At 39.9% G+C, this 52,721-nt stretch carries 57 protein-coding genes and 3 tRNA genes; 52 read left to right on the top strand and 8 right to left on the bottom strand.

Annotated elements, in window-relative coordinates; all coding sequences use genetic code 11:
• The 4 genes from Q7U95_RS05485 to hypE all read left to right on the top strand — a co-directional run.
• Positions 1-942, top strand: a 942-nt coding sequence (locus Q7U95_RS05485; protein ID WP_308752567.1) for a hypothetical protein, incomplete at its 5' end; no start/stop codon positions are given.
• Between the two features lie 11 nt (positions 943-953).
• The gene (locus tag Q7U95_RS05480) at positions 954-1,211 is read left to right on the top strand and encodes a HypC/HybG/HupF family hydrogenase formation chaperone (RefSeq protein ID WP_308752565.1); all 258 of its coding nucleotides are present in this window, start codon (positions 954-956) and stop codon (positions 1,209-1,211) included.
• Positions 1,198-2,295, top strand: a complete 1,098-nt coding sequence (hypD, locus tag Q7U95_RS05475) for a hydrogenase formation protein HypD (protein WP_308752563.1) — start codon at positions 1,198-1,200, stop codon at positions 2,293-2,295. The genes Q7U95_RS05480 and hypD overlap by 14 nt, the downstream gene beginning before the upstream one ends.
• 292 nt (positions 2,296-2,587) lie before the next feature.
• On the top strand, positions 2,588-3,598 hold the full coding sequence (gene hypE, locus Q7U95_RS05470; protein ID WP_308752561.1) for a hydrogenase expression/formation protein HypE: 1,011 nt from the start codon (positions 2,588-2,590) through the stop codon (positions 3,596-3,598).
• On the opposite strand, the gene Q7U95_RS05465 is transcribed toward hypE, so the two are convergent.
• The gene (locus Q7U95_RS05465) at positions 3,595-4,467 is read right to left on the bottom strand and encodes a helix-turn-helix domain-containing protein (protein ID WP_308752559.1); all 873 of its coding nucleotides are present in this window, start codon (positions 4,465-4,467) and stop codon (positions 3,595-3,597) included. The genes hypE and Q7U95_RS05465 overlap by 4 nt on opposite strands.
• Before the next feature lie 313 nt (positions 4,468-4,780).
• Between Q7U95_RS05465 and Q7U95_RS05460 the strand changes: the two genes are divergently transcribed.
• The 8 genes from Q7U95_RS05460 (at position 4,781) to hypB (ending at position 11,452) form a co-directional block, all read left to right on the top strand.
• Positions 4,781-5,881, top strand: coding sequence for a hydrogenase small subunit (locus tag Q7U95_RS05460; protein ID WP_308752557.1), 1,101 nt, complete (start codon positions 4,781-4,783; stop codon positions 5,879-5,881).
• The gene (locus Q7U95_RS05455; RefSeq protein WP_308752555.1) at positions 5,882-7,402 is read left to right on the top strand and encodes a nickel-dependent hydrogenase large subunit; all 1,521 of its coding nucleotides are present in this window, start codon (positions 5,882-5,884) and stop codon (positions 7,400-7,402) included.
• A 69-nt stretch (positions 7,403-7,471) separates the two neighbouring features.
• A complete protein-coding gene (locus Q7U95_RS05450; RefSeq protein ID WP_308752554.1) occupies positions 7,472-7,993 on the top strand; it encodes a hydrogenase maturation protease in 522 nt (173 codons plus the stop codon).
• A complete protein-coding gene (locus Q7U95_RS05445; protein ID WP_308752552.1) occupies positions 7,990-8,826 on the top strand; it encodes a 4Fe-4S dicluster domain-containing protein in 837 nt (278 codons plus the stop codon). Before Q7U95_RS05450 ends, Q7U95_RS05445 begins: the two co-directional genes overlap by 4 nt.
• Positions 8,826-9,737: an NrfD/PsrC family molybdoenzyme membrane anchor subunit gene (nrfD, locus tag Q7U95_RS05440; RefSeq protein ID WP_308752573.1), complete on the top strand. Its 912-nt coding sequence runs from the start codon at positions 8,826-8,828 to the stop codon at positions 9,735-9,737. The genes Q7U95_RS05445 and nrfD overlap by 1 nt, the downstream gene beginning before the upstream one ends.
• A gap of 163 nt (positions 9,738-9,900) precedes the next feature.
• Positions 9,901-10,380, top strand: a complete 480-nt coding sequence (locus tag Q7U95_RS05435; RefSeq protein WP_308752550.1) for a HyaD/HybD family hydrogenase maturation endopeptidase — start codon at positions 9,901-9,903, stop codon at positions 10,378-10,380.
• A 68-nt stretch (positions 10,381-10,448) separates the two neighbouring features.
• Positions 10,449-10,775, top strand: coding sequence for a hydrogenase maturation nickel metallochaperone HypA (locus Q7U95_RS05430; RefSeq protein ID WP_308752571.1), 327 nt, complete (start codon positions 10,449-10,451; stop codon positions 10,773-10,775).
• A gap of 17 nt (positions 10,776-10,792) precedes the next feature.
• Positions 10,793-11,452 (top strand): hydrogenase nickel incorporation protein HypB, encoded by a 660-nt coding sequence (gene hypB / locus Q7U95_RS05425; RefSeq protein ID WP_308752548.1) that lies wholly within the window; start codon positions 10,793-10,795, stop codon positions 11,450-11,452.
• A 32-nt stretch (positions 11,453-11,484) separates the two neighbouring features.
• Here the strand turns inward: hypB and Q7U95_RS05420 are convergent, their stop codons facing one another.
• On the bottom strand, positions 11,485-12,432 hold the full coding sequence (locus tag Q7U95_RS05420; protein WP_308752569.1) for a radical SAM protein: 948 nt from the start codon (positions 12,430-12,432) through the stop codon (positions 11,485-11,487).
• Between the two features lie 98 nt (positions 12,433-12,530).
• Between Q7U95_RS05420 and Q7U95_RS05415 the strand changes: the two genes are divergently transcribed.
• The 7 genes from Q7U95_RS05415 (at position 12,531) to rsmI (ending at position 18,623) form a co-directional block, all read left to right on the top strand.
• The gene (locus tag Q7U95_RS05415) at positions 12,531-13,373 is read left to right on the top strand and encodes a diguanylate cyclase (protein ID WP_308752546.1); all 843 of its coding nucleotides are present in this window, start codon (positions 12,531-12,533) and stop codon (positions 13,371-13,373) included.
• 15 nt (positions 13,374-13,388) lie between these two features.
• Positions 13,389-14,387, top strand: coding sequence for an ROK family protein (locus tag Q7U95_RS05410; protein ID WP_308752544.1), 999 nt, complete (start codon positions 13,389-13,391; stop codon positions 14,385-14,387).
• Positions 14,368-15,483 (top strand): DUF362 domain-containing protein, encoded by a 1,116-nt coding sequence (locus Q7U95_RS05405; RefSeq protein WP_308752542.1) that lies wholly within the window; start codon positions 14,368-14,370, stop codon positions 15,481-15,483. Before Q7U95_RS05410 ends, Q7U95_RS05405 begins: the two co-directional genes overlap by 20 nt.
• A gap of 98 nt (positions 15,484-15,581) precedes the next feature.
• A complete protein-coding gene (locus Q7U95_RS05400; protein ID WP_308752540.1) occupies positions 15,582-15,752 on the top strand; it encodes a 4Fe-4S binding protein in 171 nt (56 codons plus the stop codon).
• Positions 15,753-16,043: 291 nt separating this feature from the next.
• Entirely contained in the window at positions 16,044-16,427 is a 384-nt protein-coding gene (locus tag Q7U95_RS05395; RefSeq protein ID WP_308752538.1) for a hypothetical protein, read from the top strand.
• A 295-nt stretch (positions 16,428-16,722) separates the two neighbouring features.
• Positions 16,723-17,634 carry a hypothetical protein gene (locus tag Q7U95_RS05390; protein ID WP_308752536.1) on the top strand — a complete coding sequence of 304 codons (912 nt, stop codon included), beginning with the start codon at positions 16,723-16,725 and terminating at the stop codon, positions 17,632-17,634.
• A 125-nt stretch (positions 17,635-17,759) separates the two neighbouring features.
• A complete protein-coding gene (gene rsmI / locus Q7U95_RS05385) occupies positions 17,760-18,623 on the top strand; it encodes a 16S rRNA (cytidine(1402)-2'-O)-methyltransferase (RefSeq protein WP_308752534.1) in 864 nt (287 codons plus the stop codon).
• Here the strand turns inward: rsmI and Q7U95_RS05380 are convergent.
• Positions 18,610-19,050: an AbrB/MazE/SpoVT family DNA-binding domain-containing protein gene (locus Q7U95_RS05380; RefSeq protein ID WP_308752532.1), complete on the bottom strand. Its 441-nt coding sequence runs from the start codon at positions 19,048-19,050 to the stop codon at positions 18,610-18,612. The two genes, rsmI and Q7U95_RS05380, sit on opposite strands and share 14 nt — an antisense overlap.
• Between Q7U95_RS05380 and metG the strand changes: the two genes are divergently transcribed.
• The 13 genes from metG to Q7U95_RS05315 all read left to right on the top strand — a co-directional run bounded on the left by metG (position 19,022) and on the right by Q7U95_RS05315 (position 29,849).
• Positions 19,022-20,575, top strand: coding sequence for a methionine--tRNA ligase (metG, locus tag Q7U95_RS05375; RefSeq protein WP_308752530.1), 1,554 nt, complete (start codon positions 19,022-19,024; stop codon positions 20,573-20,575). The two genes, Q7U95_RS05380 and metG, sit on opposite strands and share 29 nt — an antisense overlap.
• Before the next feature lie 14 nt (positions 20,576-20,589).
• Positions 20,590-21,357 carry a TatD family hydrolase gene (locus Q7U95_RS05370; protein ID WP_308752528.1) on the top strand — a complete coding sequence of 256 codons (768 nt, stop codon included), beginning with the start codon at positions 20,590-20,592 and terminating at the stop codon, positions 21,355-21,357.
• 225 nt (positions 21,358-21,582) lie between these two features.
• Positions 21,583-22,542 carry a ubiquitin-like domain-containing protein gene (locus Q7U95_RS05365; RefSeq protein WP_308752527.1) on the top strand — a complete coding sequence of 320 codons (960 nt, stop codon included), beginning with the start codon at positions 21,583-21,585 and terminating at the stop codon, positions 22,540-22,542.
• A 166-nt stretch (positions 22,543-22,708) separates the two neighbouring features.
• On the top strand, positions 22,709-23,569 hold the full coding sequence (gene rsmA, locus Q7U95_RS05360) for a 16S rRNA (adenine(1518)-N(6)/adenine(1519)-N(6))-dimethyltransferase RsmA (RefSeq protein ID WP_308752525.1): 861 nt from the start codon (positions 22,709-22,711) through the stop codon (positions 23,567-23,569).
• Positions 23,570-23,625: 56 nt separating this feature from the next.
• Positions 23,626-23,910, top strand: coding sequence for a Veg family protein (locus Q7U95_RS05355; protein WP_308752523.1), 285 nt, complete (start codon positions 23,626-23,628; stop codon positions 23,908-23,910).
• 76 nt (positions 23,911-23,986) lie between these two features.
• The gene (ispE, locus tag Q7U95_RS05350; protein WP_308752521.1) at positions 23,987-24,892 is read left to right on the top strand and encodes a 4-(cytidine 5'-diphospho)-2-C-methyl-D-erythritol kinase; all 906 of its coding nucleotides are present in this window, start codon (positions 23,987-23,989) and stop codon (positions 24,890-24,892) included.
• A gap of 74 nt (positions 24,893-24,966) precedes the next feature.
• On the top strand, positions 24,967-25,722 hold the full coding sequence (locus Q7U95_RS05345; protein WP_308752519.1) for a nucleotidyltransferase family protein: 756 nt from the start codon (positions 24,967-24,969) through the stop codon (positions 25,720-25,722).
• Positions 25,723-25,726: 4 nt separating this feature from the next.
• A complete protein-coding gene (locus tag Q7U95_RS05340; RefSeq protein WP_308752517.1) occupies positions 25,727-26,107 on the top strand; it encodes a Rid family detoxifying hydrolase in 381 nt (126 codons plus the stop codon).
• Between the two features lie 22 nt (positions 26,108-26,129).
• Positions 26,130-26,501 carry a septation regulator SpoVG gene (spoVG, locus tag Q7U95_RS05335; protein WP_308752515.1) on the top strand — a complete coding sequence of 124 codons (372 nt, stop codon included), beginning with the start codon at positions 26,130-26,132 and terminating at the stop codon, positions 26,499-26,501.
• An 89-nt stretch (positions 26,502-26,590) separates the two neighbouring features.
• Positions 26,591-26,665, top strand: a tRNA-Gln gene (locus Q7U95_RS05330).
• 137 nt (positions 26,666-26,802) lie between these two features.
• Positions 26,803-28,188 carry a bifunctional UDP-N-acetylglucosamine diphosphorylase/glucosamine-1-phosphate N-acetyltransferase GlmU gene (gene glmU / locus Q7U95_RS05325; RefSeq protein WP_308752513.1) on the top strand — a complete coding sequence of 462 codons (1,386 nt, stop codon included), beginning with the start codon at positions 26,803-26,805 and terminating at the stop codon, positions 28,186-28,188.
• A 9-nt stretch (positions 28,189-28,197) separates the two neighbouring features.
• The gene (locus Q7U95_RS05320) at positions 28,198-29,166 is read left to right on the top strand and encodes a ribose-phosphate pyrophosphokinase (protein WP_308752511.1); all 969 of its coding nucleotides are present in this window, start codon (positions 28,198-28,200) and stop codon (positions 29,164-29,166) included.
• Positions 29,167-29,183: 17 nt separating this feature from the next.
• Positions 29,184-29,849: a 50S ribosomal protein L25 gene (locus tag Q7U95_RS05315; RefSeq protein WP_308752509.1), complete on the top strand. Its 666-nt coding sequence runs from the start codon at positions 29,184-29,186 to the stop codon at positions 29,847-29,849.
• 1 nt (position 29,850) lies between these two features.
• Here the strand turns inward: Q7U95_RS05315 and Q7U95_RS05310 are convergent, their stop codons facing one another.
• Positions 29,851-30,285, bottom strand: coding sequence for a hypothetical protein (locus Q7U95_RS05310; protein ID WP_308752507.1), 435 nt, complete (start codon positions 30,283-30,285; stop codon positions 29,851-29,853).
• Between the two features lie 91 nt (positions 30,286-30,376).
• On the opposite strand from Q7U95_RS05310, the gene pth reads away from it, so the two are divergent.
• The 18 genes from pth to Q7U95_RS05220 all read left to right on the top strand — a co-directional run bounded on the left by pth (position 30,377) and on the right by Q7U95_RS05220 (position 46,777).
• Entirely contained in the window at positions 30,377-30,937 is a 561-nt protein-coding gene (gene pth / locus Q7U95_RS05305; protein WP_308752505.1) for an aminoacyl-tRNA hydrolase, read from the top strand.
• Positions 30,938-31,047: 110 nt separating this feature from the next.
• Positions 31,048-31,959: a peptidylprolyl isomerase gene (locus tag Q7U95_RS05300; RefSeq protein ID WP_308752504.1), complete on the top strand. Its 912-nt coding sequence runs from the start codon at positions 31,048-31,050 to the stop codon at positions 31,957-31,959.
• An 11-nt stretch (positions 31,960-31,970) separates the two neighbouring features.
• Entirely contained in the window at positions 31,971-32,750 is a 780-nt protein-coding gene (mazG, locus tag Q7U95_RS05295; protein WP_308752502.1) for a nucleoside triphosphate pyrophosphohydrolase, read from the top strand.
• 282 nt (positions 32,751-33,032) lie between these two features.
• On the top strand, positions 33,033-34,322 hold the full coding sequence (gene eno / locus Q7U95_RS05290; protein ID WP_308752500.1) for a phosphopyruvate hydratase: 1,290 nt from the start codon (positions 33,033-33,035) through the stop codon (positions 34,320-34,322).
• Between the two features lie 27 nt (positions 34,323-34,349).
• A complete protein-coding gene (gene pyk, locus Q7U95_RS05285; protein WP_308752498.1) occupies positions 34,350-35,762 on the top strand; it encodes a pyruvate kinase in 1,413 nt (470 codons plus the stop codon).
• A gap of 12 nt (positions 35,763-35,774) precedes the next feature.
• Positions 35,775-36,242 (top strand): septum formation initiator family protein, encoded by a 468-nt coding sequence (locus Q7U95_RS05280; protein ID WP_308752496.1) that lies wholly within the window; start codon positions 35,775-35,777, stop codon positions 36,240-36,242.
• A gap of 48 nt (positions 36,243-36,290) precedes the next feature.
• Positions 36,291-36,806, top strand: coding sequence for a DUF501 domain-containing protein (locus Q7U95_RS05275; protein WP_308752494.1), 516 nt, complete (start codon positions 36,291-36,293; stop codon positions 36,804-36,806).
• Entirely contained in the window at positions 36,766-37,701 is a 936-nt protein-coding gene (locus Q7U95_RS05270) for a Ppx/GppA phosphatase family protein (protein ID WP_308752493.1), read from the top strand. The genes Q7U95_RS05275 and Q7U95_RS05270 overlap by 41 nt, the downstream gene beginning before the upstream one ends.
• Before the next feature lie 105 nt (positions 37,702-37,806).
• Positions 37,807-37,894: transfer RNA gene (locus Q7U95_RS05265), tRNA-Leu, on the top strand.
• 184 nt (positions 37,895-38,078) lie between these two features.
• The gene (locus Q7U95_RS05260; protein WP_308752492.1) at positions 38,079-38,387 is read left to right on the top strand and encodes a hypothetical protein; all 309 of its coding nucleotides are present in this window, start codon (positions 38,079-38,081) and stop codon (positions 38,385-38,387) included.
• Between the two features lie 2 nt (positions 38,388-38,389).
• On the top strand, positions 38,390-40,417 hold the full coding sequence (locus Q7U95_RS05255) for a V-type ATP synthase subunit I (RefSeq protein WP_308752491.1): 2,028 nt from the start codon (positions 38,390-38,392) through the stop codon (positions 40,415-40,417).
• A 28-nt stretch (positions 40,418-40,445) separates the two neighbouring features.
• Positions 40,446-40,940, top strand: coding sequence for a V-type ATP synthase subunit K (locus Q7U95_RS05250; RefSeq protein ID WP_308752489.1), 495 nt, complete (start codon positions 40,446-40,448; stop codon positions 40,938-40,940).
• 27 nt (positions 40,941-40,967) lie between these two features.
• Positions 40,968-41,573 carry a V-type ATP synthase subunit E family protein gene (locus tag Q7U95_RS05245; protein ID WP_308752487.1) on the top strand — a complete coding sequence of 202 codons (606 nt, stop codon included), beginning with the start codon at positions 40,968-40,970 and terminating at the stop codon, positions 41,571-41,573.
• Between the two features lie 9 nt (positions 41,574-41,582).
• Positions 41,583-42,593, top strand: coding sequence for a V-type ATP synthase subunit C (locus Q7U95_RS05240; protein ID WP_308752486.1), 1,011 nt, complete (start codon positions 41,583-41,585; stop codon positions 42,591-42,593).
• A complete protein-coding gene (locus tag Q7U95_RS05235; protein ID WP_308752484.1) occupies positions 42,586-42,912 on the top strand; it encodes a V-type ATP synthase subunit F in 327 nt (108 codons plus the stop codon). The genes Q7U95_RS05240 and Q7U95_RS05235 overlap by 8 nt, the downstream gene beginning before the upstream one ends.
• Positions 42,912-44,672, top strand: coding sequence for a V-type ATP synthase subunit A (locus tag Q7U95_RS05230; protein WP_308752482.1), 1,761 nt, complete (start codon positions 42,912-42,914; stop codon positions 44,670-44,672). The genes Q7U95_RS05235 and Q7U95_RS05230 overlap by 1 nt, the downstream gene beginning before the upstream one ends.
• Position 44,673: 1 nt before the next feature.
• Positions 44,674-46,089 (top strand): V-type ATP synthase subunit B, encoded by a 1,416-nt coding sequence (locus tag Q7U95_RS05225; protein ID WP_308752480.1) that lies wholly within the window; start codon positions 44,674-44,676, stop codon positions 46,087-46,089.
• A gap of 58 nt (positions 46,090-46,147) precedes the next feature.
• Positions 46,148-46,777: a V-type ATP synthase subunit D gene (locus Q7U95_RS05220; protein WP_308752478.1), complete on the top strand. Its 630-nt coding sequence runs from the start codon at positions 46,148-46,150 to the stop codon at positions 46,775-46,777.
• 141 nt (positions 46,778-46,918) lie between these two features.
• Here the strand turns inward: Q7U95_RS05220 and Q7U95_RS05215 are convergent, their stop codons facing one another.
• The 4 genes from Q7U95_RS05215 to Q7U95_RS05200 form a co-directional block, all read right to left on the bottom strand.
• Positions 46,919-48,256: a TldD/PmbA family protein gene (locus Q7U95_RS05215; protein ID WP_308752476.1), complete on the bottom strand. Its 1,338-nt coding sequence runs from the start codon at positions 48,254-48,256 to the stop codon at positions 46,919-46,921.
• On the bottom strand, positions 48,253-49,695 hold the full coding sequence (locus tag Q7U95_RS05210) for a TldD/PmbA family protein (RefSeq protein WP_308752474.1): 1,443 nt from the start codon (positions 49,693-49,695) through the stop codon (positions 48,253-48,255). The genes Q7U95_RS05215 and Q7U95_RS05210 overlap by 4 nt, the downstream gene beginning before the upstream one ends.
• Positions 49,696-49,788: 93 nt before the next feature.
• A complete protein-coding gene (locus Q7U95_RS05205; protein ID WP_308752472.1) occupies positions 49,789-50,841 on the bottom strand; it encodes an NlpC/P60 family protein in 1,053 nt (350 codons plus the stop codon).
• A 69-nt stretch (positions 50,842-50,910) separates the two neighbouring features.
• Positions 50,911-51,132 carry a hypothetical protein gene (locus Q7U95_RS05200; RefSeq protein ID WP_308752470.1) on the bottom strand — a complete coding sequence of 74 codons (222 nt, stop codon included), beginning with the start codon at positions 51,130-51,132 and terminating at the stop codon, positions 50,911-50,913.
• Between the two features lie 52 nt (positions 51,133-51,184).
• Here Q7U95_RS05200 and Q7U95_RS05195 point away from each other — a divergent pair.
• A tRNA-Met gene (locus Q7U95_RS05195) sits at positions 51,185-51,261 on the top strand.
• A 456-nt stretch (positions 51,262-51,717) separates the two neighbouring features.
• A complete protein-coding gene (locus Q7U95_RS05190) occupies positions 51,718-52,386 on the top strand; it encodes an alpha/beta hydrolase (RefSeq protein ID WP_308752468.1) in 669 nt (222 codons plus the stop codon).
• Positions 52,387-52,721: the final 335 nt, after the last annotated feature.

The following is a 52,721-nucleotide window of genomic DNA, read 5'->3' as shown; positions in this document are numbered from 1 at the left end:
TTTAGAATCGAGCCAAAAATTATCGCCTATGATCTTCACCCCGAGTATTTGTCAACTAAGTTTGCAAAATCGCTAGAAGGGATAAAGCTCGTCGGCGTTCAACATCATCATGCCCACACAGTCAGCTGTATGGTAGAAAATGGCATTGAGGATAAGGTTATCGGGGTGTCTTTCGATGGAACGGGTTACGGTACCGATGGAACGATTTGGGGAGGAGAATTTTTTATCGCCGATTGGAAGGGCTTTGAAAGGTACGCGCATCTTCGTTACGTTCCGATGCCAGGGGGAGAGACGGCCATAAAAAAACCGTATCGAATGGCTTTGGGGTATCTCTATAGCTTTTTTGGGGATAAGCTTGAGGAACTTGATATAGATTTTTTAAAGGGATTGGATGAGACAGAGTTTAAAAACATTAAGATTCAGATTGATAAAGGCTTAAACTCGCCCATGACTTCGAGTTGCGGCCGCCTTTTTGACGCGGTCTCTGCTCTTATAGGCATACGTGATGTAGTCGATTATGAAGGTCAAGCGGCTATAGAATTGGAGATGATTGCGAAAGTAGATGTTGACGAGAAATACGATTTTAAATTGGAAAAAAATTCAAGAAAAACACAGTCATCTTCGCTAATTGTAGATACGAAACCTATTATTGTGGGAGTGATCGACGATTTAAAAATTGGTCTATCAAATTCAGAAATATCTGCCAAATTTCACAACACCGTTGCCGCTTTTGTAATTGCTGTTTGTGATAGGGCAAGGGATGACAGGGGAATAAATAAGGTAGCTTTGAGCGGAGGGGTCTTTCAAAATCTGTTTTTAAGTAATAAACTTATTCAAAAGTTACGTAAAGGTGATTTTGAAGTTTATCTTCAAAAAAAGGTGCCCTGCAATGACGGTGGTATCTCTTTAGGACAGGCGACCATCGCCAATTTTTCTGTTTAGGAGGTTTTTCTATGTGCTTGGCTGTTCCCGGGAAGGTTGTTCGACTGAAGGATTTAGACATGGCCGATGTGGAAATCGGAGGGGTTGAAACGGAGGTCGGTCTTCAACTGGTTTCCGATGTTAAAGTTGGCGAATATGTTCTCGTTCACGCCGGCTATGCTATCAATAAGATAGACGAAGAGGGGGCCAAAGAGATGATGAAACTCTTTGAAGAGATAGGGGAACTCGACGAAATTGCGAAGTTGAGAGAGAACGATGAGATATCTTAGCGAATACAGAGACCCGACCATAGCAAAGAAATTAATTGAAGACATAAAAAAAATATCTAAGAAGCCCGTCAAATTCATGGAGGTCTGCGGGACTCATACGGTATCCATTTCTAAGAACGGGATTAGGCAAGTCTTACCCGAAAATATTTCTCTTCTTTCTGGCCCGGGTTGTCCGGTTTGCGTTACCGCAAATGGAGATATTGATAAAGCCATAGCCATTGCCGAAGCGCCCGGCGTGATTTTCACAACATTTGGAGACATGATGAAGGTACCTGGCTCGTACTCGAGTCTATCCGAGAAAAGCGCGGATGGTGCGGATATCAGGGTAGTTTATTCTACCTTAGATGCTTTGAAAATTGCCAAAAATAATCCCGATAAAAAGGTGGTTTTTTTTGCCGTTGGGTTTGAGACGACCGCCCCGACCATAGCACTTTCAATTTTGGAGGCAGAACGACAAGGTATTAAAAATTACTTCATCTACAGCGTTCACAAAATGGTGCCTCCCGCGATGGCGGCGCTTTTAAATCTGGGCGAGGTAAAACTGGACGGTTTCATTTGCCCGGGGCACGTGAGCGCAATAATCGGGAGCAAACCCTACGAATTTATCGCAAGAGACCACAAAATCTCCTGCGTAATAGCTGGCTTTGAACCCATTGATATTTTGCAGTCTATATCCATGTTGGTAAAACAAGTGGAGAATGGAGAAGCAAAGGTGGAGATAGGATATAAGCGAGGAGTAAGTTCTCTCGGAAACACAAAGGCCCAGGAAGTAATGAAAAAGGTTTTTGAAGCGTGTGATGCGGAGTGGAGGGGCATCGGAGTGATTCCGGAAAGCGGTCTTTCTCTTCGCACCAATTTCGAAGGGTTCGATGCAAGCAAAATATTTGATGTGGATGTTCCTCCCACAAAAGAGCATTTAGGGTGCAGTTGTGGAGAAATTTTGCGGGGAGTTAAACTTCCTTACGATTGCAAGCTTTTTGGAAAAGCATGCACACCTGAGAACCCCATCGGACCATGTATGGTTTCAACCGAAGGCAGCTGCGCGGCTTATTATAGGTATGGAGAAGTAGTAGATGGCGTATAGCTTATGCCTGCCCGCCTCTGGCGGGGCTGATGGCTGATGGCTAAAAGTTAAGGGTGACGCTGTGTCTGCCGACAGGCAGGGAAGTTGGAAATTTTAAATTGGAAGAGGAATAGAATACCGTGTCTGCAGCAGGCAGGAAAACAATCAAGACAAATTTAACTTTTGCATTTTACAATTTACACTTTCCAATGGAGCGGTAGCGACTACAGACTCCCGACTGATAGGGTAAAGGGTAAAGTTAAAAACAAACAAACCAAGAAACAAACTAACAAACTAGCGGAGGAAAGTGAAAATGAATCACGATAAGATAATTCTTGCTCACGGGAGCGGCGGTAAATTAAGCAACGATTTACTAAAAAACATCTTCTTAAAAGATTTCACGAACCCCATTTTGGAAAAATTAGACGATATGGCAATCCTTAATCTTAATGGTGTGAAAGTTGCCTTTACTACCGATTCTTATGTAGTTAACCCCATTTTTTTTAACGGGGGGGACATAGGCAAATTGGCCATTTGTGGGACGGTGAACGATCTTTCCATGAGTGGAGCGGTTCCTAAATATATAAGTGCTGCTTTTGTGATAGAAGAAGGGTTTCCCGTTGATGACTTAAAAAAAATTACCGGCTCTATGAGAAAGGCTGCTGAGGAGGCAGGTGTCGAAATCGTTACAGGCGATACTAAGGTAGTGGAGAAAGGGAGCGCGGATAAGATATTTATAAATACAGCGGGTATAGGGTTAATCGAATCTGGCATAGATATATCTGGCTCGAATGCCAAAGTGGGAGATAGAGTGATTCTTTCCGGGACAATCGGTGATCATGGGATTGCCATAATGAGCCGGAGAGAAGGTTTGGAATTTAAAACCGGTTTAAAAAGCGATTGTGCCCCTCTTAATCAACTTGTTCAGGATATGCTTCAGGTTAGCGAGAAGATAAGGTGTTTAAGAGATCCAACGCGCGGCGGATTGGCAACGATATTAAATGAAATTGCAAAGCAATCTGGTGTGAGTATCTGTATTAAAGAGGAAAAAATACCGGTGAAAGAAGGAGTCGGAGGGGCGTGCGAAATGTTAGGGTTTGATCCCCTCTATGTTGCCAACGAGGGCAAGTTGATTGCTGTGGTCGATTCGATCGATGCCGAAAAGGTGCTCAAAGCAATGAAGAAAAATAAATATGGCAAAGATTCGCAAATCATCGGGGAGATTGCAGAATCCCCAAAAGGGAAAGTGCTATTAAAGACCTTCTTAGGCACAAGAAGGATAATAGATGTGCTTGTGGGCGAGCAGCTTCCTCGCATCTGTTAATCCATGAATACTTGCGCTTGTTCTAGGTAATAGAGTTTTAAGGCGACATAGAGTCGTATGGCATCATGAAAGTTTTTAGGGTCAAGACCCGTTAAATTCCTAACTTTATTTAATCTATATATAAGTGTGTTTCTGTGGGCAAAAAGTTTTTTTGCGGTAAGCGAAATATTCATGTTTGTTTCGAAGAAGATTTCTATAGTTTTAATTAATTCCTCCTCGTTTTGGAGAGGTTTTAGGGTACCCCACAAAAAGTCTTTTCTATATGGTCTTTGGACGGATGAGAGTAAATTTGTTAAAAAGTAGTTGCTGATGTGAAAAACTCTACTTTCTCTGTCAAAGTTCTTTCCGAGTTCTAGCGCCAATGTCGCTTCGCGGAAGGATTTCTTTGCTGAAAAACTTCCTTCGTAGTAGTTTCCCAAACCTATCACAACATCTTGTTTTAATTTTTCGTAAATGTATTGATGTAAGGCCTGGCCCAGTTCACACAGGTTTCCGATATGGTGATTTTCTTGAAGAGGCCCCTTTTTTTTGAGAGCTATGATTGGGGCGTCTGCCATCTGCAGTGTCTTTAAAATCATCGATTTTGTGGAGCCGGCCATGGCAGCCAGATGAGTCGATACTTCGAAAAATGAATGGAGCAGCTCCAATAGCTTCTCTTCATCTTGTGGAAAATTCTGTTCTTCTTCCGGTTGAGCCCAATCTATTATGATTGCGGTCAAGGGCTTGCTGAGATCAAAATCCAGAAAGCGGCTTCGAATTTGCAAAGAGACAAGGTCGGTTTCGTCAGTTGCCATGATTAAATCGTGTGCCAAGCTTTCTTCGTGGCTCCTTCTTTGGCCTCTTAACTTTTCTTTATCGAGTTTTTCCATATTGTTTATATTCCTTGCAAAATTTTAGAAATTGATTTGATTTTTAATTATACTCCTTTTTTTGTTTGTGCAAAATGTACAATTTTTTTTAATATTTTTGGGCTAATTGTCTAATGACAAACAGAATGGATAAGCGATACAATTTTAAAATATCAGTTTAAAGTATGATTTTATTTTTTGTCAAAAGCGTGTGAATTATTTCTCAAAAAGAGGGAGGTGATAAGAACTAGTGAGATAGTTTTTGGGAAAGGTTATTTTTATTCAATCATTAAGTTTTAAGAAGATTTAAAAATTAAGGGAGGTGTTAGTTGTAGTGAGGGAAATTTTAAAAGGAATAAGTCGTAGGGATTTCATTAAATGTTCAGCAAGTATGGCTGCTTTGCTTGGTCTATCTGAGTTGTATATACCTCAGATTGCGGCTGCTTTAGAGAAAGCTGCGAAGAAACCGGCGGTTCTTTGGTTAAATGGGTCTGGTTGCACGGGCTGCACAGTTTCATTGATTAACTCTGAGCATCCCACCCCCGCCGAGATTATCTTAGACATCTTATCTATCCGTTATATGGAAACTATTATGGCTGCCTCAGGTCATGTGGCGGAAAAACAGTTTGAGGATATTGTTCACGAGGGTGGTTACGTTTTTGTGATGGAAGGAGCCATTCCTACTGCTGAGAATGGAGCGTACTGCATGATTGGCGGAAGGCCTGTGATGGAAATCGCCAAAGAAGCTGCTGCCAACTCCGTATATAATGTGGCCGTTGGTAGCTGTGCTTGTTATGGAGGGATTCCCGCGGCAGATCCGAACCCTACGGGATGCAAGGGTTTAAAGGATGTTGTCGGAGGCACGGTGGTAAATATTCCGGGATGTCCGGCTCATCCGGATTGGATAGTGGGGACCATAACTCATATCCTCTTATTTGGCGAGGTACCTGAGTTAGATGAGCACGGTCGTCCCAAGATGTTCTACGGAAAGCTAATTCACGAGAATTGCCAGCGTCGCACTGGTTACGAGCTCGGTAACTGGGTAAAAAATTTCGGTGAAGAAGAGACCGAGATGGACTACTGTATGGGTGGAAAGGGCTGTCGAGGCCCGGTCACTCACGCCGATTGTCCCAGCCGTCTCTGGAATAGCGGAACGAACTACTGCATAGCCGCAAGCGCTCCCTGCGCCGGTTGTGTGGAGCCCGATTTTCCTGATTTTAAAGATGCTGACGGAAAAATAATCTCGCTCTATGCGCCCATCCCGGAGGTTGCGAAGTATAAAGAAGCTCTTGAGGCAGAAGTGGAGCATGAGGAAGGTATGGGTGCAGGAACAGCCGCCGCTCTCGGTGCGGTCGTTGGAGCCGCCGCTGGTGTTGCGGGAGGATACGCAATTGGCGGCAAAACAAAATCTGAAGAAAAGGAGGGTGAAGAGTAAATGGGAGAAAGAATCATAATTGATCCGGTTACCAGGATTGAAGGTCACCTGGCAATCGAAGTTGAGGTTGAAAACGGTGTCGTAAAGGACGCTTGGAGCAAAGGGACCCTCTTTAGAGGAATCGAGCTCATCCTCCAGGGAAGAGACCCACGAGATGCCGCCATAATTACCCAAAGAATATGTGGTGTTTGCCCGGCCGAGCACATGTTGGCCAGCGTTCAGGGTTTGGACAATGCCTTTGGGGCAGAGGTTCCCGACAATGGAAGAATCATCAGGAACCTTGTTGCGGGCGCAAACTTTGTTCAATCGGCTATTTTGCACTTTTATCATCTGGCGGCTTTGGACTACTTAGACATAATGGCGGTTGCAGACTATGCCGGAAACGATGAGGGGCTTCTTGAGGTTAAAAGAAAAATCGTAGGGCTTGTTCAAGCCGGCGATACCGCTCCCCTTACTCCCCGGTATGAGCCGGACGAGTTCTGCGTGGCCGATCCGAACATCGTCACTGCTGCGGTTGCTCACTATCTGCAGGGGCTCGAGACGAGGAAGAGGACTCAGGAAATGCTCGCCATCTTCGGTGGGAAGATGCCTCACCACGCAACATACGTTCCGGGAGGGGTTACCGTTCGAGTTACCGCGGATAGGATATCGAGGTTTAAAGGATATCTGGATGAGATAACCGAGTGGGTAAGAAGAGTTTATCTAAATGACGTTCTAACCCTTGGCACCGGTCCGCTGAAACCTTTGCATGACTTGAAGGTCGGCTTCGGTACCGGTAACTTTATCTCCTACGGAATGTTTGACCTCGGTGAGTCTGGCGACTATAACAACAGGTACTTAAGGTCCGGGCACATTGCCGGTGGAGAATTGAAGCACATCCCGTTCGATCCCGAGAAGATAAGGGAAAATGTCAAGTATTCGAAGTATACCGATGAGTGTACGGATAGACATCCTTCTGAAGGAAAAACCATTCTTGATATCAACAAAGAAGGCGCTTACTCGTTCATCAAGGCGCCGAGATACGATGGACGTTCTTCCGAGGCGGGCGCTTTAGCTAGAATGCTTGTTACCACCGCGGAAGGTAAAGACCCCGGAGTTACCTTGGCCGATGGGACCAAGAAGACCTTGGCTCAAATCATAACTCCAATTGGAGTTCATCCATCGGCGGTTGCAAGGCACGCGGCCAGGGCCTATGAGTGTCTCATGGTTTGCGAGGGCATGCAGCAGTGGTTGCTTGAATTGAAACCAGGTGAGCCGGTATGTAATGACGTAGCCGTTCCCAAAAATGGAAAGGGTGCCGGTTTAGTTGAAGCTCACCGTGGAGCGTTGGGTCACTGGGTAGAGATAGAAAATGGAAAAATCAAGAATTACCAGTGTGTTCCCGCTACTATTTGGAATGCTAACCCAAGAGATGATAACGGAGTTCGCGGTCCAATAGAGGAAGCGCTCGTTGGAACTCCCGTTCCGGATCCGCACAACCCAATCAATTTAGTAAGGGTCGTGCGGTCTTTTGACCCGTGAATTGGTTGCGCGGTGCACGTGGTGCATCCAGAGACCAATGAAATCCTTAAGTTCAAGGTAACTTAATTGATGACGTTTAAAGGAAAAGGCTCCTTGAAAAAGATAGTCGTTCTCGGGGTAGGGAATATCCTGCTCCGGGACGAGGGAGTCGGGATTTATGTTGTAAACGAGCTGGCAAAAGAGATTTTGCCAAAAAATGTGGAAGTGGTCGACGGAGGATTGGTGGGACGCGATTTTCTACCCCTTTTAGAAAGGGCCGATAAGCTCATCATAGTCAATATCTTAAAGAGGGACGATAAGCCAGGGACGTGTTTAAAACCGGGTTTAAGCGAGGTTGAAAGGGCGCTCAAGGTAGAAGATACCTCGATAGATCAGCTGGCTCTCTTTAGCGCCCTAGACGATGTTAAAGTAAGGGGAAACTGTCCTGAAATTGTTGTGGTAAGTGTTGTCCCAAAGGAAGTTGACGTTGGAATGGGTTTAAGTAGGGAATTACAGGAGAGTATACCTACCATAATAGAGAGGATAAAAGAAGAGTTCGACCACGGGTCAAAAAAGGAAGATTCCAAAGAAAGGAGTGAGGATACAAAGTGAAGATTACTCGAAAGAGTTTTTTAAAGGTGGCGGGTTTGGGTCTTGTCTCCACAACGGGTGTTGTTACTGGTCTGGGCGAGTTAACGAAGGCTTTTGCCGAATCGAAGGGAAAGCATGCCTGTCTCGTTGAGCCCGGTCTTTGTGCTGGTTGTCTATCCTGCGCCATTGCTTGCAAAAAGACGAATGAAAATTCGGGCACCTATGATTATTCCCCGGATTTGGGAAGCAACGTCTTCACCACGGTAAAGTTTAAAAACTTGGGAACCGAAGAGGAGCCCAACTGGCTAAAGACGAAGGTACAGTGTTTCCACTGTGCCGAAGCGAGCTGCATCGATGCCTGTGCTGCCGGGGCCATAAAACGAGAAGGAGATATCGTAAAGATAGATAAGGATATCTGTATAGGCTGCAAGAATTGCCATTATGCGTGCCCCTTCGGGGTGCCAAGATTCGATCCTGAATCGGGGGTAATGAAAAAGTGTAACTTCTGCAGTCATAGGGTATCTAAGGGTTTACCTCCTGCTTGCGCGGAGGCCTGTCCGACCGACGCGATTTTTTACGGAACCAAGGAAGAGGTTTTAAAGAGGGCCGAAGAAAGAATGGCAATTGTGGGAGGCAAAGCAAGAATTTACGGCAAAGATGTTTTGGGAGGGACCGCTTGGCTCTATCTTTTGGAGGACGAGCCCGAAGTCTACGGTTTTCCCAATGAGCCCAAACGTTCTTCAGCTTCAATGCCCGCAAAGTGGTTAACCGCTTTGCTTGCCGCCGGAGGGCTTACTATAGTACCCTACTGGCTGGTTGCGAAGGAAGCTAAGGAAAAAGGAGGTGGCAAGTGATGGAAGGAACGCACTATTGGCACCATCTTTTGGCAGTCTATCTCTTTCTTGGTGGTTTGGCCGGCGCCTGCTTCTACACAGGGGCTCTCTTTGAACTTTTTGGCGGAAGCCGCATGAAAAGGGTCGCTAAGATAGGCTCATACTGTGTTTTGCCAATTATTGTAGTAAGTCTTATTATTCTAGTTTTGGATTTGGCAAGGCCGCTATATTTTTGGCATTTCATAATCACCTTTAAACCGAATTCTCTTATGAGCCAAGGTACCTGGGTACTTACCCTATTTTCGATAGTGGGCGGGGTAATTGTTCCGGCTTTCTTCCTCTCTGAGGAGGAAAAGACCAAGGATTTGCCCATCATAAAGAGTCTTGCGGGAAAAGATAGTATCCGAAAGATCTTCTCGGTAATTGGTGTTATCTTAGGTTTTTTGACCGCTGGATATACGGGCGTTCTTTTGGCCGTGAAAAATGTTCCCATGTGGTCGAGCGTAAATTGGTTGCCCGTGGTCTTTTTGGCCTCGGCATCTTCCACCGGTCTTGCTTTAATCCTTTTCATTCTTTCTATTTCCAAAAAGAAGGATGAGCTCTCTATGGGATTGCTCGAAAAAGCGGACTCAATAGTCATCGTTATCGAGATGTTAGCTTTTGCTATTCTTCTCATAACATTAAACGCTGCAGGTGGAAGGGCGGCTGAAGCTGCCTCTGTTCTTTTAAGTGGAGCTTATGCTATCCCCTTCTGGATAGGCATAGTTACAATTGGTCTTGTCGTTCCTCTGACAATAGAGTTAAAAGGATTGACATCTAAAGATGCTCATGGGAAAGGAACGGGCATGGCCACAATCGCTTCCATCTTGGTGCTTTTGGGAGGACTCATGGTAAGATGGGTCTTTCTCTATGGAGGCCAGGTTGTGAGGTAAGTTTAGTTGTAGTTAGATTTTATTATTATATAGACCCCCCCACTTTCGGGGGTCTATATTTTTGGTTATTTTTAATTTTAAACTCAATTATCTCTTAAAAATTTTTTAAATTGTATTAAAATGATAACATTGTCTAAAAATTAAACACAAAGAAAGGTTAATTTTGACGAACAAGAAAATAGTTATTTTGGGTGTCGGAAATATTCTCCTTAAAGATGAAGGCATTGGTGTTCGAGTTGTTCAAGCGATGGAAAAAATGGATTTGCCGAACGACATCGAACTAATTGACGGAGGAACAGCCGGTTTTGATTTGCTTTATCCCGTTCAAGAAGCGGATAAACTGATTGTTGTGGATGCCGTTGAGGCGGGTTCGGAACCAGGTGATATGTTTAGGTTTAGGCCCAAAGATGTGAAGTTGAAGTCCAAAGAAAAAGTCTCTCTTCATGAAGTTGAGATTTTAGAAGTTTTAAAGATGGCCGAACATCTTGGAAAATGTCCCGAAACGATAATTTTTGGGGTACAACCGAAGGAGATAAATTTGGGTTTGGAACTAACCTCTGAGTTGCAAGAGAAAATTCCAAGGATAATAGAGTTGGTTTTGGAAGAGGTTGAAAAACTTAGAAGCAATGTAGCAGATGGCTGATGCCTGCCCGCTGCTGGCGGGGCTTATAGGGTAGATAGAGACTGGGGGGTTATTTAAACGTGCATGAAATGGCGATAACTGAAAGTATTTTGTCTATAGTTCTTGCTGAAGCAGAGAAAAGGGATGCAACGAGAGTAAAGACGGTGAAAATCGAGGTGGGGGAGCTTACAAACATAGTTGGAGATTGTGTTAAGTTTTACTTCGAATTAATGAGCAAGGACACTCTCGCTAGTGGTGCCGAAGTGGAAATAGCGGAGGTGCCGCTTCAAGCCAAGTGTCCTCTTTGCGGAAAGGTAAAAAGGGTGGAAAATCTCGACTTTATATGCGAATGCGGTACAGGAATGAAGATAATTGCGGGCAAAGAATTGGCAATTTCGGCTATCGAAATTGAGTAAAGGGAGGTTGAAAGCAAATGGAAATTAAGCTTCAGCAAAATATTTTAGCGTCCAATAATAAAATTGCTGCCGATTTGAGGAAGATTTTTGAGGATAAAGGAATCTATGTGATAAATTTAATGGCTTCTCCTGGGGCGGGGAAGACCAGTTTTATTTTGCAAACCATTGAAAATTTAAAAAATGACTTGAATATAGCCGTAATTGAAGGAGATATTGCTTCAAAAGTTGATGCTGAAAAGGTCCGCGAGCATGGTGTTACCACGATTCAAATAAATACGGGTGGCGCTTGTCACCTTGACGCAAACATGATTCGCGGTACTCTAGGTTTCCTTAATTTGGATGAGACGGACTTAATCATCATTGAAAACGTTGGAAATCTTGTCTGCCCCGCGGAATTCGATTTAGGCGAAACTGTTAAGATGGTTATATTGAGTGTCCCGGAGGGGGATGATAAGCCGCTTAAATATCCTCGTATATTTATTGAGTCGGAAGTCCTTGTTCTAAATAAAATTGATTTATTAGATTATACTGACTTTGATATAAATAGGCTTAAAGGAACTGTAAATAATTTGAATCCAGATATTAATATTTTTGAGATTTCTTGTAAATCTGCTGATGGGATTGATAGTTGGATATCATGGTTGAAAGATAAGATCCGAAAACATCTTAAATCTTAGGTCAAATGAGTCTACATACCAATTTTTACTTTTTAGAAAATCCCCATAGTTTTACGTCCCACGTTTATGGCTTCCCAATTTAACTGGTAGGCCAGTGAAAGCTCCGTGTGAGCGGTAAGCCCGCAAATCTTACAGGGGTCTTCATAAGGAGTTCTATTTTTAAGATAACACCCTTGCTCAACTGTTCCATCTCTTTCAACGCAGACAACCATCCACGGCTCACATTTCCAAGTGTTTTTCTTGAGTGCTTTGAGAGCGGTAAAACTATCTACCAGGGGCCATCCTTCTTTTTTAAGCTCTATTAATTCATCAAGCACTTTTTCTCTTTGTTCCCACGTTAAGGCCAGGTCTTCGCTCTCGGGATATGGGAAGAAAAACTGAATTGTTATTCCTTTTACGATATCGGAGAGAAACTTTACAAGCTCTGGAATCTCTTGGTAGTTTAAACGGTTAATTACTATATTTGAAAAGAGTTTTGGGTGCCGTGATTTTTTAATATTCTCAATGACTTTATCGAAAGAGTTGCTTCTGAGATAATTATGGGTATCTCTTAAACCATCGACGCTAACCCAAACCACATCGGTTTTTACATCTATAGGGAGTGTGCCGTTGGTAGTTACCCCAACACAGTAGAAATATTTTTTAGCTTCGGCGACTATATCATGGATATTTAACTCTCCATCTCTCCAAAGAAGAGGTTCGCCTCCCTCCATCAGCCATATTCTTACGCCTTGTTCGTATAAATTCTTCATAGTCTCTTTTAACTGAGTGAATTTTATATCTTCCCCTGGTCTACGCCAAAAGGGGCATTGACGACACTTTAAAGTGCAGCGGTGAGTGAGCTTAACGCCAGCCAAGATGGGCCTTTTTTTGTTTGTAACTTTGGTGTATGTGTAGTACTTTACAAGATATAAAAGTTGTCCTAATTTTATCTTTAGCACCTCATTTTTTGGTATTTGATATATTATTATTATACGCATTAAAGAAGAAATATTTAACAAATTTAAGCTCAATTAAAGGATTTGTTTCTTTTTCCGTGAATAATTGCATTATAAAAGAACCAAAGGAGATGGTTTCTTTGCAAAAACCTATTTCGAAGTCATTTATTTTATTAGCAATAATCGTAAGTTTCGGGTTGGTTGGTTTTTTAAACGCGATTCTAAAAGATTTTGTGCTTTTTAGCTTGTTTTACTTGCCCCTTATCTTAGCTACAATCTTTTTTGATTTACGAGGTGGGGTGTTGGTTCCTTTATGCGCGGCTATTGTTCTTTTCATTGTAAGCGATGCTTATCTTAGCCAAATAGGAATAGAAATTCTTATTATGTTTGTGGTGGGTTTAACTTTAGGTCAAATGTCAAAAAAGTATAAGGAAGCCAATGACAGGCTGACACATCTCTCAATGGTCGATAAACTTACAGGACTTCATAATTACGGATATTTCATCGATAGAATTGAAGAAGAGCGGGAAAGAGCCGACAGATTTGGAAGCAAGATGTCTCTAATTATGTTGGATATAGATTTCTTTAAGCCTTTTAATGATAAATTTGGTCACGTAAAAGGAAACGAGCTGCTGAAAAAGGTGACTAGAATTATCAATGAGCAGGTAAGGGTTGTTGATATTGTGACGAGGTATGGAGTAGAGGAATTCGCAATCATTTTACCTAACACGAGTGGTGAAGCCGCGGAGGTTGCCGAGAGGATAAGAAAAGCTGTTGAGGAAGCGGACTTTGAGGATAAAAAAATAACTATAAGTGCGGGAGTGGCTACTTACCCTTCGGATGCGCGTGACGACCTCGAGCTTATTGATAGGGCGGATCAAGCTTTAAATTTTTCAAAAAACCAAGGAAGAAATCGAGTTTCTGTCTATTCTAAAGATTTGGCACATGATGCTAGGATAATTGAACCTCATGGTTGTCAATAGACAAGCGAGGGGCGTATGTCTGACAACGGATTTGTAGTAGGAGTTGACATAGGAGGGACAAAGACTACTGTTGCTTTGCTGGATGAGAGAGACGGTATTCTTTGTGAACGGGTCGAACCTACCTCCAGGGCGGATTTTGATGAATCTCAGCAGGGAAGTCAACGTATTTTAAATCAAGTAATTTCTCTAATCAATAAAGTTTGTGATGTTTCTGGTATTGCCTTAAGTGATGTTAGTGGGATTGGCAACGGGGTAGCGGGTACGATAGATTTCAAGAGTGGCACGGTTATTTTTTCTCCAAATCTTCCTTTTAGAAACTTTGGTTTTAAAGATGCTATGTATCAACATTTTAAAATCCCTATTTTTTTAGACAACGATGCCAATGTTGCTGTTTGGGGTGAAAAATGTTTTGGGGCAGGAAGAAATGCTTCTGAAATTGTCGGTGTGACCATAGGCACGGGGATAGGCGGCGGTTTAATTATTAATGATAAAATTTATCGGGGTGCTGTAGGTTGTGCTGCCGAGATAGGACATATGATAATTGACAGAAACGGTCCTCGTTGCGGTTGTGGTAATTACGGTTGTTTTGAGGCGATGGCAGCAGGTTCGGCTATTGCCAAAAAAGCGCGGGCCGTTATAGCGAAAAAACCGGATGCTTTAATTCTTAAAATGGCTGGAGGAAATATAGATAAGGTTAATGGCGAATCTCTTGTGTTGGCTGCTGCTGAAGGGGACGAGTTGGCATTGGGTGTTTTGCGAGAAATTGGCGAGATTATCGGTGTGGCGTTTACGAGCTTAGTAAATATCTTCAACCCAGAGGTGATAATCGTTGGTGGTGGCGTAGCCGAAACCGGTGATTTAATTTTAAACTTTGCGGAAGATATAGTTCGAAATTACGCTATTAAACCTAATTCTGAAATCGTAAAAATTGTAAAGGCAGAGTTGGGTAACAAGGCTGGTTTTATGGGAGCTGCTTCTCTAATCAGGAAGGAGATTGAAAGTTACAATGACTGAGGTTTATTTTTCGGATGTGAGAACCGAAAAAAAACGGAGCTTACTCGATAAAGTGGAAACCCTTTTTGATAAAGCGGGTTTTGCTCGTCTTATAGAAAAGGGCGATATGGTTGCGGTGAAAGTTCACTTTGGCGAGAAAGGGAACACCGCTTTTATATCTCCTATCTTTATTCGTCGGATTGTCGATAAGATAAAAGCGTGTGGAGGAAAGCCCTTTCTTACTGATGCCGGTACTCTTTACGTTGGCTCCAGGGCAAACGCTGTGGAACATCTCACAACTGCCATAGAGAATGGTTTTGACTACAGCGTGGTGGGGGCGCCTCTTATTATTGCCGACGGCTTGAATGGGAAGGACTATTTTGAAGTTAAAATTAAGGGTAAGCATTTTGAGAAAGTTAAGATTGCAAGTGCAGCTTATTTAGCTGATTGTTTAATTGCTGTTTCTCATTTTAAGGGTCATGAGCTTACAGGTTTTGGTGGCGCGCTTAAAAATATCGGGATGGGTTTGGGATGTCGGAGTGCAAAGCAAGAGATGCATTCCAATGTTCTTCCTGAGGTTAATCAGGCAGTATGCACGGGGTGTGGAAAATGTATTCATTGGTGTTCTACAGAGGCAATTAAGATAAATGTTATGGGAAAGGCCGAGATAAGTCGCAAAAAATGTATTGGCTGTGGTGAGTGTACTGTGACATGTCCATTCTCAGCTATAGACATACATTGGGAAACGGAACCCGATGTTTTTCAGGAAAAAATTGTGGAGTATGCACGGGGTGTTGTAAAGAACAAAATCAATAAGGTTGGGTTCTTTAATTTTGCGATAAATATTACACCCGATTGTGATTGTTGGAGTTGGAGTGATGCTCCAATTGTCAGAGATGTGGGTATTCTCGCATCTTGCGATCCTATTGCTATTGACCAGGCCAGTGTTGATTTAGTTAACTCTGCTCAAGGTATAGAGAAAAGTCGGTTAAAGGATTTTTCTGCAGAAGATAAGTTTCGTGCCATTTTCCCTTCTATTGATTGGAGTGTTCAGCTCGATTACGGCGAGAAAGTGGGACTTGGCAAAAGAATATATAAATTAATTGGGGTAGAATAACTTTTCCCGGTATCCATATTTTATACAAGAGCGGCCTTTACAAATTTTTAATCCTCGTATATGATTCTTGCAATTATTTTTAAATGGAGGTGTGGTTTGTGGCTTATGAGATTACAGATGATTGTTTAAACTGTGGTACCTGTGCGGACGAATGTCCTTCCGGTGCTATTACTGAAGGAGAGGACAGATACGAAATTGATGAAGATAAATGCACTGAATGCGGTACTTGCGTTGAAGTGTGTCCAAATGAGGCGATAGTAGAAAAGTAGTTTTTAGATAGTGAAAAACAAATTAACGAAAAGGCCCGAAAAGGGCCTTTTTCTTTAGTGCTGTGCCTGCCTCTAATGTGGGCGGCGCGCGCCTGCTCAGTCGATTCTCTCATTGCGAAATTGCTATTTGCTCTTTGAGCACGCAATTCCTGCCTGCCCTGCCTGCCGGTAGGCACGGCGGTAGGCACGGTGCCGCAGATGTTCAAACTTCCTTCGCTATACGGCGTGCTCATATGCCTGCCCGCCTCTGGAGGGTTGCTGTCCACCCTGCCCACGGGGTTTTAAAAACTAATGACTTTTGGTATAGTTGGTCATTGCCTGCCTACTGAGAGGTGCGACGCGGCAATCTCATACTCACCGTCATTGCAAGCGGAGCGTGGCAATCTCGGTTTAATTGTATTTTTTTGTGGGTTGTTCTCCTTCATTTTCTTGCTCGTCCAAGAAAATGAAGCAAAAGAAGGACGGCCGATCATTTTTAACGGCTCCAAAATAACGGTTGTTCAGTCGCCTGCCTGCCTGCCGGTAGGCACGGCAGAACTTCCCTTCGTTTCACTCCGGGGTCAGACAGCTTCGGCTTATTCCCTGAACAACCTATTTCTCTGCCTAAAAATGATATGGCAACTAGCGAATAGCAGATGGCTTATGGTTGAAGGTTGGCAGATAGTAGCTTGTTAGAAAACTCTTTTGCTTTTCCTGGAGACTGGAGACTGGCGGCTGTATTTAAATGATATGGTGTATGAAAAACGTGCTCATATGTTTACCCGCTTCCGGAGGGTCTGTCTGCTTACGCCTATGATGTTGTTAGTAGTTTACTTTTTTAGCAGGAGAAATTGTTGAGTAACAGAAATTAGTATTTAAGATGAAAGTGTAATAATTAGCGTCGAAAGTGAATGAGAAAAAGAAATTAAGCCGATAATAAACTCATAATCTTTATTATTTCAGATTTACACGGCGCTTACTTGGAGGAGGAATGGACTACGTTGGTATATTAGTAAAATCTGCGAAGATGATGTGGAAGCATAAGTCCATGTGGTTTTTCGGGATTCTTCTCGGCATTTTAAGCGGGGGGCCCAATTTACAATATATTTTCAGAGGCAGTGATTTTGATTATTATAATGCCGGAGAATTTGCTCAACAAATGGAGAGGGTTTTTAAGTTTTTTACTCCCCAGGTTGTCATGGTGCTTTTTTCAAGTTTTTTAATTTTTATGATGGTGAGTATCATCTTGCAATATCTGTGTCGCGGGGCTTTAATCAGTATGGTAGATGATATTGAGAATAGCGGTGAAACTCAGATAGGGCGGGGATTTAACCATGGTTGGTCTAACTGGCTTAGGCTTTTTGGCATCTCATTCTTCATTTGGGTTTCCTTTACAATTGGGCTGCTCTTACTTTTTGGGGTCTTGTCCTTGCCGGTGATTTTAGCTTTCGTTAAACAAAAAGAAACCTTCGGCTTTATTCTTCTTTTTCCATCGATTTTGATTTTTGTAATCTTAATCATAGTTGTGGCGATACCGCTTACTCTTACTTATTCTTTTGCAGAAAGATTCTGTGTTATAGAAAACAAGAAACTTTTTGAGTCCATAAGCGAAGGTTATCGTTTATTTAAGTTAAATTTAAAAAGTTCCCTTTTAATGTGGCTTTTGATGTATGCGATTAACATCGGGTTCGCGATAGTTATAGTTATTTTTGGCTTCATCTTCATACTACCGATTAAATTTACTTTTTCTGCTAATGCCCCACTATCCATTGTTATTTTGCTTCCTGTCACTACGGTATTAATACTTGCCGGAGGCCTTTATAAAACATTTGTTTTTACCGTTTGGACCCTTTTTTTTAAAGAGCTTAAAAATAAGACAACGTCTGTAATATCTGCAAGTTAATTTACGAGAAATAATTTTGTCTTTAGTTAAGAATTATCTTGAAATCACCCTTTTTGTTTTGGAGTGATTATATATCGATTTTTTTTATGATTTTAAATTTATCTTAAAAAAGTTATTATTAATTCATGAAAAAAGGAAAACTTTTAATTTGTGCCACCCCCATAGGCAATCTTAAGGATATTACACTGCGTGTTTTAGAAACATTAAAAGAGGTTGACCTTATTGCTGCTGAGGACACTCGCCACACGAGGAAACTTCTTTCTCATTATGATATTCGGACTAAACTTACAAGCTATCATGAACATAATGAAGCAGCTAAAGCTAAAGAGCTTTTGCATAAACTAACCAAAGGTTCTCACGTAGCGCTTGTATCTGATGCGGGCACACCCGGATTGTCGGATCCGGGTTATTGTTTAATAAAAGCGTGTATTGAAAATGGAATAGATGTCGAAGTTTTGCCTGGTCCCTCAGCTGCGATTTCTGCCTTAGTTATATCCGGTCTTCCTACGGACAGTTTTATTTTTCAAGGTTTTCTTCCTCGAAAAAAAGGAGAGCGTTGCAAGATTTTAACTGAATTGGCTTTGAACACAAAAACTTTAATATTTTATGAATCACCTCACAGAATAAAAGCTTTTCTTGAAGATTCTCTTGAGATTTTTGGAAATAGAAAAATGGCATTAGTGAGGGAACTTACTAAAAAATTTGAGGAAGTTATAAGAGGGACTATTAGTGAAGTTTTAGAAAAAATTAAAGAAAAGAAACCTTTAGGAGAGATGGTTGTTGTAATTGAGGGGGCTAAAAAAGCCAAGAAAGGGCCAAGGCCTGGCGAGAAAGAAATTCAAAGCAAAGTTGTAAACTTAATAAATCAAGGGTTTACCAAAAAAGAAGCAATTCAAATGGTTTCAAAAGAGCTTGAATTGCCTAAGCGGATAGTTTATGAGGCGGTAAAAGATATTTCGGCCAAATGTGGGAAACTTAAGTTGCGTTGATATCTTTTTTGCAATTATTGCAAATAAACTTGCCTTTAAAACTTATGATGTTGTCTTCACATCCACAAAAGGCGCATAGGTTTTTATGTTTAGTTAAAATTATCTTATCTCCCTCCACGAAGATTTCGAGAGGGTCTTTAATCCCAATGTTAAAGCTTCGCCGAATTTCCATGGGAATAACAATTCTTCCAAGTTCATCAACATTTCTAACTATTCCTGTGTCTTTCAATTCATTCTCCTTTATTTCTTGACAATGGACAATTTCAATTATATGGTTGTGAAGAACATTAGTCAAGGTAGATGTAGGCGTAAGTGTATCGGAATCAAAAAGAGCCCAATTGCGATGTTTTGATGTAAAGATATCAAAAATAAGGCAGATTTTTCTTTGAGGTGATTTTTTGTCGGAAAAAAGCTTTTTTGTAACCACTCCCATATATTATGTAAACGATGTACCTCACATTGGGCATTCTTATACGACTATAGCCGCGGATGTATTGGCTCGTTACCACAAACTTTGCGGCCGGGACGTTTTCTTTCTCACGGGAACCGATGAGCACGGTGTTAAAATTCAACAGAGTGCCGGGAAAGTTGGTATGTCTCCAAAAGAACTTTGCGATGGAGTGGCGGAGAAATTTAAAGATGCTTGGCGATGTTTGAATATTGAATACGATAATTTTATTCGCACGACTGATTCTCATCACGAGGAAGCAGTAAAGCAAGTTTTACAAACGCTATATGATAAGGGATATATTTATAAAGGCAAATACGAGGCACTTTACTGTGTGGGCTGTGAACAGTTTAAAATGAAAAGTGACCTGGTGGATGGGAAATGCCCGGACCACAAAATAGAGCCGGAAGAACGTTCTGAGGAATGCTATCTTTTTAAACTATCTGCTTTTCAAGATGAGCTGTATAAACAAATAAAAAGCGACAAGTTTAAAATATTGCCTTTGGAACGCAAAAATGAGGTACTCTCATTTATAGAAAACGAAGGCCTTCAAGATATATCTATATCACGAGATAAAACTCAAGTTTATTGGGGGATTCCACTTCCCTTTGACCCTTCGCATACTACTTATGTTTGGGTTGATGCTTTTTTAAACTATCTAACGGGTCTTGGTTGGCCACAAGATAAAGATAATTTTATGAAGTTTTGGCCGCCAACTGTTCAATTAATGGCTAAAGATATTTCAAGGGTTCATGCAACAATCTGGGTCTCTATTTTAATGGCTCTTGAGATAGAACTTCCTCAAATGTATTTTATTCATGGTTATTTCACCGTAAACGGCCAGAAAATGAGCAAGTCTTTAAAGAATGTTATTGATCCCGTTGCTCTTTCGGAGAAGTATGGGGCAGATGTAATAAGATACTTTATACTTTCGGAGTTTCCCTTTGGCACAGATGGAAATTTTTCAATTAAAAGATTAGAAGAAGCCTACAACTCGGATCTCGCAAACGATTTTGGGAATTTGATTCACCGGACCATTCCGATGATAGATAAATATTGTGGTGGAGTAACTCCTACGCCAAAAGGGGAGATTTTAGTTGATGAGGAGTTAAAAAAAGTTGCCGAGGATGTGGTGGGTGTTTTAGAGGAGCTTTTTGGTGAGCTTAAATTTCGAGAGGTTTTAGCCGAAATATGGAAGATTATAAAAAGGGCCAATAAATATATTGACGAATCAGCCCCTTGGACACTTTTTAAAGAAGGCGACAATGAGCGCTTAAATACGGTTATGTACAATATTTTAGAGAGTGTCCGTATCGTTACCATTTTGGTTTATCCTTTTATGCCGGAGACGTCTCAAAAAATATGGGGGCAATTAGGGGTAACCGAGAGTCTTAATTCTCAAAATATTCCCCGGGATGTAGTGTGGGGTGGTCTTAAGCCGGGCACCAAGATTAAGAAAGAGACGCCACTTTTTCCGCGGATTGAATTAAACAAGAAGGGTTAAGGCGAGTTATTAAATTGCTTATAGATACACACATTCACCTCGATTTATATCAAAATACCAATATAGACGAGTTAGTTGATGAAGCTTTACAGAAAGGCGTAAAAATCTTAATTGATGTTGGCATAGATATTTTGTCTTCACGTTTAGCTGTTAAGTTTGCCGAGAAATACTCAAATGTTTACGCGGTTACCGGTATCCATCCTCATGAGGCAAAATTTGTTAATGAAAAAACGCTTGAAGAATTAAAAGCCCTTGTAAATAATCCAAAGATTGTAGCAGTTGGGGAGATAGGTCTGGATTATTATCGGAATTTATCTCCTAAAGATTTACAGAAAAAGGCATTTTTAGCTCAGTTAAATTTAGCTAAAAGTTTAGATTTGCCGGTGGTTGTACATGACCGTGATGCCCACGAAGATGTTATTAAGATGCTCAAGGAAGTAAACTTCCCTTCTGGAAAGGTTCTTATCCATTGTTTTTCCGGGGACGTCAATTTTTTAAATGAAGTTTTGAAAATGGGTTACTATATTTCAATTGGTGGTCCTGTTACTTTTAAAAATGCGAAGAAAGTAGTAGAAGTTGTAAAAAACGTTCCTTTGGAAAGGCTTCTCTTGGAAACGGATGGTCCTTATCTTGCTCCTCATCCCCATAGAGGGAAAATAAATAGGCCTGTTTTTATTCCACTCATTGCTCAAAAGATTGCTGATATAAGAGGGATTTCTTTTGCTGAGATTGAGAAAGCAACTACCGAGAATGCTCTTAAATTTTTTGGAATAAAGGTTTAATCTTCTAATAAAAATATCACGTCTGAAATGGGATTTTCTTCTTGGATTTTGAAATAAATTTGTCAATTTTTGTAAATTATGCTATATTTACACAGTTTTTACTCAAAGGGCAAACGCTAAAATAAAAAGGAGTGGTTTTTTTTGAAAGAAAAGATATTAAGTTGTCTATTAACAAAGGGGAAATTCTGAAAGAAAGTTGGAGCCAAGAAAGTTCTTCTTGGCATAGTGGCAGTAATTGCCATTTTTGTCTTAACTAGTGTCGCATTAGCTAAGACAAGTGTTACTCTTTCTGTAGATAGCCGCACTGCAAAAGTTTCGACTTACGCAAAGACGGTTGAAGGATTACTAAAAGAAAATGAAATTGATTTTAAATCATGTGACTCTATTACCCCAACCCCATCCTCTAACCTAAAAGAAGAAATGACCATTGTTGTTAATCATGCTAAATCGGTAGTATTAGAGGTTGATGGTGTAGAAAAATCCATAGTAACTACTACTTCCAGTGTTGGCGAATTTCTAGATATAAATAATGTGGAATTTGGTTCTCTTGATACAGTCCTTCCCGGGTTGGACGTTCTGCTCAAAGATGGTATGCGGGTAAGGATTATTCATGCAAAAAGGAGACTGGAGGTCACAGAAAAATCAATACCTTATCAGACAGTTACTTTAAATGATAGAAATCTTCCCAAAGGAGTAAAAAAGGTTGTAACTGCCGGGGAGAATGGTATTTTGGAGGTTGTCTACGAAGTTTTTTATAAGGGTGGCCTCGAGGTAAAAAGGGGAAAGAAGGAAGAAAGATTGGTTGCTGAGGCGGTAGACCGGGTCATTAAGGTTGGAACAAAAAAATTAACATCTTCAGCTGGCTATGATGTTAGCAGGGGTTCTAACTCAATTGGAGCTATAGGTGGAAAGATTTTGAGAATGACTGCAACTGCTTATACTCCAGGTTATGGTTGTGGATTTCGTACGGCAACCGGGGCGAAGGCCCAATATGGAATCGTGGCGGTTGATCCTCGCGTGATACCATTAGGAACGCGGCTGTTTGTTGAAGGTTACGGGAATGCTATAGCTGCTGATACGGGTGGTGCAATTAAAGGAAACCGTGTTGATTTATGTTTCAATACATTGCAAGAGGCCAGAAATTTTGGTCGAAGAACCGTTGTGATTCATATTTTAGGTAAGTAGTATTATAAAACGGATTAAATATCGGAATTCTAAATTACTGGTCTAACAATTGACCTTGAAATGCCCCGCAGTAACCCTGCGGGGCATTTGTTATTAATTTTTTATGTCTATTATAGATTTAATCTCTGTTAGACTTAAGATAGTTTAGTGAAAGGTTTGGAGTGAGATGGAGCCAATTGTTAATCCAACAAGAACAATTGAAATATTAAAAAAGCATAATATAAGATTGACAAAAAGTCTTGGTCAGCACTTCTTGGTCGATAAAAATATTTTAGAGAAGATAATAAATATGTCGAATCTTGCTTCAGATGATGTCATTCTTGAGATTGGGGCGGGGATAGGTACTTTAACGGAAGCCCTTATTGGCAAAGTGAACATGGTTTTAGCTGTGGAGTACGATTCAAAATTTTTTCCTATACTTGAAGAAAATTTTAAAGCGGCAAAAAATTTTCATCTTATTAGAGCCGATGCGTTAAAAATTGTCCCAAAAAATCTTCCTCTAAAACCAAATAAAGTGGTTTCTAATTTACCATATAATATTGCTTCTCCATTGATTATGAAGATTCTCGAAGAATTTATTGAGGTCAAAGAACTTGTGGTTATGATTCAAAAAGAGGTTGCGAAACGTATTACGGCTAAGCCCGGGACAAAAGACTACGGGGCGCTTACATTAAAGATTAATTATTATGCTGAACCTGAATTACTCTTTGAGGTATCAAAAAATGTTTTTTTACCGCTTCCCAAAGTTGACTCAGCAGTTATACGTATCAAAAGGCCACTTTCCCCTCGTGTAAATGTGGATAACCGGAAGGTTTTGTTTAATTTAATTTCCGCTGCCTTTAGTCAGAGAAGAAAAATAATTGCCAATACACTTTCATCATTTTCGGTCGATAAATGCATGATAACAAAGGCCTTATTGGAGGCAGGGATTGACCCAAGGAGCAGGGGGGAAACGTTGAGTCTCCCCGATTTTGCGAAGTTGAGCAATATTCTCGGGAAGCTAAATTTCAAGAAGAGCCAAACTTGATTTAATCTTCCATCTGGGTTATCATTAGTTTAAATTATTGAAGGAGACTTTCGTTAATGATTGATGTTGAATTGCCTAAAATAGAGATTGTCTCAAAGATTAAAATGGATTTAGAGTCCTATTTGGGCGGAAGAATGAAGCTTAGAGCTAATGTGGGCCGATGTAAAATAATTGAGCGAGAAGGAGTTCTTAAAGAAACTCACCCAAATTTATTTATTGTGAAAGTTGAAGAAGAAGAGAGAACCAGATTAGTTTCTTATAGTTATGTTGATGTTTTAACGAAAACAGTTGAACTTACCAATCCGGTTAATGGAGAAAATATCGTCTCTTGGCTTCAATAAAACAAGAATCGCGAAATATTTTGATAATTAAATTTAATTTATTATAATAAACACAGTTTAAAAACTGTGTTTTTTTATGGCAATGAAAAAAAAATTGGTAAGAAAAGTAAAAATTAAAGCACATGCAAAAATCAATCTCTATCTTGATATTACCGGTAAGAGAGTTGATGGCTATCATAATATTCACTCCCTTATGCAGAGTATTTTGCTTGCGGATGAGCTTGTAGTTTCAGATGCCGAAGATTTAAAGCTAATCGTTTCAGGAGAATTTAAAGTTCCTCTTGAGGATAACCTCGTTTTAAAAGCAGCACAAACCCTTCAGAATTTTACTAAAAAAAAATCTGGTGCTTGCATTTCTTTAAATAAAAAAATTCCGGTTGCTGCTGGACTTGGTGGGGGGAGCGCGGACGCTGCTGCCACACTTGTTGGTTTAAATATACTGTGGGATCTCAAATTATCTTTAAAAGATTTGCAGGCTATAGGCGAAAAAATAGGTGCCGATGTTCCGTTTTGTCTTCAAGGCGGATTATGTTTGGTTGAGGGCAAGGGGGAGAAAGTTTCTTCTTTGCCCGGTAATTTTGCGGCGGATATCGTAATTGTAAAACCGTCTTTTGAGCTTTCGACTTCGCAAGTTTACTCGGATTTTGATAAAATTAGACTACCCTGTGTGCTTTTTTCTATGGAGCCGATGATTGCCGCTTTACACAAAGGAAGTTTAAGGGGCGTTTCATCATTGCTGGCAAATGTGTTGGAAAAGCCGGTGATTTCAAAAAATCCGATAATTAGAGAAATTAAAGAAAAAGCTCTTCAGGCAGGGGCAACGGGAGCCTTAATGTCCGGGAGTGGCTCAAGTGTATTTGCTATAGCTGATTCTAAGGAAGCTGCACTTAAAATTGCGAACCATCTTAAGGGATTTTATGAAAACGTTATTGTAACTGCGACCTCTCAAAAAGGAATTGATGTTTACCAGGAGCTAATTTAATAATTTCCGAACTTAGAAGGATTTTTTAGTTGTGGTGAAGAAAGTTTTAATTCATAAGAAAAAGGAGAATTAAAATGGGGTACGATGCTTTGGTTTTAGCCGGGGGGAATATTAAGGGGATTAGTGTCGAGAATGTTCCCGCAAAAGGAATGCTGGAAATAAACGGCAAGCCCATGGTTGAATACACAATAGATGCTCTTAAAAATTGTCCTCAAATTGAAAGAGTGGTCGTTATTATTCCGTCTTCTGTTTCTCTGGGAGAGTGGGCCAAAAAAGCAGATAAAGTTTTGACGGTAGATAAATCTTTAACGGAAAATATTTATGCAGGAATGTCTTATCTAAAACCAAATGGCCTTTTTTTGATTATATCAGCCGATGTGCCACTTATAACTAGTTTGGCCATAGAGAAGTTTCTGAAAAAATGTGGGAAGGTTGAAGCTGATTTATATTACCCTATAATTTCGCGAAAAGAGATGGATAAAAAATTTATAGGGACAAAGAGAACTTATGCTCATTTAAAGGATGGCGATTTTACCGGTGGGAATTTAGGTCTTATTGATTCAAGGGTGTTTGAGAAAAACAGAGAATTTATCGAGAAACTATTCTCGCTCAGAAAAAGCCCATTTAAGTTGGCTAAAGTTCTTGGTTTTGGATTTATTTTAAAATTTTTACTTGGTTTTGCCATGATTTCCGAGGCGGAAGAAAAGCTGTCCACTTTGATTAAGGCGAAGGGCGTGGCTGTTTTATCAGATGCTGAAACGGGAATTGATGTAGATAAAGATGCAGATTTGGTCTATGTTAAAGAGGTTATTTGTAAAAGGAAGGGGTGAGATAATGCCTGTTGCCATAATAACAGAAGAAGCTCCTCTGCCTGTGGGACATTATTCTCAAGCGATGAAAGCTGGAGATTTTATTTTTGTTTCAGGGCAAATACCATTAAATCCTCTTAACGATGATTTAATTGAGGGTGATATAAAAATTCAGACAAGATTAATTTTACGCAACATAGAAGCTATTTTAGTGGCTGGGAGCAGTTCGATTTCAAAGGTGGTGAAGCTAACAGTATATATTCGAAATTTTTCAGATTTTTCTGCAGTTGATTCAGTTTTTGCAGAATTTTTTATCGGGGAACCCCCTGCAAGGGAAGTAGTTGGAGTTAATAAACTTCCCAAAGACGCTGAGATTGAAATTTCAGCAATTGTTTTGGCAAACTAACAAACAAAGGACGGTATATGGAATGGAAATTACAAGAGTAGTTGTGAGATTAGTTGATATGAACAAAGTTCAGGCTATTGCAAGCATTACGTTTGATGATGAGTTTGTGGTTCATAATCTTAGGGTTGTGGATGGTGACAAGGGATTATTTGTGGCAATGCCCAGTCGAAAATTACCGAACGGGGAATATAGAGATGTTGCCCATCCCATTAATACTGAAATGAGAGAGCGTATACAGAGCGCGGTTTTAGATGAGTATAAACAAGTTAAAGAGGGAAAAGCGAAGTCTCCGAGTGAAAAAAAAGATAGTGCTAAGGAGCCGAGTGGCGAGGAAGAAAAACAAGGTGAAAAAGAAAAACAAGAAAGTGATTCTGGAGAAAAACAAGAGGGATAATTTGTTAAGTAAAAAACTTGACACTCCAAAGCTCATAAACTATAATCTCACAGTATTTTTGCCTTATATAGTTGATTTTATATAGACATTGGGGCGTTGCCAAGCGGTAAGGCACGGGAATTTGGATCCCGCATTCGGAGGTTCGAATCCTCCCGCCCCAGCCAATAGACATTTCCATTATTAAGCGTAGCTCCTGTCAGATACTGGTCTGCCTGGTACAGGCTTGTAACAGGTATCAGATATCAGGCATTGAGCATGGATAAAATGAATTTATTGAGAGGTATGCAATAGGAGGACTGAGATGAATCTGGCAGTAGTTGTACTTGCGGCAGGCGAAGGAACCAGGATGAAGTCATCTCTTCCAAAGGTTCTTCATAAAATATGTGGTCAGTCAATCATCTCACATGTTATTAAAGTGGTGCAAAACCTAAATCCCACTAAACTTATCGTTGTTGTTGGACATCAAAAAGAAAAGGTGATGGAAGATCTTGGTAATGGGGTAGAGGTGGTTGTTCAAGAAAATCAACTTGGAACAGGTCATGCTGTTCTTATGACAGAGCAGTTTTTAAGTGGTTACAAGGGAAGTGTTCTTGTTTTATCGGGTGACTCTCCGCTTATTAAAAGTGAAACATTGTTAAATATCATTAAATTACGTGAAAAAACTGGAGCAGTGGCAGCCATGCTAACCGCAAAACTGAAAGAGCCTGGGGGCTACGGTCGGATAATTCGCCGTGATGATGAGATTGTTCGAATTGTTGAAGAAAAAGATGCTACTGTTGATGAAGTAAAAAACAACGAGGTAAACAGCGGAATTTATTGTTTCGATACTGTTAAATTATTTAATTTTCTTAAAGAGGTTAAGAGCGATAATCAACAAGGGGAGTATTATTTGACCGATGTTATCGGGATTATTAAAAATAATGGTGGGAAAGTTGTTGGAATGATGATTAAGGATGAGAGTGAGATTTTGGGGATAAACTCCAGAAGGCAGCAAGCTGAAGCCGATAAAATCATGAGAAGAAGGATAATTTATCGGTTAATGGATGAAGGTGTTACATTTATAGATCCCGACCTTGTTTTTATAGGCCCTGATGTTGTTGTGGGAAAGGATACCATTGTATATCCTCTTACGTTTTTAGAAGGGGAAACATTGATTGGAGAAGGGTGCGAAATAGGCCCTTCGGTGAGACTTATAAATACAATCGTTGGCAAGAGTGTTAAAATTAAAAATGCTATTATAAAGGAAAGTGTAATTGAAGATGAAGCTGACTTGGGCCCATTTTGCTCGGTGAGAGAGGGAACCAAGATAAAGAAAGGTGCGAAGATAGGGGCCTTTGTGGAGATTAAAAAGAGCGAGGTGGGAGTGGACAGCAAGGTTTCGCATTTGAGCTATATAGGAGATGCTACCATAGGGAATAATGTAAATATAGGAGCGGGTAGTATAACTTGCAATTATGACGGGGTTGAAAAACATAAGACAATTATTGAAGACGACGTTTTCATCGGGAGCGACACCATGTTGATTGCTCCTCTTAAGGTTCACAAGGGAGCGATGACGGGAGCAGGTTCTGCCATAACTTCGGATGTTCCCGCTGGGAGTTTAGCTATTGAACGTTCTAAACAGAGAACAATTAAAGGGTATCTCAAAAGAAAATTAAAAAATATTATCGAACGTAAAAACAGTTAGGAGGCTCTGGTGAGTATAAAGAATTCAAAAGGAAAACTTATGATTTTTACGGGGCGTGCCAATCCTGAACTTGGTAAGGAGATTGCCAATTATGTTGGGGTAGAACTTGGGAAAGCTGATATATCAACTTTTAAAAATGGAGAGATTTACGCAAAATACCGTGAGAGCGTGAGAGGCTCAGATGCCTTTTTAATACAGTCTTTCTCTGAGCCCGTAAATGATAACTTAATGGAATTATTGATAATGGTTGATGCCATGAAGCGTGCCTCAGCTGCAAGAATTTCTGCTGTTATTCCCTATTATGCTTATGCAAGGCAAGATAAAAAAACTGAGCCCAGAGAGCCTATTTCTGCCAAACTTATTGCGAACCTTTTGACCACTGCAGGTGTTGACAGGGTACTTACCATGGACTTGCATGCCGGGCAAATACAAGGGTTCTTTGATGTCCCGGTTGACCACTTAACAGCTCTTCCAATACTTGCCAATTATTTTAAAAAACGTGGGTTGGATGATTTGATTGTTGTCTCTCCGGATGTGGGGAGGGTTAAAATTGCTAAAAGGTGCGCCGATAGGATAGGGGTTTCCATTGCTGTTTTACATAAAAGCCGCCCGGCTCATAATGTAGCTGAGATAACTCAATTAGTTGGTGATGTTAAAGGAAAACGTGCTTTAATAATTGATGATATGATAGATACAGGTGGCACTATTGTTTATGGTGCTGAAACTTTATTGAAAAATGGGGCTAAAGAAGTTTATGTATGTGCGACTCATGGTATCTTTTCTGGCCAAGCTGCGGAAAGGTTAGATAAATCCCCAATTAAAGAAGTTGTGGTTACGAACACTATTCCTGTGCCTCCTGAAAAGAGGTTTAAGAAACTTAAAGTTTTGTCGATAGGCCCACTTTTTAGTCAGGTTATATTAAATGTTCATGAAGATGAGTCAGTGAGCGAGATTTTTCAAGGAGATAATATTGTATAAACAAGGAGTGTAGATACATGGATTTTGTGGAATTAAGTGTTAGGTTAAGGGAAGAAACTGGAAAGGAAAAAGTAAAAAAAATGAGAGCCGAAGGAGAAATTCCTGCGGTGCTTTATGGTTCAAAGTCAAAAAATGAATTACTTGCGATTAATGCGAAAGATTTTAATTATTTGGATCAACATGGCAAGTTGGGTGGTGTTTTAAAACTCAAAACAGAGGGCGATAATCATACACAGAATGTGATAATCAAGGATGTTCAAAAAGATCCGGTTAGCGATAAATTCTTGCACATTGATTTTCTTAAAGTAATTAAGGGCGAAGCTATAACTACTATTGTCCCTATTACTCTCTTAGGTGAAGCGCCTGGAGTTAAGACTGGCGGGGTGCTTCAGCACAATGTTTGGGAGTTAAATATAAAAGCACTTCCAAAAAATTTGCCAACCAAGATTGAAGTAGATATTAGTTCTTTGGAAGTGGGCGAGCTTGTTAGAGTGGCGGATTTATCGTTGCCTGAAGGGGTCGAGGTTCTTAATTCACCTGAAGAAGTGATGGTTTCGGTTGTGCCACCAACTAAGATTGAAGAGCCGGAAGCGGTTTCGGAGAAAGAGGAAGTTACTGAGCCAGAAATAATTGGTGAAGAAAAGAAAGAAGAGAAAGAGGAAGAGGAAGAAAAAAAGGAATAAGTTAATATTCTTTTAGCATTTTTTTTGTTTTAGGGCTTGGTGTTACCTTGTTAGAAATTGGATTAACAACGAAGATAAACTTCTCAGCAAGTATTTCTTTTGTAAGAAGTTTATCTTTTGTTGTATTCAAGACTTCTATTTGATAATAACCCACGGTTACCTCAGTATTTAAGATATCTGAGAAATTTTCTATTTTCTCAAGTCCTACTGGCGTAACTGAAATTCTGTAACTTTCAAGTCCTACTAATGTAGATATATTTTTGAAATTATTCCTCTTAGGGATATTTTCTATAATCCACGCCTCCATTTCTCTCCCATACTCTTTTTCAACAAGTGCAATCGAGTTGTTTATTCGCCACATACCGATATTGTTTCCAAAAAAAGTGAATATAAACGCAGTAATGATTATAAAAAAGATGTATAAGATTTTTTTCATGTTCTCTTTCACCAATTGTAGTTATATGTTTATCTTATTATTTATCTTATACTTTTAAGTTAAATAACCTTTTTTTAACTTGGAGGAATTTATGTTAGTGGTTGGTTTAGGCAATCCCGGTGTTGAATATGAAGAAACTCGCCATAATTTAGGATTCAAGGTAGTGGAGACGCTGGCCGATAATTTAGAGATTTCTGTTAAGAAGAAAAGTTATAAATCTTTGTGGGGCGAGGGGAAAATAGATGACAAAAGGGTCTTCTTGGCCAAACCGCAAACATTTGTCAATTTAAGCGGAAAAAGTGTTTTAGCTCTTTTAAAAGGATTAGGGCTCGATACGGCCTCACTTTTAATTATTCATGATGATATGGATTTGTCTTTGGGCGAAGTAAGAATTAAAAAGGCGGGAGGAAGCGGAGGGCACAATGGCCTAAAATCAATAATTAAAACTTTGGGAACTGAGGATTTTGGTAGAATAAGGGTCGGAATAGGTCGTCCTTCCGGACGGCAAGATCCTGCTATTTACGTGCTTAAGCTCTTTACCAAAATTCAAAAGGAAGATGCGGAATTTGCCATTAGCAGGGCTGTGGAAGCGGTTCTCTTAATCATAAAAGATGGTTATGAAATTGCAATGAATAAATTCAACAAAAGATGAGAATCTGAGGTAAGGTTAGAAACAAAGAATAAAAAACAATAGTGCAAAATTAAAAATGTTTTTAAAGTTTTTTTTATTCTATATTAAATAAAACCGGGAGGTTAATTAGATTGAAAAGAGTTCTTTTGGTGGGCTTGCTCATCGTGGGTTTGTTTTTGGTTGGCTGTGGAAATAAGGTGGCAGTTACTGTAAATGGCAAGAAAATCTATGAAAGTGAAGTGGAAGAAAGAATAGAAGTTTTGGCTGGCCAATATCCTGAGATGGCTGAGAGTTCGGAAGGTGATGATAGAAAAGAATTGAGGGAAATGGTTTTGGATAATTTAATTTCAGAAGCTTTAATTGCTGAAGAAGCTGTAAAACAGGAGATAGGAGTCTCTAAAAGTGAAATTGACTCTGAGGTTGAGGAGATAAAAAAGAGTTTCCCTGATGAGCAATCTTTTGTAGAAGCGCTTAAACAAAATCAAATGGTTTTAGCTGACCTTGAAGGGGAGATTAAGAAATTTCTAATTCAACAAAAGATGATGGAGAAAGTAACAGCGGACATTAAAATTACCGATGAGGAAGTCAAAAAGCATTATGAAGACAATAAAGAAAGCTTCATGGAGTCTGAGCAGGTTCATGCCAAACATATTCTTCTTGAGGACGAGGAGACGGCCAAAAAAGTTTTAGCTGCTCTTGAAGATGGCTCTGATTTCGCGGAACTTGCCGGCAAGCATTCAACCGATCCCGGTTCTAAAGATAAAGGTGGAGATCTTGGTTGGATGAGTCGTGACCAACTTGTTCCGGAATTTGCGGAAGCGTCATTCAACCTCCCGATAGGAGAATTAAGCAACTTAGTGAAGACTCAATTTGGGTACCATATCATTGTTGTTGAAGAAAAAAAAGAAGCGTTACAAAAAAACCTTGAGGATGTTAAGGACGAGATTGAACAAGTTTTGCTTGAAGAAAAACAAAGCGAAAAATTTCAGGACTGGATAGACGACCTAAAAGAAAAAGCGGATATTAAAAAAACCACTTCATAAGGGAAACTTAAATGTCTGAATGTTTTAAATTTAAAAAATTAACTGAAATTATTTCTATTTTAAGAGGGCCTACTGGTTGTCCTTGGGATAAAGAGCAGACCTACAAATCGCTTACACCTCATCTTATTGAGGAATCATATGAAGTGTTGGAGGCAGTTAATCGACAAAATTTTAATCATCTTAAAGAAGAATTGGGCGATCTTTTGCTCCAAATTGTCTTCTATGCTCAAATGGCTTCGGAGGATGGAAAATTTAATATTGATGATGTAATTGACGGTATCATTGAAAAATTAATCCGTCGTCATCCTCATATTTTTGCCGATAAAATATTGCTTACTTCAAAAGATGTGTTAAAAAACTGGGATAAAATTAAAAAAAAAGAGAAAGAAAAATCAGTATGTTTTATGGGAGTTCAAAGCAATTTACCTGCTCTTATGTATGCTTCTAAATTGCAGTCTAAGGCTTCACGGGTTGGTTTTGATTGGCAAAAAACTGAGGATGTATTCGAAAAACTTGACGAGGAAGTTGAGGAGTTTAAGGAAAAATATCGCGAAGAAGGAAATATTGAAGAAGAAATTGGCGATATTTTATTTACAATAGTGAATATAGCTCGTTGTCTTAAGGTAGATTCAGAGATTGCATTGAGGAGAGCCGCAAATAAATTTTCTAAACGCTTTGAATTTATGGAGAAGGTGGCGGAAAAGCGTGGTTTAGATTTTGAAGATTTGTCTTTGGCCGAAAAAGACAAGCTATGGGAAGAAGCCAAAAAATTAATAGCAGATGGCGAATAAAATACAGAGTATAGAATATGGAATATGGCGTATGAGAAAGTTAAAAGTCAAGAATTGAGAGTATAGGGTAACGGGGAAAGGGTAAAGTTAGAAATGAAAAGTGGAGAGCGAAAAATGAAAAATGACCTGTCTGCCGATAGGCACAATAGGCATGGTAATGAAAAACTAAAAATGTTTTAAAGCTTTTCGTTTTAAATTTTTTTATATAGTTTTTCATTTTTATATTTTAATTCTTCACTTTAACTTACTTTTGATTCAACTAATGATTAAAAAGGAGGTTTTATGACAATAATTAAGGAGGTTTTTGCCAGGGAGATTTTAGATTCCAGAGGAAATCCGACGGTTGAAGTTGAGGTCTTTCTTGCTGGAGGAGGTTGGGGTAGAGCGTCTGTCCCTTCCGGCGCTTCTACGGGAGCTTTCGAGGCGGTTGAGTTACGTGACGAGGACAAGAGTCGCTATCTGGGCAAAGGAGTGCTTAAGGCAGTAAAAAACGTTAATGATGTGATTGCCCCTAAAGTTATCGGGATGGATGCACTTGACCAAAGGAAACTGGATACAACGTTAATAAATTTAGATGGTACTGAAAACAAAAGTACCCTCGGAGCTAACGCTATTCTTGCTGTGTCTTTAGCCGTTGCAAAAGCGGTAGCCGATGCACTTAACGTTTCTCTTTATAAATATCTTGGGGGGGATAAAGCACATGTTTTACCGATTCCGATGATGAATATATTGAACGGCGGGAAACATGCCGATAATAATGTTGATATTCAAGAATTTATGGTTATGCCCGTTGGTGCTTCTTCTTTTCAAGAGGCACTTAGGATAGGAACTGAAGTTTTTCATAATTTAAAGAAGGTTTTACATGGAAGAGGTTTAAATACGGCTGTTGGCGATGAAGGAGGGTTCGCCCCGGACTTAAACTCCAACGAGGAAGCTCTAAAGGTGATTATAGAAGCTATTGAGAAAGCGGGATATGAGCCCGGAAAAGATGCTTATATCGCGCTTGATCCGGCGGCAACAGAGTTTTATGAGGATGGAAAATATGTTCTAACCAGTGAAGGGAAGAAATTATCTCCCGACGAGATGGTCGATTTTTATGCAAATTGGGTGGAAAATTATCCGATTATATCTATAGAGGATGGTATGGCGGAAGAAGATTGGGATGGTTGGAAAAAGATAACCGAAAAACTTGGCAAGAAAATTCAATTGGTTGGAGATGATGTTTTTGTTACTAATGCCAGCAGATTTACTAAAGGTGTTGAAATCGGGGTAGCAAACTCAATTTTGATTAAGTTAAATCAAATTGGCACTTTAACTGAAACTCTTGATGTAATTGAAATGGCTAAAAAAGCTGGTTATACAGTGGTAATTTCTCATAGGTCCGGCGAGACGGAGGATACCACCATTGCAGATATGGCGGTGGCCACAAATGCCGGTCAAATAAAGACGGGTGCTCCATCGAGAACGGACCGGGTGTGTAAGTACAACCAGCTTTTAAGGATAGAGTCGGAATTAGGCTCGGTAGCCAGGTATCTCGGAAAGAATGCTTTTTATAATTTAAGCGGCCAGTAAAATTTTGCTCCAATAAAGGAGAAACGCATGCGCCGTACCAAGATTGTTTGCACAATAGGCCCGGCAAGCGAAGATGTTAAAACTTTAAAAGAACTGATTAGCGCGGGAATGAATGTTGCTAGACTTAATCTTTCTCATGGTAGTCATAAAGAACATGCAAGAAATATTTCTATCATAAGGAAAATATCAAATGATTTAGGCATTCCTATTGGAATAATATTGGACCTCTCAGGCCCCAAATTAAGAGTCGGTGAAATTAGTGGAGATAGTGTGAATCTTGAGCCGGGTCATGATTTTACTTTGACGACTTTGCCTATGCGGGGAGATAAGTTTAAAGTTTTTGTAAATTTCTCAGAGCTTCCCAATGATGTATCCCCGGGAGATACCATTTTTCTTAACGATGGCCTCATTGAATTGAAAGTCAAATTTATAAAAGAAAATGAAGTTGTAACTAAAGTGATTGGGGGCGGCAAGCTCTCATCTCATAATGGCATCAACTTACCCAATATTTCTATAAGCATAGACTCCATCACAGAAAAGGATGTTGAGGATTTAAGCTTTGGTCTTAAACATGAAGTTGACTGGGTTGCAATGTCTTTTGTCAGGTCTTCAGATGATATTAAAAAATTGAGATTGTTGATGCATGATTTTGGGAAAGAAGTACCTATAATTGCTAAAATAGAAAAACATGAAGCGGCGAGAAGAATCAATGAGATTATTGATGTTGCCGATGGCATCATGGTGGCGCGCGGAGACCTTGGCGTGGAGATGTTTCCAGAGGAAGTGCCCATCATCCAAAAAAAGATTATTGCCAAAGCAATAAAAAAGAATAAGCCGGTTATTATCGCGACACAGATGCTGAATTCTATGATTGAGAATCAGCGCCCAACCAGAGCGGAAGTAAGCGATGTGGCCAATGCCATATTCGACGAAACAGACGCGGTGATGCTTTCAGGGGAAACAGCTATTGGGAATTATCCTGTTAAATCAGTTAAGATGATGACGAGAATCATTGAAAAAACAGAATCTTACATAGATTATGTTGATGAACTTGGAAATAAAAGGAAGTGGGCTCAAAAGAATGTTACCGATGCTATCAGTTTTGCGGCATGTGAATTGGCAAGCGCGTTGAAAGCAAAAGTTATAGTAACTTCAACGCAATCAGGGAATACCGCCAGAAGGGTGTCAAAATACAGATCCGCGGAGCAGATAGTGGCAGTAACGCCTGAGGATAGAACCGTAAAACAACTGACGTTATCATGGGGGGTAGCGCCTCTGCATATAACACCAGGTCGCAATACTGACGAAATGATTGAGAAGGCCGTGAATAAAGTAGTTAAAGCAGGATTTGTTAAAAAGGGCGATGACATTATTATTACTGCCGGGGTTATTGTAAATATTCCGGGGACTACCAACTTAATAAAAGTTCATAAAGTTTAAAGAGGAAGTAATATGAGACCTCAAGTCTGCAAGGCAAAATCTTGGACTAAGTCCAAAAATAAAAAAAAGAGAGAGTTGAGAAGGAAGAAGAGAAAAAGTTTTAAGATGAATTCTCAGCTCCTTTTATATTGCGTTTTGTTGATTGTTATAGGTTTTTGGGTATCCCAACCAATTATTCAAGGGGTTGTAGAGAAGAGGAAAATTTCTGCGTTACAAGAAGATATATTCAAAATACAAAAGGAAAATGAAACTTTAGAAAAAGAAATATCGGCCTTAAATACTGATGATAATGTGGAAATGGTTGCGAGGGGGGAACTTGGTCTAATAAAACCAGGGGAAGAATCTTATATAGTGGTTCCCGAAGACGAGGGAGAGGAAGAAACATCTCAGGCATTGGACGAAAGTTACGAGGAGGAAAATTCAGAGGAGCCGATTTGGCGACAAATTTTAGAATTCATTACGAATTTTTTTAATGGGTAACCAAAACATGATTGCAGGTGCTTCTTTCACTTTTTTAATTGTGAACATATGAAGGTTAGCAGAGAAGATATTAAGCTAATTGAAGAACAGATTGGGCGGAAACCTCGTAGCGTATTGAAGGTATTAAGGCGTTGCAAAAAAGGATATCCTCAGGTTATTTTGACCTCCCCCGTTTTAGAGGATGGTACTCCTTTTCCCACAATCTTCTGGTTGACGTGCCCGTTTTTGGTTAAGGAAGTTTCTAATTTAGAAGGAAAAGGCTGGATAAAATATCTTCAAATGCGATTTAACGAGGATGATTCTTTAAAATTGGAGTTAAAGAAGGCACATGATAATTACCGCCGGGAGCGAGCATTTTTAATAGGTTTTCGAGAGGCTGAGTGTGACGGTATAGGCATTGGTGGGGTTTCTAATTCAAGCTGGTTGAAGTGCTTGCATGCTCACTACGCTCATTACCTTGCAACCGGGTGCAATCCTGTCGGGGAATTGGTCGATAAACATATTGGTGAAATTGGTGAGTGTAATGAATGTGAAAAATGGACCGGTAAAATTAGCATCAATTGATATTGGAACAAATTCCACTCGTCTGATGATTGCTGAAAAAAAAAGGAATCATCTAAAAACTCTTTATCGCGGAGTCGAAATTACGAGGTTGGGTGCGGGAGTGAACGAGAAACGAGTTTTATCGAGTTCAGCTATTCAACGCACCCGTTTAACATTAAATAAATATAAAAGACTTATTGAAGATTATGGAGTAAATGAGACCAAAGTAGTTGCGACCAGTGCAATGAGAGACGCAAAAAACGCCTCTCTTTTTATTGATGAAGTAGAAAAAAAAGTTGGTTTTCAGGTGGAAGTTTTAACCGGTGAGAAAGAGGGCGAGCTGTCTTTTCTTGGAGCCACGTACGATTTGTGCCATGTTCACCAGCCAATTTTAGTTATTGATATAGGCGGAGGCAGTACTGAAATTATTTTTGGAAGGCCCGGTTTTGCTGAAAAATTTTTTAGTTTAGATATCGGTAGCGTGCGTTTGACGGAGATGTTTATCAAAAATGATCCGCCTCTTGAGTCTGAAATTTACTTAATTGAAGATTATATTAATTCTATTATAAAGGGATCTTTTAAAGAAATTGACAAAAGAGAAAATTTACTTTGCATAGGTCTAGCCGGAACAATAACTACATTGTCAGCTATTTCGCAGAAAATGAGGGTTTATAGTCCTAAAAAGATTCATGGTTCAAGACTTTCACTTTTAGAAATTGAACGTATTTTAAATTATCTTTTAAGCAAAAATCTTTCTGAGCGGAAACGTCTTGTTGGTCTGGAAAGTGAAAGGGCTGATATTATAATTGCGGGTACAGTCATCTTAAGAGAGATAATAAGAGCTCTTGGTTTAAAAACAGTTTTGATAAGTGAACACGATATTTTAGATGGTCTGATTCTTACAATGGATTGTTGATGCGGGTTGTTGGTCTTGATTTTCAATTTTTTTATTTTTCATTTCAAACTTTCTTATTGAATTAAGTAAGCTGCTTTGTTATATTAAACTCGTTTTACAGAAAGTGCCCGAGTGGCGGAACAGGCAGACGCAACGGACTTAAAATCCGTTGTCCCTTGTGGACGTGTCGGTTCGACTCCGACCTCGGGCACCAATTAGCTCTGGTATGTGATATTTTTCACTATTTTTATTAATCTGATTGATAAAAATAAAGGTAAATTTATTAAAAAGTAGAATTTAGTAAGAAGTTATACCGGTAAAAGTTATGTTAATATAATGATATTATAATTTAGCGTGAGTAAAGTTTTAGATTTTTCTAAAAAGAAAGGTGAATAAAGGTGCCTGAGAGATTAAGAGAAATTCGTGAAGCTGAAATTAAAGCTTTGAAGATTATCGAAGAAGCAAAACAGAAATCGGAAAAAATTATTGAAAAAGCCAAACAAGAGAGTCAGGGATTTTTTAAAAAAACCTTAGAGGAAGCAAAAATTGAAGCCAATGCTCTTAAGGAAAAGATGTTAAAAGAGAGCGAAAAAGAGGCAGAGAGGCTCAAAACTGAAGCTGAGAGGCAAAAATCTGGTATTTATGAGAAGGCAAAAGTTAATTTTGATACTTCAGTGAAAGTCGTGGTTGAAGAGTTGGTTGGTTAAAGATGGCTGTAATTAAAGTTAAGAAAGTCTGTTTAATAGGCCATGACTCGCTCAGGGAAAAGCTGGTAGAGACTTTGCAGAAAAAAGGCGTACTTCATATTGCCAATCTACGGAAAGAATTGTCTGAAACCGAATTAGAAGATATTGTTAAGAAATTTAAACCTGACTCCACCGAAGTAGATTTAACGCTCTCTAAAGTCAATTTTATCCTAGAGTTTTTAAGTGGGTTTGAGAAGAAGAAAGGTGGTTTTCTCTCGAATTTTACCGGCGAGAAGGTTGAAGTGAAATTTTCCGAGTTTGAATGTATTCGGGATAAAATTAATTCAGAAGGAGTTTATGAAGAGTGTGAAAATCTTGGTAACCTGATAAGCGCCATAGATACGAAATTAAGCAAGTTGAAAACTGCTCGTGAAGAGCTGAGGCCGTGGCTGGCTCTCGATATAAAATTTGAAGATATCGGTGAAACTAAGAAGACAATTTTATCGATTGGTCAAGTTTCTATGGCAAATTTCGACAAGTTAAAGAGAGAACTGCAAGAGGTTGCCCTCGAATCATCCCTAAATTTAATAAATAAAGATTCTCAATTTGCATATATCCTCATTATTTTTTTGAAAGATATTTCCAATGATGTTTATCAAACTTTAAGCAAGTACGGATTTCAGCCAAGTTCATTTGAAAATTTTAGCAATTTGTCCAAAAAAGAAATGGCTGAGATTGATAAACAGATTTGTCAACTTCAGAAAGAAAAAGAAGCCATTATAAAGAAAGCAAAGTCCATGGTTTCCTTGAAGCCGGATACGATTATTCTTAAAAATTATCTGGAAAATGTGAAGAACAGAGTTAAAATCCAACTTAATTTTGCAAAAACTGAAAAGGTTTTTATGCTTGAAGGATGGGTTAAAGAAGGGGATTTAAAACGTTTCAAAGAAGAGACTTTGAAGCTATCTGACGAAATTGACTTAACTTTTACTGATCCAAAAGAAGAAGAAAATCCGCCGGTGATGTTGAAGAACAATAAATGGTTTGCGCCATTCGAAATTGTTACAAAGCTTTATGGGTACCCCAAATATTGGGAACTGGACCCAACAACCTACTTCGCCCCATTTTTTGTTGTCTTTTTCGGATTATGTATAGGAGATGTCGGCTATGGTTTGGTTTTAACTCTCTTGTGTCTGTTGCTCATAAAGAAGTTTTCGGCTAATGAAATGATGAAGAATTTTTCGTTGCTGCTTATTTATGGAGGGATAGCGTCTATGGTTGTAGGGGCCCTTACCGGTAGCTGGTTTACCATTGAAGTTGAATCTTTGCCTTTAGTTTTAAGAAGAATGATAATTTTAGAACCCTTGAAAGATCCCGTCAAATACCTGGTTTTCTGTTTTATTTTGGGGTTTACCCACCTACTTTACGGGGTGGTTCTTGAGATGTACGATAATATCAAAAATGGCCGGTTGGCCGAGGGTATTTTTAGAGAGGGTGGGAAACTTATATTTTTACCCGGGGTTGCTATTCTTGTTATAAAAATGCTGGTAGGAAGTGGCGAGTCTCCTGCCTTGTTGCTTACGGTGTTGCCCGTAGCGAAGTGGATGGCGGTTATTGGCACTGGTTTGATAGTTTGGTTTACTGAGCCGGGCGCAAAGAGTATTTTTGGCAGAATAGCCAACGGCGTGTACGGTCTTTACGGAATGACCTCATTTATTGGTGATACTATTTCATATTCACGTTTGATGGCCTTGGGTATGGCAACTTTTCTTATCGGTTGGGGTATTAATATCATCGGCGGTATTGCCAAAGACATGATTCCCTTCGTCGGGTTTATTGTCATGGCCATAATTCTTGTGGCAGGGCACCTTTTTAATTTAGTAATTAATTTGATAAGTGCGTTTGTCCATCCGGCAAGATTGCAATATGTTGAATTTTTTGGCAAATTTTTTGAAGGTGGGGGAAGACCATTTAAACCCTTTGCTATTGAGACGAAGGATTTAGCGTTTAAAAAGTCGGAGTTATCAAAAGATGCTTCGATTTGTGGATAATTCTGGATAGAAGGGAGGGAATAAACATATGAACGAAACTTTTCTATGGCTTAACGGATATCAGTGGACTGTTTTAGCAGCAAGTTTATCAGTAATATTTGGTGGTATCGGTTCCTGTATTGGTATAACATCTGCCGCTAAAATGTCGGCCGGGGTACTTGCTGAAGATCCTGATAAGTTTGGTGGGCTTTTGGTTTTATCTATTCTTCCGGGCACTCAAGGTATTTATGGTTTTATCACAGGTCTTTTAGTAGTTGTATTTTTTGGTCTTCTCGGAGGCGATGGCAAAATCATTGTTCTTGCTCAAGGTATGAGAATCTTTTTGGGTTGCTTGCCTGTAATGATTATGTGCCTGATATCAGGTATTTTTCAGGGCATGGTTTCAACAGCAGGGGTAAGCCTGGTTGCTAAAAGAGGAGAAGCAGCTGGCCAGGGCATGATTCTCTCGGCTCTAGTAGAGACATACGCTGTTTTGTCGTTGGTGGTCTCCTTGTTTTTAATTATGGCAGCCCAAAGTGGATAATAGTAAATCTTAGATAGGGTGTTTAAAATGGCGCTTGAAGACATAATTAACCGTATAATTAACGATGCAAAAAAAAATGCTGCTGATATTGAAAGTGAAGCGAGGGCTAAGGCCTATTCTATTATGGATGAAGTGAAAGCAAAAGCCAAGTCTGCAAAGGCAAACGCCCTCGCTGAAGCGAAAGATGAAGCAAAAAAGGAAGAAAAAAGAGTGGTTTCGCTTGCAAGATTGGAAGCGAGAAACACGGTGCTTTCTCAAAAGAGGGCTGTGATGGATGATGTTTTTAACGAAGCGCTTAAACAGCTCAAATCTCTTCCTGATGATAAATATTGTGACTTAATAAAGAAAATGATTCTTAGGGCTGTAACTGAAGGAGATGAAGAGCTAATTTTATCTTCTGTTGACAAAAAGAAGGTTGGGAATAATTTTATTAACGAGATAAACGTCGCTCTTAAAACTCAAGGGAAAAAAGGTGAACTTGTATTTTCCAAAGAAACAAGGGATATAGAGGGCGGCTTTATTCTCAAAAAAGGCAAGGTTGAATTCAACAACTCTTTCTCGGCTTTAATTGAAATGGTCCGAGAAAGTTTAGAACCAAAAATTGCCGGTATTTTATTTAAACCGAAGGAGTGAGTAGCAGATTTGTTGAACGCTTTAAGAGATCCGTTAAAGTATGGATTTGCTGTGGGAAGAATCAAAGTTCGCGAGACGAAGATGCTGGGGTCAAATCGCTTAGACAGATTGATTAACGCAGATGATTTTGCTGACCAAAAGCGAATTCTTGCCGAGACGGACTATGCTAACTTTTTTCAAGAGGCAAAAACTCCGGAGGATGTTGAAGAATCCTTAGATAATTATCTTGCGGTTCTTTATGAATTTTTAGAAGAAGTGTATCCCGATAAACAAATACTGTCTTATTTCCGGTCTCGTTACGATTTCCATAATTTGAAAGTTTTGCTTAAAGCAAAATATGAGGGGAAGCCCATTGAGCGAATATGGTCAAAACTTGGCATGTTAGAGATTGAGAAAATCAAAAAGGCAATTGAGGAAAGTGAACTCGAAGAAATTATTGAACCGTATAGATCCGCCTTATATGAAGCCATGGAAAGGTTTGAACAAGACAGGGATTTTCAACAAATTGATATAGTTTTAGATAAGGCCTTATACAGATACCTTTATGAGGTAGCAAGAAAACAAAAGAACAAGTTTTTTATAGGTTTTGTTCGAAGTTTAATTGATCTGGTAAACTTGAAAGTTTTTTTGAGAGCAAAAATCTTAAATAGAGAGCCAAAATTTATAGAAGATGCTTTTTTGAATAAAGGTTACTTGGAAAAGGAAAAATTAGTTTCAATCTACCATGATACTTTAAGTATTGTGGCGGATAAGTTAAAAGAAACGCCTTATGCTGCGATACTTCAAGAGAGTATGGTTGGGCAAGAGTTTAACCTGGACCTTTTTGATAAAAAAGTAGATGACTTTTTGATTCATTATATACAACCGGTCAAATATATTCCGGTCGGGTTGGAGCCATTAATAAGCTATATAATGGCTAAGGAAAATGAAGTTAAATCATTAAGGATTATTTTAATTGGGAAGCTTAGTGGGCTTTCCGCTCAAACTATTAAAGAGAGAGTTCGTGTACAATATGTCTAAAGTGGCGTTGATTGGCGATAAAACTTCAGTTTTAGGATTTCAAGCATTAGGTTTTGATGCTTATCCGGTTACTGAACCTCGGGAAGCTCGAAACATATGGTCTGAAGTAAAAGATAGCAATTACACTGTGATTATGGTAACTGAAGAGATTTATCGAGAGATTGAGGATTTGTTAATCGAATTTGCAGATAAATTCACCCCGGCTGTATTAATTATTCCTCCTGCCAAGGGTGGTCAAGGAGTAGGGTTCCAACGAATGAAAAAAATTGTTGAAAAAGCAGTAGGCATGGATATTTTAAGTGAAGAAGGGAAGGGCTAATGGAACAGGGCACAATAAGCAAAGTATCGGGCCCTTTAGTGGTCGCAGAGGGTCTGACAAATGCAAAGATGTATGATCTGGTTAGAGTAGGTAAAGAAAGATTAATGGGAGAAATTATCGAAATTAGAGGTAAAACGGCTGCTATCCAGGTGTACGAAGAGACCATTGGGCTTGGTCCCGGTGACCCCGTGTATGCGACAGGGGAAGCTCTCAGTATTGAGCTTGGGCCTGGTTTACTTGAGTCAATTTATGATGGGGTACAAAGGCCCTTGGATGTAATTAGAGATAAAGTTGGGGACTTTATCGCGCGTGGGGTTGAAGCTCCTGGTTTGGACAGGAAAAAGAAATGGGGCTTTAAACCAATTGCAAAAGTTGGAGATAAAGTTTCAGTGGGCGATATTTTGGGGACAGTGCAGGAAACTACGATTATTGAGCACAAGATAATGGTTCCACTGGGTATCGAGGGTGAGTTGAAAGAAATTTACTCTGGTGAATTTACGGTTGAAGAACCAATTGCTATTTTAGAGAAAGACGGCAAAAAACACGAAGTAACCATGCTTCAAAAGTGGCCGGTTCGTCGTGGAAGGCCCTATAAAAATAAAATTCCACCCAACCTACCTCTTGTAACCGGTCAACGGGTTATAGATACATTTTTCCCGGTAGCAAAAGGTGGAACAGCTTGTGTCCCCGGGCCATTTGGCTCAGGAAAGACAGTAATTCAACATCAGATTGCTAAGTGGGCAAATGCTGAGATAATAATATTTATTGGTTGTGGTGAACGAGGAAACGAGATGACTGATGTTCTTATGGAGTTTCCTGAGCTTAAAGACCCTTATTCAGGTGAGCCATTAATGAAACGGACCGTGCTAATTGCGAATACTTCAAATATGCCTGTTGCCGCAAGAGAAGCTTCGGTTTACACCGGGATAACCATCGGAGAGTACTATAGAGATATGGGTTATAGTGTGGCCCTTCAAGCAGATTCAACTTCTCGTTGGGCCGAGGCCTTGAGAGAGATTTCCGGAAGATTAGAGGAGATGCCTGGGGAGGAAGGATATCCCGCATACCTTGGTTCACGTGTGGCATCTTTTTATGAAAGAGCGGGCAAAACTATTTGTCTTGGTAAAGATGGAAAAGAAGGCAGCCTGACCGTCGTTGGAGCAGTTTCCCCTCCCGGAGGAGATTTATCCGAACCGGTTACTCAAAATACTCTAAGGGTTGTAAAGGTATTTTGGGGACTTGAAGATCAATTGGCCTATCAAAGGCACTTTCCGGCCATTAATTGGCTCCAGAGCTATTCTCTTTATATGAACGAGGCGGAGGAGTATTGGACCAATGAAATTGACCCTGAGTTCAAGAAATTAAGGGCGGATGCGATGGTTATCCTACAGCGTGAATCTGAGTTAAAGGAGATAGTAAGACTCGTCGGTATCGAGGCACTTTCAATAAATGAGAGAATGTTGATGGAGACCGCGCGCTCGATTAGAGAAGATTTCTTGCAACAGAACGCTTTTCATGAGGTTGATACATTCTCATCATTGAAAAAGCAATTTTTGATGCTCAAGGCAATAATGCACTTTCATGAAACATCTTTGGAAGCTATTGGGAAGGGTGTCAATATTAAAGATATCTTAGAAGACCCTATACGAAAAAGAATATCTAGGGCTAAATTTTTCAAGGAAGAAGAGCTGGGAAAATTGGAAGATTTACTGAAAGATATATCATCTCAATTTAAAGCTTCTAGAACGGGAGGCGAATAATATGCCCAAAGAGTATATGACGATACGAGATGTTGTTGGGCCACTTTTGCTTGTTGAAAAAGTAACTGATGTAAAATACGGTGAGCTTGTTGAGTTACAATTTCCGGATGGCTCCATGGGTCGCGGCAATGTTTTAGAAATAACCAAAGATACTGCACTTATTCAGTCGTTTGAGGGAACCAGGGGGATTAACACAACACAGACTCGGGTAAGGTTTGTTGGAAGAGGCATGGAGGTTGGAGTTTCGAGGGATATTTTAGGCAGGGTTTTTGACGGACTCGGCCATACAATTGATGAAGGGCCTGACATTATTCCGGATAAACGTCTTAGCATCTACGGTGACCCGATGAATCCATACGCAAGAGATTATCCGGAAGATTTTATTCAGACAGGCATCTCGGCCATTGACGGGCTTAATCCGTTAGTTAGGGGCCAGAAGCTACCCATATTTTCAGGAGCAGGTCTTCCCCATCCCAGGCTGGCTGCACAGATAGCAAGGCAAAGTCAGGTTTTGGGTGCAAAAGAAGAGTTTGCGGTGGTCTTTTGTGCCATGGGTATAACTTTTGAAGAGGCCGATTATTTTGTAAGGGAATTCAAGAGGACAGCTGCAATTGAAAAAGCCGTCATATTCACCAACCTTGCGGATGATCCCGCTGTTGAGCGAATTGCAGCCCCAAGAGTTGCCCTTACAGCTGCTGAGTATCTGGCTTACGATTTAGGCATGCATGTTTTGGTAATTCTTACCGATATGACCTACTACTGTGAAGCCCTACGTGAAGTCTCCGCGGCGAGAAAAGAGGTTCCCGGAAGAAGAGGTTACCCCGGTTATTTGTACACAGACCTTGCTACCATATACGAAAGAGCCGGAAAAATTAAGGGTAAAAAAGGGTCGATTACTCAAATACCTATTTTGTCTATGCCGGAGGATGATAAAACTCATCCCATTCCCGATCTTACCGGGTATATTACTGAAGGGCAGATTATTTTAAGTCGTGATTTACATCGTAAAGGAATATATCCGCCAATTGATGTTTTACCTTCTCTTTCAAGGCTCAAAGAAAAAGGAATAGGTGCGGGCAAGACCAGGGAAGACCATTCTGGTGTTTCTAACCAGCTTTTTGCCGCATATGCTCGAGGGAAAGAGGCAAAGGAACTTGCTGTTATTCTTGGTGAGGCGGCATTATCGGATATTGACAAAAAGTTTGCCAAGTTTTCCGAGCAATTTGAGGGCCGTTTTATAAAACAGGAAGATTCTGAAAACAGAAGCATAGAGCAAACTCTTGATCTTGGTTGGGAGCTACTCTCCTGCTTGCCGCGCGCGGAGCTTAAGAGGGTAAGCGAAGAGCATATAGAAAAATATATGTCTAAATTTATAAAAGAGGAAGAGAAAAAAGAGTTAGAAGAAGCAAAGGGTTAAAGTAACGCTTTGAGATGTTAGAAAATTTTAATTTATATATCTGGGGATGATTTAAAAAGTGGCTATTTTAAAGATTAATCCAAACAGAATGGAGTTATTGAAACTCCGAAAGCGTCGGGATGTTGCTCAAAGAGGGCACAAGCTACTTAAAGATAAGCTGGATGAGTTGATGAAACAGTTTTTGGAACAGGTGCGAAAAAATCAGAAACTTCGTAAAGAAATTGAAGAGAAACTCGCGAAAGCTTATCAAATTTTTGCTGTTGCGCGGTCAGAATCCTCAGCTAAAGTTATTGAGGAAGCGCTTTTCTGTCCACGAATGGTTACAAGTGTTAGAATTTCGGAAAAAAGGTTGATGGGAGTAAGGGTCCCTGAGTTTGAAATTGAGCAAGAAGGGGTCTTTGATTGTTATGGATTGCTAACTACACCCGCGGTCCTCGATAGAGCGCTCTTTTTGTTAAATGGAACTACACCTCTTTTAATAAAGCTGTCGGAAGCCGAAAAGGCAGTAGAACTCCTTGCGATTGAAATAGAAAAAACTCGTCGTCGGGTAAATGCTTTGGAACATGTTTTAATCCCTCAACTAAATGAAACCGTAAAGTACATAAATATGAAACTTGATGAGGCGGAAAGAGAGAATAGAACCAGGTTGATGAAGATAAAAGAGATGGTTTCCGGAGGTTCGGTTTAGCTTAATCCTCTCACTACTAACATTATTTTTTTAAAAAAATCTCTAAAGAAAATCTGTGAAATCCCGATATATTTAGTAGCCCTTAAATGGGTAGCTGGCTCTTTCATTGGTGCCCCTCTAGTGAAGGAGCTAGTTTTATTATTAGAATTCAGTTACGCCGGTGAAGTTAAATTTTGAAATTTTTAAAGTTGGAGCTCGGCAGAAGCCGAGAAATGCTTGCTTTAGCTCTGTCTCTTTTGAAATCATCTCCACGTTTGACAAGGCCTTGAGTATGTTTTGGGTAAACCGTAAATTCTTTATTCCGCAGGATATCTCCCCGTTTTCTATTAGGAAGGTTCCGTCTCTGGTCATTCCCGTAAGCATTGTTTTAAGCGGGTCTTCCATGTTTGTGTAGTGAAACCGCGTTACCAGTATGCCTTTTTTGGTGGAGGCAATCATTTCATCTACGGAGTAATCCCCATTTTTAAGGAAAAGGTTGGAAGGTTGGGGGCCGTAAATGTTGGGGGCAGGTAAGGCATGGCCGGTTGATTCTTTGTCTTCCTTATGAGCGGTGTAGGAATCGTAAACAACGTTTTTTGCCACGCCGTTTTCAATTAACATTACCTTTTGTTTTGGTGTTCCCTCGAAATCAAAGGGCATTCTCAGGGTATTGGGGCTTGTTCCGTCATCCCAGATGGTTATGTTTTCTCCGGTAATTTTCCCCCCGAGCTTTCCACTTATAAAACTGCGTCCCTCTTGATAAGCGAGTGCTCCGAGACCGCAGAAGGCCAAATATGTGAGCATATCGGCGACAGCGGCTGGTTCCAGGATTACCGTGTATGAACCGGGATTTATTGCAATGGGGTCTATGCTCCTTAGAGCTTTTTCTGAAGCTATGTCTGCCAGTTTGTGAAAATCGATTTTTCTTACTTCTTTTGCGTAAGAATCAACGTAACCTGAGCTGTTAGAGGACATAAATACGGTGTTTATATCTGCTTCGGTAAGAGAGGTTATCTCGAATACTCCCAATGAGTTGGCTATTCCGATGGTAATCTCACCCGTGCTTAATGCGCCTGCCGCGTTCAATTCTTTTTGATTTGCCTTGGAGATTAAAACAGAAACATCTTTAGCTCTATCTATCGGTTGATATTCGGCTGTATTTTTAGAGAAAAGCTCCATTTTTTTGCATTTTTTCTTCTTGGGAAGGGATTTAAAATCCGGGTCCGGTGAAACATTGCCGGCTATTTTGAGAGCTTTCTCAAGCACCTCTTTTATCGATTTCTTGCCTAAGATATTGGTTGAAGCGGTGCCGGTTCTCTTATTTTTTATGACCCTTATGGAAAGTTTTGCGTTTTTTTCGGCCACGTTTTGGTGTATTTGATTGTTTGCGAACCTGGTCAGAGCCGAATTTTGTGAAATTAAAAGCGCCTCGGTCTGGTCGGCGGGCGACATCTCCAAAATTTCTTTGAGGATTTTTCCCATTTTCTTTTCGCTTATCATTTTCCCACTCCAACCTGAATATTTCTAAACCTGGCGGGAGAAGCACCGTGTCCTGTCTGTATAACCTGCATAGGTTCACCTTTGCCGCAGTTGGGGGTGCCCCAGACTATCCAGGAATCCTTATTTGCGATGCCATTGCATGAATTCCAAAATTTAGGAGTTATGCCGGTGTAGTTGGGGTTTTTGAGCATTTTTTCCATTTTTCCATTTTTTATTTCCCAACCAATTTCTGTTCCAAATTGAAAATTTAATCTTTTATCGTCAATGCTCCAGCTTTTGTTGGTTTCAAGGTAAATACCATCTTTGGTGTCCGCTATTAGTTCGTCAAATGATGGCTTGCCGGGAAGCAAATTTACATTTGTCATGCGAATAAGCGGGATTCTGTTCCAGCCATCGGCTCGCATGGCTCCATTGGGAAGCTGCCCCGTTTTTGCGGCAGTTTCTCTGGAATTTATATAACCAACGAAAAGTCCATTTTTTACGATGTCGGTTTTTTGGGCCGGCACACCTTCATCATCATATCCAAAAGACCCCAGACCGGTGGGAATTGTGGCATCCGCGGTAATGTTAACTATCTCTGAGCCGATTTTTAGCTGATTTAACTTATCTAAGGTAAGAAAACTTGTACCCGCGAAACTTGCTTCCATTCCTAAAACTCTATCGAGTTCGACGGGATGGCCTATTGATTCGTGAACTTGCAGGGCAAGCTGAGAACCGTCTAAAATTATGGTTGTAATTTTAGAGGGACATTCCTTAGCTTTAAGCAGGCCGACCGCTTCACTTGCTACTCTTTCTGCGTTCTCTTTTAATTGGAGCCCACTAACGAGTTCATATCCTCCAGTGATAAATTGGCCGCCGTGAGAATTAGGATAGCTTCTTACTTGCATATCTCCTTCACTGATTGCTGTTGCTTCGATACCGGCACCGCTCATCATTATTTCTTGTTTAATCCATGCTCCTTCAGTACTAGCAAATATCTGATCTTTAAATATGAAATTCATGGAGGATTGAGATATCTTCACTTCTTTCTTTTTGCGCAGAATCTCTTCGGCTTCAAAGAGAATAGAAAGCTTATCTTCTAAGGGGACGGTAAAGGGATCTATCTTTATCGGTGTTTTATAGCTTCCACTTATTGGCTCGATAGAAGCTAAAATTACATCTTCGTTTTTAAGTGAAGCGCTTGCTCTGGCAATATCGCATGACAGAGAAGCTGTTTTTTGTACCTCTTTTTTACTGATATCAAAACTACTGGCAAACCCCCAAGCTCCGCTAACAAGGGTTCTAATTCCAAAACCGTAACTTTCTGAGTCTGATATCTCTTCCGCTTTGCCATTTTTAATTGAAATTGATTGAGTTTTAAATTTTATTACTCTTATATCCGCATAAGTAGCTCCATAAGATTTTGCGGCATTGAGTCCCAAATATATAAATTCCCTCATTTTTTCTCCATTTAAAAAAAGCGCGAAAGAACTTTATTAGATTACTAGAATTAGGGAGATATTGCAAAAATTCTTAAAGGATCTTTAAGAATTTTAAACTCCAATGTAGCGTCGTGCTCCGGCATAATCGTTTCTAGTGTTTAAAGGGGTGACTCTTACGACATCGCCGGTTCTTGGGGCATGGATGAAGTAGCCGTTTCCGATATAGATTCCCACGTGGTGCACGGGATTACCGAAGAAGACAACATCTCCTGATCTTAGGGCTTCAACTGAGACCGGTGTTCCACAGCTAAATTGGTATCCGCTGTAATGAAGGAGTTGAATCCCATGTTGGGCAAATACGTACTTAACTAAACCTGAACAGTCGAAGCCGTTAGGAGTTTCTCCTCCCCAAACGTAAGGAACTCCTAAGTAAAGAAGGGCTGTAGCTGCAATTGTTCCGGGTTTTACATTTATGTTTGCGTTTCCGAGATTACTTTTTATTTGTTCAATTAATCTTGCCTGCTCGCGAGCTTTTCTTTCGTTCTCTTCTTGCATTAACTTCTTAATTTCTTCATTCAGATTCTCAAGGCGATTGTTTCTTGCTGTTATCGTTCTTTCGATTTCTCTCTTTTTGGTTTCAATTTTTTCTTTGGTTTTAACTTGCTCGCTTTGAAGTTTTTCAAATTCTAATTCAAGAGTTTCAATGTTTTCCTTGCTTCGTTGAAGCTTATAAACTAAATCTGCGTCTTGTTCCCCGACTTTTTTTAAAAAATCTATCATTGTGAGCAGGTCGTTGAAGTCTTTTATATTTAAGAGAAATTCAAGAAATGTAATCTTACTCCCTTTATAGATGTTGGAGGCTCTTTGATTTAAGATTATTTTTTGTCCCTCAAGTTTATTTTCTGCATGGGCGAGGCGAATGCGGGTATCTCTTAATTTTTGCTGAGTCTCTTGGAGTTCTAATTGTGCGAGGTTATATTGCTCGATGATTATTTCGAGTTCTCTGTCGAGAGATTCCAGCTCTTCTTGCACCGCCTGCGTCTCTGCTTGTTTTTGGTTAATTTTTTCAACATAGGCAGGAGTAGCCAGGGCAGGTACTACCATTCCTGTTACCAATATGAATATAAGGTAAGTTACTATTAAAATACGTGTTTTTTTATTCATTTTTTTCACCTAAAAGTATTCTATTAACTTTATCGGCACATTTAAATAAAATATTTACTTTAAGCTCAGTTAATTTAGATAAACAAGAGAACATAGAAACATCATAAGTAAGACGGTTTTTTTGTCAAGAATTTGGTCGAAACAAACAAATACTCCTGATGTTTTTATGATGAGGGTGTTATCGATATTCCCAAGAAGTAAATTATAATTGCCGTAGGGCATGGAGCCAAGTTGTCTTAAGTGCTTGCAGGCATAATCGTTTTTGCAATCGTTTGTTAAGTGTGTTAACATACTCTCTGCTGAAAACGTAATCTAAAGGATTATTCTTGGATAATAGTATGATCGCGGGGTGGAGCAGTCCGGTAGCTCGTTGGGCTCATAACCCAAAGGTCAGAGGTTCAAATCCTCTCCCCGCTACCAATTAAGCAAAAAGCCCGAAAGGGCTTTTTTTATTTTAGAACAATTAAGCAATGGTGGTTTGTTAAAAAGCTCAACCTCGGTCTATTTTCTATTTCGTCTCTAATCTTTGTCGGCTATCAATTTCCTAAATAGTGTTAAGTCGCTATATTACTAAAAAATTAAAAAACCAACGCAGTTATTGTTGGTAGATAGAACATAGCAACGACCAAGGCAATCTCTAAAGCAAAAATTGACTTTTATCCACTTACAAAACACTTTCTCCTTGTCATTGCGAGGGACGTTAGTCCCAAAGCAATCTCGTATTTTATGATAACAGTATAGTTTTTAGTAAATGAACCGAATGGAATATATCCAATGGTTTTGAAGACCTTGAAGTACTATGAGAATTCTTGAAGTTGGCACAATGGAGGTTTATTCTTAAATTAAAGACGCGTTTCATAATTGAGGGGGACCATGATGGTAGAAAAAAGAGTTTCCGAAAATTACGAGAAGCTGGTAGAGATTCCAATAAATTCAGCTTCTCTTAACGGAATGTTGGTTTTACCTGAGGGAGCTAAGGGAATCGTGTTATTTGCTCATGGGAGTGGAAGTAGCCGATTAAGCCCAAGGAACAATTTTGTGGCAACGGTCTTGCAAAAAGCTGGTATTGGGACCCTCCTTTTTGACCTTCTTACTGAAGAGGAAGATACGGTTTATTCAACTCGTTTCGATATCAATCTTCTTACCGAGCGGCTCATATTGGCTACCAACTGGCTGAAAAATCAATCTAAAACCAAAGATTTGCAAATTGGTTACTTTGGGGCAAGTACGGGTGCGGCAGCCGCCCTGCAAGCGACGGCCGGGATGGGCTCCTTAATTTTTGCAATAGTTTCTCGCGGCGGGCGCCCCGATTTGGCGATGTCTTATCTTTCAAAAGTAGAGTTTCCCACTCTTCTCATTGTCGGGGGATTTGATGAATCTGTAATTGGGCTTAACCAACAAGCTTACGATGAGCTTACTTGTGAAAAGAAGCTTGTAATTGTTCCCGGAGCTACCCATCTTTTTGAGGAACCGGGGGCGCTTGAAGAAGTTGCGCGGCTCGCGGTCGAGTGGTTTGTTCGTCATCTGACGGTTAAAGTGGTGTAAAGATTAAGTTGAAAGAGAAGGGTGAGGGGGCACAGCTGAGCAGAAAATTGTAGCAAAGAGTTTCCTTGTTTTAAGTGTCTGCTCTTATTATTTGTGAGTTTACCTCTTACCTTATATATTGTAGGATTGGTTTCCGGGTAGTTGTATTGGTCGATGCTTGGTTTGTTTTTAGTTTCTACTGTCCTTATTGATAATATACGGGCGAATAAAGAGTTGAAGAAGGTGCGAAAGGATAAAGGAAATCATAATCCTTGAAGGTTTAACAAAAAGATTTAACGATCTTACAGCAGTAGATAACGTGAGTTTCACAGTTAGAGAAGGAGAGGTGTTTGGTT

The organism is Candidatus Oleimmundimicrobium sp. (assembly GCF_030651595.1).
Lineage (GTDB): Bacteria > Actinomycetota > Aquicultoria > UBA3085 > Oleimmundimicrobiaceae > JAUSCH01.
This window is presented reverse-complemented; position numbering and strand designations above follow the sequence as displayed.

Coding starts and splice junctions, on each gene's coding strand:
- Q7U95_RS05225 (WP_308752480.1), top strand. CDS start 44,674: ATGCCCAAAGAGTATATGACGATACGAGATGTTGTTGGGCCACTTTTG.
- glmU (WP_308752513.1), top strand. CDS start 26,803: ATGAATCTGGCAGTAGTTGTACTTGCGGCAGGCGAAGGAACCAGGATG.
- mazG (WP_308752502.1), top strand. CDS start 31,971: ATGTCTGAATGTTTTAAATTTAAAAAATTAACTGAAATTATTTCTATT.
- Q7U95_RS05395 (WP_308752538.1), top strand. CDS start 16,044: ATGACTTTTGGTATAGTTGGTCATTGCCTGCCTACTGAGAGGTGCGAC.
- Q7U95_RS05215 (WP_308752476.1), bottom strand. CDS start 48,256: ATGATAAGCGAAAAGAAAATGGGAAAAATCCTCAAAGAAATTTTGGAG.
- Q7U95_RS05230 (WP_308752482.1), top strand. CDS start 42,912: ATGGAACAGGGCACAATAAGCAAAGTATCGGGCCCTTTAGTGGTCGCA.
- nrfD (WP_308752573.1), top strand. CDS start 8,826: ATGGAAGGAACGCACTATTGGCACCATCTTTTGGCAGTCTATCTCTTT.
- Q7U95_RS05200 (WP_308752470.1), bottom strand. CDS start 51,132: ATGTTAACACACTTAACAAACGATTGCAAAAACGATTATGCCTGCAAG.
- Q7U95_RS05480 (WP_308752565.1), top strand. CDS start 954: ATGTGCTTGGCTGTTCCCGGGAAGGTTGTTCGACTGAAGGATTTAGAC.
- Q7U95_RS05190 (WP_308752468.1), top strand. CDS start 51,718: ATGGTAGAAAAAAGAGTTTCCGAAAATTACGAGAAGCTGGTAGAGATT.
- Q7U95_RS05355 (WP_308752523.1), top strand. CDS start 23,626: ATGATTGATGTTGAATTGCCTAAAATAGAGATTGTCTCAAAGATTAAA.
- hypB (WP_308752548.1), top strand. CDS start 10,793: ATGGAAATTAAGCTTCAGCAAAATATTTTAGCGTCCAATAATAAAATT.
- ispE (WP_308752521.1), top strand. CDS start 23,987: ATGGCAATGAAAAAAAAATTGGTAAGAAAAGTAAAAATTAAAGCACAT.
- eno (WP_308752500.1), top strand. CDS start 33,033: ATGACAATAATTAAGGAGGTTTTTGCCAGGGAGATTTTAGATTCCAGA.
- Q7U95_RS05465 (WP_308752559.1), bottom strand. CDS start 4,467: ATGGAAAAACTCGATAAAGAAAAGTTAAGAGGCCAAAGAAGGAGCCAC.
- Q7U95_RS05455 (WP_308752555.1), top strand. CDS start 5,882: ATGGGAGAAAGAATCATAATTGATCCGGTTACCAGGATTGAAGGTCAC.
- Q7U95_RS05280 (WP_308752496.1), top strand. CDS start 35,775: ATGAGACCTCAAGTCTGCAAGGCAAAATCTTGGACTAAGTCCAAAAAT.
- Q7U95_RS05430 (WP_308752571.1), top strand. CDS start 10,449: ATGGCGATAACTGAAAGTATTTTGTCTATAGTTCTTGCTGAAGCAGAG.
- Q7U95_RS05210 (WP_308752474.1), bottom strand. CDS start 49,695: ATGAGGGAATTTATATATTTGGGACTCAATGCCGCAAAATCTTATGGA.
- Q7U95_RS05245 (WP_308752487.1), top strand. CDS start 40,968: ATGGCGCTTGAAGACATAATTAACCGTATAATTAACGATGCAAAAAAA.
- Q7U95_RS05250 (WP_308752489.1), top strand. CDS start 40,446: ATGAACGAAACTTTTCTATGGCTTAACGGATATCAGTGGACTGTTTTA.
- hypE (WP_308752561.1), top strand. CDS start 2,588: ATGAATCACGATAAGATAATTCTTGCTCACGGGAGCGGCGGTAAATTA.
- rsmI (WP_308752534.1), top strand. CDS start 17,760: ATGAAAAAAGGAAAACTTTTAATTTGTGCCACCCCCATAGGCAATCTT.
- spoVG (WP_308752515.1), top strand. CDS start 26,130: ATGGAAATTACAAGAGTAGTTGTGAGATTAGTTGATATGAACAAAGTT.
- pyk (WP_308752498.1), top strand. CDS start 34,350: ATGCGCCGTACCAAGATTGTTTGCACAATAGGCCCGGCAAGCGAAGAT.
- hypD (WP_308752563.1), top strand. CDS start 1,198: ATGAGATATCTTAGCGAATACAGAGACCCGACCATAGCAAAGAAATTA.
- pth (WP_308752505.1), top strand. CDS start 30,377: ATGTTAGTGGTTGGTTTAGGCAATCCCGGTGTTGAATATGAAGAAACT.
- Q7U95_RS05450 (WP_308752554.1), top strand. CDS start 7,472: ATGACGTTTAAAGGAAAAGGCTCCTTGAAAAAGATAGTCGTTCTCGGG.
- Q7U95_RS05345 (WP_308752519.1), top strand. CDS start 24,967: ATGGGGTACGATGCTTTGGTTTTAGCCGGGGGGAATATTAAGGGGATT.
- Q7U95_RS05410 (WP_308752544.1), top strand. CDS start 13,389: ATGTCTGACAACGGATTTGTAGTAGGAGTTGACATAGGAGGGACAAAG.
- Q7U95_RS05310 (WP_308752507.1), bottom strand. CDS start 30,285: ATGAAAAAAATCTTATACATCTTTTTTATAATCATTACTGCGTTTATA.
- Q7U95_RS05205 (WP_308752472.1), bottom strand. CDS start 50,841: ATGAATAAAAAAACACGTATTTTAATAGTAACTTACCTTATATTCATA.
- Q7U95_RS05340 (WP_308752517.1), top strand. CDS start 25,727: ATGCCTGTTGCCATAATAACAGAAGAAGCTCCTCTGCCTGTGGGACAT.
- Q7U95_RS05275 (WP_308752494.1), top strand. CDS start 36,291: ATGAAGGTTAGCAGAGAAGATATTAAGCTAATTGAAGAACAGATTGGG.
- Q7U95_RS05270 (WP_308752493.1), top strand. CDS start 36,766: ATGAATGTGAAAAATGGACCGGTAAAATTAGCATCAATTGATATTGGA.
- Q7U95_RS05255 (WP_308752491.1), top strand. CDS start 38,390: ATGGCTGTAATTAAAGTTAAGAAAGTCTGTTTAATAGGCCATGACTCG.
- Q7U95_RS05420 (WP_308752569.1), bottom strand. CDS start 12,432: ATGCGTATAATAATAATATATCAAATACCAAAAAATGAGGTGCTAAAG.
- Q7U95_RS05235 (WP_308752484.1), top strand. CDS start 42,586: ATGTCTAAAGTGGCGTTGATTGGCGATAAAACTTCAGTTTTAGGATTT.
- Q7U95_RS05315 (WP_308752509.1), top strand. CDS start 29,184: ATGGATTTTGTGGAATTAAGTGTTAGGTTAAGGGAAGAAACTGGAAAG.
- Q7U95_RS05390 (WP_308752536.1), top strand. CDS start 16,723: ATGGACTACGTTGGTATATTAGTAAAATCTGCGAAGATGATGTGGAAG.
- rsmA (WP_308752525.1), top strand. CDS start 22,709: ATGGAGCCAATTGTTAATCCAACAAGAACAATTGAAATATTAAAAAAG.